Genomic DNA, 57,671 nt, shown 5'->3' on the forward strand with positions numbered 1-57,671 from the left:
GTACTTCGATGTCGCTATACACGCGCTTCAAACCTGCGTCTGCGGCAACCTGCGGGTACAACGCCTGATGCAAACGCAACGTGATGTCAGCATCTTCCGCTGCGTATTCCGCGGCCTGTTCGAGCGCGACTTCGTCGAAACCAATCTGCCCTGCACCCTTGCCCGCAACCTCTTCGTACTTGATCGTCTTGATGCCGAGATGACGCAGCGCGAGGCTGTCCATATCGTGCGTGCGATGCGATTCGAGCACATACGATTGCAACAGCGTGTCGTGCTCGATGCCGTTCATCGCGATGCCGTAGTTCGCGAGCACCTGCTCGTCGTACTTCATGTGCTGGCCGACTTTCTTGTGCTCGGCGCTTTCGAGCCACGGCTTCAGCTTCGCGAGCACTTCGTCGCGCGGCAACTGCACAGGATGATCAGGCCCGCGGTGCCCCACCGGAATATACGCGGCCGAGTTCGCCTCGACCGACAGCGAAATGCCGACGAGTTGCGCCAGCATCGGGTCGAGCGCGGTGGTTTCAGTGTCGAACGCGGTCAGTTCCGCCGCATTGATTTTCGCGAGCCACGTGTCGAACTGTTCCCACGTCTGCACGGTGTCGTATTTGCGCTCGCCGTCGATCACAGGCGCCACCTCCACGCCGGCGCCAGGGCCTTCCACGACCTCCGCCACTTCGACTTCACGCAGCCACGTCTTGAAGCCGTGACGCGAGAAAATATCGCGCAGTTCATCGCGCGCTTCGGGACGGCTTGTCAGGCTCTCTTCGATCGATGTGAGATGCGGCGTCAAATCGCAAGCCGTATCCACGGTTACGAGCTTGCGCGCCATGGGCAGGAAATCCAGCGCGCGGCGCAGGTTGTCGCCTACTGCACCCTTGATCTCGTCCGCATGAGCGACGATGCCGTCGAGCGTTTCGTACTGCGTAAGCCACTTGACCGCCGTCTTCGGACCACACTTCTCGACGCCGGGGACGTTGTCGACGGTGTCGCCGATCAGCGACAGGTAATCGACAATCCGTTCCGGCGGCACACCGAACTTGGCCACTACGCCGGCACGGTCGAGCGTCTCGTTGGTCATCGTGTTGATGAGCGTGACCTTGTCCGTCACGAGCTGCGCCAGATCCTTGTCGCCGGTCGAGACGATCACCTTCATGCCGCGCTTCTCGGCAGCGACGCTCAACGTGCCGATCACGTCATCGGCTTCGACGTGGTCGATCATCAGCAGCGGCCAGCCCAGCGCGCGCACCGCAACGTGGATCGGTTCGATCTGCCGGGCGAGGTCTTCCGGCATCGACGGACGGTTCGCCTTATAGTCGGGATACCAGTCGTCACGGAACGTTTTGCCCTTGGCGTCGAACACGCACGCGCTATACTCTGCTGTGACTTCCTTGCGCATGCGCCGCAGCATGTTGATGATCCCATACAGCGCACCCGTCGGTCCGCCATCGGGTCCGCGCAGATCAGGCATCGCATGGTAGGCCCGGTACAGATAACTCGAACCGTCAACCAGTAGCAGGGTCTTACCTTCCAGCTCAGCTTCCAGGATTCGTTCTTCAGGCATTATGAACAAGAGAAAAGTGATTCCGAGTCTGCGATCGCTCGCAGATCAAGAGCGCGCGACAGCCAAAAAGGCCCGCGCATCGTGGCAGATGTTCACGATTATGGCAGAGTTTATTGAGGCGACCGAGTACCTCTCGGAGATTCGCCCGGCTGTCAGTATCTACGGTTCGGCGCGCCTGAAACCGGCCTCGCCGTACTACAAACTCGCCACGCAAATCGCACGCAAGCTCTCCGATGCGGGCTTTGCGGTGATCTCCGGCGGCGGCCCCGGCATCATGGAAGCGGCCAACAAGGGCGCTCATGCAGGCAAGGCGCCGTCAGTGGGCCTGAATATCGAGCTGCCGCACGAGCAATCGGGCAACCAGTGGCAAGATATCTCCCTGCGCTTCCGCCATTTCTTCACGCGGAAAGTGACCTTCGTGAAGAACTCGGACGCGGTGATCGTGATGCCGGGCGGCTTCGGCACGCTGGATGAACTGGCCGAAGTGCTCACGCTCATTCAAACCAAGAAGTCGCGCCACGTGCCGATCATTCTGGTGGGCGGCGAGTTCTGGCAAGGCCTGCTGGCGTGGTTCAAGGACTCGCTGGTGCCGATGGGCCTCATCAATCCGGACGACATGAACCTGATGCAGGTGATCGACGATCCGGACCAGGTGCTCGAAGCGGTGCTGAAGTTCTACGAAGACCGCGACGAGGCAGAACCGCATCCTGCGAAGTCCGATGAAGACCGGATGTTCTATCTGTGACGTGAGTTGATCAGCCGGGCGAAGCATCCCCAACTTCGTCCGCCTGATCGCCCTGCTCCTGCAGCCAGCGGCAAAACTGCTCGACCACCGGGGCGTGCGCGACTTCGCGGCGCGCCACCCACCAATAGCCGCGCGCGTCGGTGCGCGGAGCGTCGAGCGGCATCACGAGGCGTCCCGAAGCCAGTTCATCGGCCAGCATCGGCAATGGTCCGAGGGCGACGCCCAGTCCATCCACAGCCGCTTGCAACGCCAGATAGAAATGATCGAACGACTGCTTCTTGCGGCACTTCGCTTTCACGCCTGCCGCCGTCAGCCAGTTGCGCCACGCATCGGGCCGCGTATCGGAATGCAGCAGCACATGACGCGCGAGATCGTCGGCTACCTTGATCGGCGAGCGCTGCAATAGCGCGGGGCTGCACACGGGCAGTTCGCTCTCTCCAAGGAAGTGTCCGCTCACACAGTTCGGCCAATGTTCGGGGCCGCGCCTGACCGCGACGTCATAACCTTCCAGCATCTCGAACGGCACGCTCGACGTCGACAGCCGCAATTCAACATTGGGCATCTTGCGCTGAAACTGGTTGAGCCGCGGCAGCAGCCATTTCATGGCAAACGTAGGCAGCGCGTTGATGCGCAGCACATGCACGACGCCGCTATCGCGTAGCTGATTGGTCGCGAGGGCGATGCTGTCGAACGCGGCCTGGACGGCTGCCAGGTAGCGGCGGCCGTCGTCTGTTAGCCGCACGCGCTTGCCGATACGATGAAATACCTGCACGCCGACCCACGCCTCGAACGCGGCGACCTGCCGGCTAATTGCACCGTGAGTCACATGGAGTTCGTTCGCAGCCGCGGTGAAACTTTCATGCCGCGCCGCAGCTTCAAAGGCACGTAGCGCCGGAAAGGGGGGAAGATTGCGAGCCATGCTTGTGATTCTAGATCACAAGGAAGCGCCCGAAAAATCGTTTTGCCCAAAGATGAATCGGAGTTAACCTCCGCAGCATGGACAACACGGCGCACACCATGGATCAAAACCTCACTTCTACCGACGCCAGCCCTGCGTCACCGCCCACCGTCGGCGAGATCTTTGGCGGCTTCCTCGGTCTCGGGCTGATCTCGTTCGGCGGCGCCCTGCCGTTGGCGCGGCGCGCGATCGTCGAGCGGCGCCGCTGGCTCAGCGCCTCGGACTTCACCGATCTGCTCGGCCTGTGCCAGTTCCTGCCGGGCGGCAACGTGATCAACCTTTCGGTGGCGATCGGCATGCGCTTTCGCGGCCTGCCGGGCGCACTAGCAGGCCTGCTTGGGTTGATTGCGGGGCCGTCGCTGGTCGTGATCGGCCTCGGTGTGCTGTACGAGCGCACGCAGAACGATCCGCATATCCGCCACCTGTTTGCGGGACTCGCGGCAGCGGCCGCAGGCCTGCTGATAGCGATGGCAGTGAAGATCCTGCTGCCGCTATGGCGCAAACCGGCCGCGATCGCTATTGCCACACTGGGCTTCGTGGCGATCGCGCTGCTGCGTTTTCCTCTCCTGCCCACCATGCTAGTGCTTACGCCATTGAGTATCTATCTCGCATCGAGGGCCGCACGATGAGCAGCACCCTGATTTCACTCGCCATCATTTTCAGCCAGTTATCGCTGCTTGCCTTCGGCGGCGGCAATACGATCCTGCCGGAGATGCAGCGCCAGGTGGTGGACGTGCATCACTGGATGCCGGCCAGCGAGTTCAGCGCGCTCTTCGCGCTGGCACAGGCCGCGCCCGGCCCGAACCTGATGGTCGTGACGCTGGTGGGATGGCACGTGGCCGGATGGGCGGGGATGCTGGTGACTTCGGTTGCGAAGTTCGGTCCGTCTTCGATTGTGACGATCCTCGCACTCAAGGCCTGGGAGCGCTTTAAGGACCGCCCGTGGCGGCGCTATGCCCAAGCCGGACTGGTGCCGGTGACGGCGGGGCTAGTGGCGGCAAGTGCTGCGCTGATCGCGCATGCGTCGGATACGACGTTGATTGCATGGGCCATTACCGCCGTATGCGCCGTGCTTGCGATCAAGACGCGCATCCATCCGCTTTGGCTGCTGGCCGCCGGCAGCCTGATAGGGCTAACCGGCCTCGGCCAGTTCTAGAGCGAGCAGGTTACGGTTATTGGAAGGCCACCTCAGCAAAGCTGCGCAGCTTGCGGCTATGCAGACGATGCAGACCGTTCATGCGCAACAACTCCATCGCCTTCACGCCGATCTGCAAGTGCTGATCCACCTGCGCCCGATAGAACTGGTCGGCCATGCCCGGCAGCTTCAGTTCGCCATGCAAGGGCTTGTCCGAGACGCAAAGTAAGGTGCCGTAAGGCACGCGGAACCGGAAGCCATTCGCGGCAATCGTCGCGCTTTCCATGTCCAGCGCAATCGCCCGGCTCTGCGAGAGACGCTGCACCGGTTCGCGGTGATCGCGCAATTCCCAGTTGCGGTTGTCGACGCTCGCCACCGTGCCGGTACGCATCACGCGCTTCAGTTCGACGCCGTCGAGCTGCGTCACCTGCGCGACCGCCCGCTCCAGCGCCACCTGCACTTCTGCGAGCGCAGGAATCGGCACCCACAATGGCAGATCGTCGTCGAGCACGTGGTCTTCACGCACGTAGCCGTGCGCCAGCACGTAGTCGCCCAGACGCTGCGTGTTGCGCAAGCCGGCGCAGTGGCCAAGCATGACCCACGCATGCGGGCGCAGCACGGCGATGTGGTCGGTAATCGTCTTGGCGTTCGACGGACCCACACCAATGTTGATCATGGTGATGCCGCTGCCGTCTGCACGCTTCAGATGGTATGCGGGCATCTGCGGCAAGCGCGGCGGCGCCGTGCCTTCGACGGCCTGTTCGCCGAGATTCTCGTTGTAGGTGATCACGTCACCCGGCTCGACGAACGAGGTGTATTCGCTGCGATAGGCGCGCAGCTCTTCGTCGTCCGTATGTCCCATCATCGTGCGGCCGAGTTTGACGAACTCGTCGATGTAGAACTGATAGTTCGTGTACAGCACGTAGTTCTGGCAGTGCGTAGGCGACGTCGCCGTGTAATGCTTGAGCCGATGCAGCGAGAAGTCGACCCGCGCGGCCGTGAACAACGCGAGCGGATGCGGCTCGCCGGGCCCCGGCTCGTAGGTGCCGTTGACAATGCGATCGTCGAGAAAACGCAGATCCGGCGTATCGAACACGTCACGGATGCCAAGCAGCCGCTCGCGATCGAGGTCACCTTCGAGGTGGATCCCTTCCGCAAAGGCGAAATGAACCGGAATGGGCTGATCCGACACGCCCACTTCGATCTGCACGTGATGGTTTTTCGCCAGCAGACGCAGCTGCTCACGATAATAGTTGCCGAACAGGTCGGGCCGCGTCACGGTAGTTTCGAACACGCCCGGGCCAGCCACGAAGCCATAGGACCGGCGCGAATCGATATGCGTGTTGACCTCGGTCGACACCCTGACAAACGGGTAACACGCACGCACCCGGCGCTCGAACAGCTCATTACGCCGGTAACGCGCGAAGGCATCGCGCAGGAATGAGGTGTTGGCTTCGTAGATAGCGGACAGGTGAGTCACGGCATCCGCTGCGTCGTCGAAGGCCTCGGTCGGGAAGTCATTGGCGGGTGTCTGCACCGCGCGCTGATTGGTGTTGTTGTTCATCTTCGTTCGCCTCGAGTGATGAATCCACATTACCACGGAAACCTGACCGTTTGGTCATCCGGGGACGGACCAGCGGGCGTCGGCACGTTTGAGCGCATGCCGCGCACACGAAGCGCGAAAGCGGCGCAAAATAAGCCTGACGCTCCGCGTGGGCAAGGCTGGATTTGCTAGAATCGGGGCACCTTATTGGAGAATGACCATGAAGCCGCTCCTTCCCGTCGCCGTTGCTTTGGCGCTCGCCATCGGCAACACCGCGATGGCTGCCCAGCCCGCAGACGCAACGCCGCCCGCCAGCCCGCCCTTGTCCGCCAATGAACAGGCCGGGCTGCCTGACCTGGCCGCGATCAACCGTCCGGCCGCTGAGGTCAGCTCGAAGGTCGAAATCAACCAGCCGCGGCTGCCGAGTTTCTACGAAAAGAGCCCGAACGGCACTGAAATTACCGAATATCGCGACAAGGGTAAGCCGGTAGAAATCGACGTGCATTCGAATTTCGGCACGAGCTATCACATGGGTGCACCGCTCGACACATCGCCTACCGCAAACAACAGCGGCCATCCGAGCACGCGTCTGCCGTCCATGAGCCTGAGCTACTAATCGATCGTTTGAGTGCGGCCCAGCAGCGGAGCGCGGACGGCTCCGCTTGCACGCAGTGAATCGCCCGCGGCCTGGCGCCCGGGCCTTCAACCGGTTTGTCCCGCTTGCCCTGATTACCCATACCTTGCCGCACTGGCCGCACCGCGCCAGCCCGACCACCTGATCCGACGTTTCCCGCATGGCTGTCTTCACTGCTGTCACCGAACCCCAACTGGCTGAATGGATGCGACATTACGATCTCGGCGAAGTCGTCGAGTTTCGCGGCATTTCCTCGGGTATTGAAAACAGCAACTTCTTTCTGACGACGACGCGCGGCGAATACGTCCTCACGATTTTCGAAAAGCTGACGGCCGGGCAACTGCCGTTCTACCTCGACCTGATGCAGCATCTGGCCGCGCACCAGGTGCCGGTGCCGGACCCGATGCCGCGCGAAGACGGCGCCCTGTTCGGCATGCTGCACGGCAAGCCAGCCGCTATCGTGACCAGGCTTGAGGGTGGACCGGAACTGGCGCCAGGCGTCGAGCACTGCATCGAGGTCGGTCAGATGCTGGCGCGCATGCACCTTGCGGGGCGCGACTACCCGCGTCATCAGCCGAATCTGCGCAGCCTCTCGTGGTGGCAGGAAACCGTGCCGAGCGTGCTACCGTTCCTCACCGACGCACAGCGTGCGTTGCTCAGCGAAGAACTCGCGCACCAGCAGGCTTTTTTCGCCTCAGCGGACTACGCCGCACTGCCCGAAGGTCCGTGCCACTGCGATCTGTTCCGCGACAACGTGCTGTTCGCCCACGCGGCGCCGGCCAGCGGGCACACAGTGCGTCTGGGCGGCTTCTTCGATTTTTATTTTGCCGGTTGCGACAAATGGCTGTTCGACGTGGCGGTAACCGTCAACGACTGGTGTGTCGATCTGACGACCGGCAAGCTGAACGACGCGCGCGTCGAGGCGATGCTGCGCGCCTATCAGACTGTACGGCCGTTTACCTCCGCAGAGAACCGTCACTGGGGCGACATGCTGCGCGCGGGCGCCTACCGCTTCTGGGTCTCGCGCCTGTATGATTTTCATATGCCGCGGGCGGCCGAACTGCTCAAGCCGCACGACCCGGGCCATTTCGAGCGCATTCTGCGCGAACGCCTTTCCGGCGTTGCACTTCCAGGCATCCATACCTCATGCAACTAATTGAAGTTCCCGCGAAGACCGGCTATGTATGGTTTCGGCAAGGTATCTGGCTGTTTCGCAAGAACCCGCTCGCCTTCCTGACGCTGTTCTTTGCGTATCTGCTGGTAATGACGCTGGTCGCGCAGATTCCTTACGTCGGCGGCGTGCTGCCGCTCGCGTTCATTCCGGGCGTCGCGGTGGGCTTTATGGCCGCCTGCCGAGACACGATCGCGGGCAAACCGGTGTTTCCCACCATTCTGGTAGACGGCTTTCGCTCGTACGGCTCGGTCGTCGCCAAACGCCTGCTTCTGCTTGGGGTGCTGTACCTCGTCGCGATGGCGCTCGTGCTGGCCGGCTCGGCGCTCGCCGATGACGGCATGCTGCTCAAGGTCATGCTGGGCACGACGACGATGGACCCGGACACGATCGTCAACAGCAACATCACGATGGGCTTCCTTGCAGCGCTGGTCTTCTATATTCCGGTGGCAATGCTGTTCTGGTTCGCGCCGATCCTCGCTGCGTGGCACGACGTGTCGCCCGTCAAGGCGATGTTTTTCAGCATCGTCAGTTGCTGGCGCAACCGCGGCGCCTTTATCGTGTTTGGCGCGCTGTGGTTTGCGGTGGCCACTACCGTCTCGTTCGGACTGACGGCGCTCATGCAGGCGCTTGGCGCGGGAGATTTCGCAGTCGCCGCGCTGATGCCGGCCACGATCATCGTCACGACGATGCTCTACTGCTCCTTCTACGCGACCTATCGCGGATGTTTTGGGGTGCAAACGTCCGACACGCCTGATCTGCCTACCACGCCGGCTAGCTGAAGTCTTATCTTTACGCGCTGCGCCAGGTTGCCGTTCTTAGCCGGTCGCATGCTGCGCGCTCGGCGGAATTACGTCACAATTGGTTTGTGCGCAATCCATTTGCGTGCATCCTTTTAACTGAGCCGCGTCATGACCCAACGCCCCGCCCTTCCGCTTACGCTCGACGAGCAACTCTGCTTCGCGCTCTATTCGACCTCGCTCGCCATGACGAAGGCTTATAAGCCGTTGCTCGAAAAGCTCGGCTTAACCTATCCGCAGTACCTCGCCATGCTGGTGCTCTGGGAAAGCGACGATGTGACCGTGAAGGACATCGCGGCGCGGTTGAATCTCGATTCCGCCACCGTCACGCCGCTGTTGAAACGGCTCGAAACGCAGGGTTATCTCGAGCGGACGCGCGGCGTCGAAGACGAGCGGCTGGTTTATATCCGGCTCACCAAGCAGGGCGCGGCGCTCAAACGCATGGCGCGCGACGTGCCCGCCGATATTTTCTGCGCTACGCAACAGTCCCCGGAATTCCTCATCCAGTTGCGCGACGATCTGACAAAGTTGCGTGGCACGCTCAACGACTATCTCGACCACTAGTTCGCACGACCTGCAGGGCAGGCTATCATTTTCATTTGCAATTTCGTTTGCACACTAATGATTAGTGAGCTATCTTTATAGCATGCCGACTCGACGATGGTCAGCGCGAAGCGCGGCAATCTTCCGACCCAAACCAAGGAGCAGCGAAATGAGCGTACTTTACAAGGCAACGGCAACCAGCACGGGTGGACGCGATGGCCGCGCGGTATCGTCGGATCAGGTTCTGGACGTCAAGCTGGCTGCGCCGCGCGAACTGGGCGGCAATGGCGCGGTCGGCACGAATCCGGAGCAACTCTTCGCCGCCGGGTACTCGGCTTGCTTTCTCAGTGCGATGAAGTTTGTCGCCGGTCAGCGCAAGCAGGCGTTGCCCGCGGACACGACGGTCACGGCAGATGTCGGCGTGGGCCCGAACGACAATGGCGGCTTTGCACTGGACATCGAACTGCGGGTGTCACTGCCGGGTCTCGAGGCCCAAGCGGCCCGCGAACTGGTGGACGCGGCGCATCAGGTCTGCCCGTACTCGAACGCCACGCGCAATAATGTTGACGTGCGCTTGCAGGTCGCCTGACCTGAGACGGCGCCCATTCCATCAATCGATACTCATGACGCGCGTCCGACACCTGAATACCGAATTCGACACCGGCCTCGTCTGGTTTCGCCGCGATCTTCGCAACACGGACCAAGCCGCGCTTTACTACGCGCTGAAGCATTGCCGACGGGTCTGGTGCGTCTTCGTATTCGACACGACGATCCTGCAGCCGATCATCGAGACATGGCGTAGCCGCCGGCCGGATCATCTACCCGAAGACCGGCGCGTCGAATTCATTCGCGCCGCGCTGGAGGAACTCGATCAGGCGCTACGTCAGAATGGCGGCGGCCTGATCGTGTTGCATGACGATGCCCGCCATGCGGTTCCGGCACTGGCGGCGCAACTCGAGGTCGAAGCGGTCTTCACGAACCATGATTACGAACCCGCTGCGATCGAGCGTGACGAAGCGGTGCACGAACAGTTAGCGGAGCAGGATCGCCAGTTGATCACGTTCAAGGATCAGGTGATCTTTGAACGCGACGAGATTCTCACGGGACAGGGCAAGTCGTTCACGGTGTTCACACCGTACAAGAATGCGTGGTTGAAGCAGCTCAACGCCTTCGATCTCAAGCCGTATCCAGTCGAGACGTATTTGGCGCATCTGGCCGCTCCGCCGACTGGGCTGGATCGCGGTCTGCCCACGCTCAAACAGTTGGGCTTCGCGCCCAGCAATCTCGCCGAACTGAAATTGCCTACCGGCATGAGCGGCGCCCAGCATCTGCTCGACGATTTCCTCACCCGGATCGCGGGCTACGGCGAACGTCGCGATTTCCCGGCCGTAAAGGGTCCGAGTTATCTCTCGATGCATCTGCGTTTCGGTACCGTGTCGATCCGCACATTGGCGCGGCTCGCGCACGAGATCTCATTGCAGCCGGACGGACAAGGCGCGGCGACATGGCTCTCTGAGCTGATCTGGCGAGATTTCTATTTCATGATCCTGTCGTATCACCCGAAGCTGTCGAGCGGGTCGGCATTCAAGGCCGAGTACGACAGGTTACGCTGGGAAACCGGTCCGCAGGCCGACACCGCGTTTGCATCATGGTGCGATGGCCGCACAGGCTACCCTCTGGTCGACGCAGCCATGCTGCAGCTGAACCAGACGGGCTACATGCACAACCGGCTGCGCATGGTAACGGCGAGTTTTCTGGTGAAGGATCTTGGAATTGACTGGCGCCTCGGCGAGCGCTATTTCGCCGAGCAATTGAACGACTTCGATTTTTCGGCCAATAACGGCGGCTGGCAATGGGCGGCGTCAACGGGCTGCGATGCGCAACCGTACTTCCGGATTTTCAACCCGGTGACCCAATCGGAGAAATTCGATCCGGAAGGGCGCTTTATCAAACGCTACCTTCCGCAATTGTCGAACGTGCCGCCGAAGTGGATTCACGCGCCCTGGCTGGCTGGCGTGGAACGTCTGGCGGACTTCGGGGTGACGCTTGGAAAAAACTACCCGGCGCCGATCATCGATCACGCGGAAGCGCGTGAACGGACCTTGGCCCGATTCGGCAAGTAACTCACTCGGGCGATTCACCCGCTAGTAAGCACTCACATGATCGAACCACAGTAACGCAGGTAAAGCTACCTACAGCCTGCTTAGTGCTGGGTCATCCACGCCGGGTGACGCGTCGCGGCTTCACGGTCGAGCTTGCGCATACGAAACTCGAGGTCATACAGGTCCGTGGCTTCAGCCAGGTAAGCGTCGCTACGCTCTTTGGCCATCTGGTCAGCGGATTTCGTCAGGAACAGGAACAAGCGGGTCAAGAGATACATGGTGAACCTCGGACAGTGATCTAGGGTTAATTCCTAGTGGATAACCCGTATTATAGGGAAAACCCTATGTCCTGCCAAGATATCTTTTCCGAGGTGTTGCTCTACTGCTCTCCGGCTTCATCTTTTTCCCGCTAAGCCCGTCCCGACGCGGCTCCCACGGAAACACGCGCGGTCTCGCGAGTCGCCGTCGCGCGTCGCTGATATTTGAAAAACTCCCAGATCAGCGCGCTCGCATCGGGTCCTTTGGACGAATGGAACGGCACCGCGTCGTCACCACCGCTCCACGCATGACCCAGAGCCTGAACGCGGCACATACGCACTACGCGCCGTCCGCCCCGGATATAGTCGCGCGTCACGACCCCCGCTTTACGCTCCTCTCGCTCTTCGCCCGCTATGAGCTTGCCCTCGGCATCCACCAACCCGTTCAGGCGCAGAAACTGGGCCGTCAACTGCTCCGCATTGGCCGGCGCGACCACATGATCCGCGTCGCCATGGATAATGACGGCGGGCATACCGGGAAAACCTCGGACATCGACGGCTTCGTCGACCAGCACGATCGGGTCGTGCCGCGTACCGCGCCGCATGACGTCCATTGCCGCGATCCCCGAGCGGGCCTCGCCGAACGCCGGTCCAGAATGCATCGCAACCGCGGCAAACCGCTCGGGATAGTGCGTCGCGAGCAAGGCCGTCAGCCCTGCTCCCGCCGACAACCCCGCCACATATACGCGCTCACCATCAAAGCCATGTTCGGCGACCAGCGCGTCGACCAGCGACACTACGGCGCGCGCCTCGGCGCCGCCGGCGGTGTCACTGGCGTCGTACCAGTGCCAGCAAAGGTGCGCGTGAACATGCTTGGACTGCTCGGGGTACACCACTGCAAAGCCGAACCGGTCGGCGAGCAGGTTCATGCGAGTGCCCTCGGCGAATTCGTCGATGGATTGCTTGCAACCATGCAGCATCACAACGAGCGGCAGCGGCGCAGACGGCGTCCCCGGCGGCACATACAAGCCATATTGCAGATGATTGACCAGGCGCCCCGGCGCAGCCGGCGCCGAATGGAACGAGCGCGTCCACGATCCGCTCGCCCAGGCGGCTGCCCGCGGACGCACACGCGATTCGCGCGCGCCCGGCCGGGGCGTCTCGCGTTTGGCGGGCGTACGCAGTGTGGGTACGGGTTTGACCGGTTTGAGCTTGGCGGACACTTTGCCCGTCGGCCGGGTTGGCCGCGCGGCCGTGCGCTTGACGTCGCGCGCGTGTTTGGCCTGAATCGACATTAGACGCTTCAGACCGCCGAGCCAGATTTTCGTCAGACTTTTTGCCATCGGATGGTGACCTCGCAAAAAGGGACCGATACTGTTCTACAAAACCTCAGGTTCGAACCGTAGGTCGTTGTGCAATGCACAATAACACCAATTCCGATGCTGCGCCGAACGCCTGGCGCATCCCTGTTTCCGGGCTCGCAGTCACGCAGTGTCTGGCTGTCCGCGGTGGTACGGCGCATTGCCAAGACTTTTTGCCCAGGGTTTCATACGTAAGCAGGAGTAACCGGCAGGCCGGCGCTTCCCGCCAAAACGGCGCCAAACGGCCGCCCTGCAAACTCCGTCGGGCACTCCCGTCTATACTGACAGTCAGATAGATTGAACACGTAAACCCTGTCTTGATCCTTGTCGGCCAGATGGACGGCTGGCGCGTTAAATATAACTACGGTCCTGATTCTACGCGGCGCTTGCCACGTTTCCTTTCCATGCCTGACTTGTCCTATCACCTTTGGTATTCGATCACCAGCCTCGGCGGCGCCGGCCTGACGCTGCCGCTCGCCATTGCGATCGCGCTGTGGCTGGCGCTCGGCTACTCGTGGCGCATGGCGGCGGGCTGGCTGTTGCTGCTGAGTGCGGCAATCGGCGTCGTGACCGTCACCAAGCTGGCTTTTCTCGGCTGGGGCGTCGGCGTGCGCGAACTGGATTTCACCGGCCTGAGCGGTCACGCCATGCTGTCCACCGCCGTCTATCCGGTTGCCCTGTTCCTGATGCTGCTGCCCGCACGGCCCAAGTTTCGCCTTGTGGGCGTATTGCTCGGACTGGTCGCGGGCATCGCTGTAGGGATGTCACGTGTGGTGCTGAGTGCGCACTCACCCTCTGAGGCGATCACCGGCTGTATCGTCGGTGCGGTGACCGCGCTGCTGTTCGTGCGCTGGTCGTGGGATGCAGAGCCGGGCCGCTTGTCCGCGGTGCCCGTCGCTGTCAGCCTCATGATGCTGACGGTGGGACTGCACGGCGTCCATGTGCCGACACAGCGCTGGGTGACGCACATTGCCCTCAAGGTATCCGGCCACGATCGGCCGTTCATTCGTGCGCGTTGGAAGGCGGGTCGCTACGACTCTCCGAGTGCCGCGCCGCTGTCGCAAACTCAAAACACCTTGGCGCCGCCGGTTCTTTTGAACAACGATAGCGTGTGACGGCGCGGCAGCGCTGACCGTCGGGGTCAGGTCGCCGCCATCACAGCAGGCGCAGCCGCTCACAGCAGGTAGAGGAAAGAGGGATAGCCTCTTTCCGGTCATGCTACATAGCCCGCAAACCGCCGGGTCGCACCCAAATCGATTCGCCATCCTATGCGCCAGAATCGCCAAACAGCTCGATCCTAGGTCGCGTACTGCCCAATCCCATTGCCGAACGACCAGTTTTCCTTCGGCACGTCGACGAGATTCACAAACACGTCTTCCGGCCTCACGCCTGGACTTTCCGCCAGAAGCTCGGCGATCCGCTTGTACAGCGCCTTTTTCAGCTCGACGGTGCGCGTATTGTTCGCGGTGATCTGGATCAGCACGAGATCGTCGCTACGGTTGATGTCCAGGTAGTGCTTGCCATAAAAGAAGTTGTCCTCGTCGTGCTCGGTGACGACCATGAACATGTCGTCCTCCGGCACATTGAACACCTCAATCAACGAACGTTGAATGCCTTGTGTGAGGGCCTTCCGGTAAGCCGCCGGCTTGCCGGCGCGGACAGCAATTCGGGTGAACGGCATGATGAAAGCTCCTTTCGATGAAGATTGAGTACACAGCTTAGGCCGCATCGATCATAATTGACAGACATCATCGGCTATTTCATATATTTTCAATTGAAATGAAAGTACTCGATCTCGATGCGGTTCGCGCGTTCGTTCTGGTCGCCGATCTGCACAGCTTCACTCGCGCGGCGGATGCGCTCGATACCACGCAGTCGGCCGTAAGCCTGAAGCTCAAGCGGCTGGAGGCGCATCTAGGCAAGCAGCTGGTAGAACGCACGCCGCGTGTCGTAAGACTGTCTGCGGATGGCCACGCGTTTCTCATGGCCGCGCGCGATCTGCTGAACGCACATGAACGGGCGCTTGGTTCGTTGTCGGTGGAACGGCGCAGGCTGGCGTTGGGCTTGAGCGAGCATGTCGCCGGCAGAGACCTGCCGGACCTGCTGGCAAAGCTCAACAGCTACGATCCGGGGCTGGTAATCGAACTGCATCTGGGCATGTCGTCGGCACTGCTGGCACAGTTCGACGAGCGACGGCTCGACGCGGTGATCGTCCGCTACGAGCCTGAGGATGCGCCGCGCGACGATGCGACGGTGCTTTTCAGCGAACCACTCGGCTGGCTCGCGGCGCCGGAGTGGCTGTTGCGGGTCGGCGAGCCGCTGCCGCTCGCGCTGCTCACTGCGCCGTGCAATGTGCGCGCTGTGGCAATTCATTCGCTGGATGAGGCGGACATCGCGTGGCGCGAAGCGTTTGTTGGCGGTGGAGTGGCTGCTGTCGGCGCAGCGGCGGCGGCCGGTCTGGCTGTGGCGCCATTGGCGCGACGGGTGGCCCCGCGGAGGTTGATCGACGTCGGCGCCAGACTTGGCTTGCCGCGGTTGCCAGAATCGCGCGTCACGCTGCATTCGCGGTTGCGGGACGCGCGCTCAGTGGAGACGCTGAGGTTGCTGGCGGGTGGGTTGGGGAGTGGGGTTTAGAGCGCCAGGTAAAAGTGCTCGCCACCAACGCCGGCTCAGGCACCACGCCAAAGAGCAAACCCACTCCAACCACACGAACTCAGTGCAGGATCGGCGGCAGATTGCTGCTCTGGGCTACAGGTCTTGCCGCCGTATCAGCCATCGTGGCAACCGGCTGCGCAGGTGCCGGTCTCGGCGCGACGCCCGCCATTGCGGACGCCGGCTGTGTCGAAACTGGTTTTGCAGCGATTTTCTGCTGCTTGCGCGGCATCGCCTTGGGATGTACTGCCGCCATCTGCACATGCCCACCACCGGAGCGCGCCGTCTTGACCGGCTTGTGCGATGCGCTCCTGGCGCCAGCCATCCGTACAGTTCCAGCATGGGCAGACCTACCGGATGCACCTGCACCTGCAGCGACCCTCACGGGGGACGTCGCTTGACGCGCGAGGTGCGTCTTGGCTCCAGGAGCAGCATGGACCGACGCCACCTTTTTGAGAGGCACCGCCTTGTGCCCCTTACCTGCCGTCACGCCCTTCCTCGCATCCACAGGCACAGCCGTACGCCCCTTGGCCCGCTTTACCGGATGCGCCGCCTCAGGCGGATTCCACACCTCCGAATACTGGGCCGCCTGCGCTTGCGCCGTCGCCACACCACAAGCTACTGCCACCACCGCCACCGCCACTGCTCGCACCCACATCGCCCGCCGCTCCTCGTCATCTCGTTCGCTTGTTGGGACGCGATTATACCCAATTATCCTTGCAATAATCCATATCTGGACTAATATTGATACAAAGTACAGATAAGGACCAGACCACATGCCTCACGCCGCCCGTCTCACCCCCGACGATCCGCCGCTACGCCGGCCCGTCACGGAACCCTCGCTGACCGAAATGTCAGCGGCGGGCCTGCGCGCCTTCTTCAAGATTGCGCGCGACTGGGATCTGAGCACAGACGAGCAGATCGTCCTGCTCGGCTCGCCGGGACGCTCGACGTTCTTCAAATGGAAGGCCGAGCCGCAAACAGCACGGGTGGGGCGCGACACCGTCGAACGGCTTTCGCTACTGCTCGGCATTTACAAAGCGTTGCAGATCCTGTTGCCGCAGCCCGCCGCAGCCGACGGCTGGATCAAGCGCCCCAACAGCGCGGCGCCGTTCGGCGGCCGCCGCGCGCTCGACCGGATGCTCGCCGGCAATATCAGCGACCTCGTCGCCGTGCGCCAATATCTCGATGCGATGCGAGGCGGCTGGGCGTGACAGAACTGTATTGGCAGGACCGCTGGCGCGTGGCGCCGCTCGACTGGTCGCCCGCGTATCGCGTCATTCCGACGCGCTTCCCCGCGGTGAATCTGTACGACCGGGTCGCCTCTCCCGAAGACTTCGACGCGCTTTACGCGCTCGAGGCAATGACCAATGACCGCTTACGCACTGAAGTCGGCGAACTCGATCTGGTGCCGCGCGAGGAACGGCGCTTCGGTCCCGGATATGGGCCGATCATGGCCGCGTTCACGCATCTGAATCCGCTTGGCAGCCGCTTTTCGGACGGCAGCTACGGCGTGTTCTACTGCGCCCGTTCACGCGCCACCGCGATCGCGGAGACGCGCTATCACACCGGCAAATTCCTCGCGGCTACCGCCGAGGCGCCGACGCGTCAGCAGATGCGTCTATACACAGTGATCGCGGGTGGCGAGGTGGTCGATCTGCGCGGCGACGCATCGCTAGATCCCGCGGTTTTATCACCGCACGACTACAGCGCCGGGCAAGCGGCAGGTCGCGCAATACGCGAGGCGGGTGCGCCAGGAATCGCCTATCCGTCCGTACGCGATCCCGGCGGCGAATGTCTCGCGGCGTTCAGAACCACGCTGTTGCGAGACTGCCACCACGCGGCCTATCTGGAATACAACTGGAACGGCAGCGCCGTCGATATGGTGTTCGAACTGAATCAGGTGGGATAGGAGCGACCGCTAAAGCGGTCCGCTCAAGGCAACGCGAGCGCTGCGGCGCCTACGGCGCGCGCCGTCTCGACAGTCACCGACCAGCGCTCGATCTTGCGGGCCTCGACCAAAGTCAGCTTGCCGCCCGGCCCGAACGCCCCGGTGTCGATGAACACCTGCGCACCGATCTGCTGAACTTCACGCATCGGCGTGTGGCCGCAGTAGGTGAGCGACAGACTGCGCTGCCGGCTCGGGTCGCCGTTGCCCATGGCAAGCCGGCGCCCCCACAGCATTTGCTGCCGTTCGTCGGCGGAAAAGTCGGCGAGGTCGAGATCGGTGTCTGTACCGAAGAATTCCGCATGCAGCACATTGAAACGCTCGCGGCCGGTGCCGACCACGCGTGCCAGCGGCAAACGGGACAAACGTTGCGCGTAGTGCCGCAGCTTCTCATCCGGCAATTCCGCCGCCCAGGTGCCGCCAATGCCGTACCACCACTGCCGGCGCAAGCGCCCTTCGGCGACGGCACACAGCGTGTCTTCGTGATTGCCGAGCACGGCGTAAAACCAGGGCTTGTCGAGTAACGCCAGCGCCTCCTCGGACTGGGTGCCGCGATCGATCAGATCGCCAACCGAAAACAGCCGGTCCCGCGACGGATCGAACTCCACCTCGCGCAACAGATAACGCAACGCGTCGACGCAACCATGCAGATCGCCCACGACAAAGTCGCGGCCGGTGCGGTTGACGTCGTGATGCTCGACGGTAGTAACGATTGCAGGAGTCATGGGGACCATAATAGAACGCGAACGCAAAGTGCGTATGCGCGCTTTCCATCTTTTCTTAAACGGTTGCTGCGCGGCATGAACTGCCGCGCTCTGCTTTTTGTTGGATCAGCGATGCAACCCGGAAAGGCATCCCGGACTGCACCGCAATTTTCAGACCTGAACGGTCATTGTTGCTGCGCCCGCAGTTTCGCCACCTGATCGACGGACAATGTGGCTTGCGGGTTACCAAACTGCTTCGTCACATAGTTCGTGATCGCCGCCACCTGATCGTCGGTGAGTTCTTCGCCGAATGCCGGCATCAGCACATCGGACTGCTTCGTCGTGCGGCTGACGCCGTGCAGGATCACCATCGCCAGATTCGCCGGATCGTTCGCGCCGGCCGTCGAGTTGTGGAGCAGCGAAGGATACGCCCCAGGCGCGCTCGCGCCGGTACCTTGCCCCGTCCAGCTATGACACGACGCGCAGTTGGCGACAAACAGTTGCGCGCCGTTCACGCCGGCAACCTCGGTGCCGCGCAGCGCGGTCACGTCGCTGGCGGGCGTACCCAGCTGGTCGCGCGGATGCGTTTCGCCGCCGCTCACCGGTGTAACCGAACGCAGGTACGTCGCGATCGAACGCAGATCTTCAGGCGTCAGATACTGCGTACTGTCCTCGACGACCTGGCCCATCGGTCCCGCCGCGTTTGCACGGCCCGGCACGACACCCGTCGACAAATATTTGACCAGATCATCGTCGCTCCAGTTTCCGATGCCGCTATTTTTATCCGGCGTGATATTGAATGCGTGCCAGCCGGCCTGGGTTGAGCCAGAAAAGCGATCGGTCGACTTCAGTCCTTGCAGGATGTTGCGCGGCGTATGGCACTCCTCACAGTGCGCGAGCCCTACCACCAGATAAGCACCGCGATTCCATTCCGCGCTCTGCCTGGGATCGGGCACGAAGCGCCCTTCGGTGAAATTGAACATATTCCAGAACACCATCAGCCAGCGCTGGTTGAACGGAAAGCGCATTTCGTTGCGCGGCGGCGCGTAATGGATCGGCGGCAGCGTGTTCAGATAGGCGCGAATCGCCTGCACATCTTGCCCGGTGACCTTCGTGTACTCGGCATAAGGGAATGCCGGATAGAGCCGCTCGCCGCCTTTGCCGATGCCCTCATGCATCGCGCGCTGGAAATCGGCGTCGGTCCACTGGCCGATACCGGTGTCCGGGTCCGGTGTAATGTTCGGCGTATAGATCGTGCCGAACGGTGTGGCAATCGGCAAACCGCCGGCAAACGGGCGGCTTTTATCGGCCGTGTGGCACGCCACGCAATCGCCGGCACGCGCGAGGTATTCGCCGCGCTTCACCAGATCCGGATCGGAGGATGCAATCCCGCTCGGCGCGGCGTCCCCGGATGACGGCGAGTCATCGGCCATCGCCTGGGTAATCGGCGATTCGTCGTCGCGACGCACCGGCGGACCATAGGCGTTGTCCCACGCGAGATACATCGCAAACAGCGAGAAAGCAGCGGCAAGCGTCGCCATCCGGATACGGCGGCGGCGCACGCGCTGTGCGAGCAAACCGGCCGGCTGCACGCGAGACGTTTTGTTCGTCATTGTGGCTCTCCGGCTCGGTTCAGATTTCATGCTTGAGCTTGTCGGCCAGCTTGAGCGACAAGGCCGCAATCGTCAGCGTGCAGTTCACCGAGGCAGCCGTGGGCATGACACCGCTGCTCGCGATGAACAGATTCGAATGGTCGTGCGTACGGCAATCCGCATCGACGACGGAATCCGCCGCATCGTTGCCCATGATCGTGGTGCCCATGATGTGATTGTTCGGCGCGAAGGTGTCGTCGAACGAGACCTCGGTGCCGCCGAACAGCGCTGCGATCTGCGCATACAGTTCGTGCGTGTTGGCTGCGCTCTTCTTCACGTAGTCGTTGATCGAGTAGTAGATCTCCGGCTGCGGAATACCGAGCGAGTCCTTTTGATCCGCCGAGGGCACGATACGGTTCTGCGGTTCGGCCAGATGCTCGTGGAAGCTGTTGATGTTCAGCGTGCGCGCCGCGCGGTCGCGAATCTGACGGTCCAGTTCGGCGCCCGTCACGCCTTTCTTGATCAGACCGGCGGTGACCGCCATCGTCGGCACACCGTTGGAGAGATGCAGCTTTTTCGCTGCATATTCGGAGCGGAACGCGCCGTCGCGGAAGTTCACCACCGAGGTCATTTCCATCGGCCCGCGTCCCGGCCACAGCGGTTCGTTGGCAAGGAAAGTCACACCCGTGCCTGGATGGTCCATCAGATTGCGGCCCACCTGGTCGGAGCTGTTGCCGATGCCGTGCGGAAACTTATCGGAGGTCGACATCAGCATCAGTTTGGGTGTTTCGATGCCGTTCGCCGCGAGCACGAACAGCTTGCCGCTCACGCGGGTGCTGTTGCCGTTCGGATCCTTGTAGTGGACCGCGGTAATGAGCCCACTGTTGTCCGCTTCGACGCGATACACGACGGCTTCCGGGATCAGCTTCGCCCCCGCTTGCTCGGCCTTCTCCGCATGCACCACGCCGTTATACATGGCGGCGATCGGGCAGATCGGCATGCAGTTGTTGTTGCCGCAACAGGTGGGGCGAGCATCGTAGGGCCGGCTGTTGCGCGCCACCGGCTCGGGCACCACCTTGAAGCCTTGCGCGTTGAGCACGTCGCTAAAGCGCTGATCCATGTACGACAACGGCAACTGATTCATCGGATACGGCTTCGAGCGCGGCGAGCCGAGATCGATCCTGCTGTCCGGACCCGACACGCCAAGCTGCAGTTCAGCAGCGGAGTACCAGGGCTCCAGCGTTTCATACGGATAAGGCCAGTCGCGGCCCACGCCGTACAGTTTCTTCAACTGGAAGTCCGAGGGCAGCAGGCGCCACGCGGCAGCCGCCCAGTGCCAGGTGGTACCGCCCACCAGCCGCACATACTGCGAGTTGTACGGATACTCGCCCTTCTGGATCAGGTAGTTGTTCGCCGGCGCATACTCGGGATGCGGCGCGTAGGGCGTGGAGGGATAAGGTGTCGCAAAGTCGTCTTTGACTGGCGAGTTACGGAAGTTCTCGACGATCTGCCAGCGCGGAATACGCGGCCCTGCTTCGAGCACGATCACCGAAGCGCCGGCCAGTGCCATCTGATGCGCGACCAGACCACCCGCGACGCCCGAGCCGACTACAACGACGTCGGCGGAATTGGAATTTGCCATTGTTGCCCTCTGTTGCTGCTTGCTTATTTATGCATGCCGCAGTCGCAGACGACGCGAGCCACGACACGTTCGAGAGGCATGCTGTGCTTCAAGCGCCGGCGGGCTTTTGTGTCCAGTAGAACGGCACGTCGCGGCAATAGGACGGAATGGTCAACACGTCCTTGACCGGATCGAACATCAACGCGCTTTCGTAGGCCACCACCTGGACATGCGGCATCTCGCCGACAAGTCCGAGATACCACGCGCGCATGATGGCGCTCACCGTCTTCGCGAGCACCGGTTGATCGGTCTGCAGCGCTTGCGTGACCGTGTCCGATGGCACACCGCCGTGACCTTGCAGCCACGTATTGAGCGCGCTGACGTTCTGCGGGAACTGGGCGTCAGCGTGGACTAACGCATCGTAGACACGCTTGGCGAGGACCGGGTTGAAGCTGGTTCGAGCAGTTAAATGCTGGGACAACGCAAGGAAAGCATCGAGTCCGCCGCCTGCGGGCGCGTCGGCAAAGGCGGAAGGAATGCCGAATGACATCCCGAAGCGTCCAGCGCTCGTGAACGCCAGCGCAGCAGCCGCTGCGCATGCGCCGAGCAGCCACGTTCGGCGGCCGGCTGATTGGACATACGTCACCCTGGGGTGCGCATGATTTTTATCGTTATGTTGGACATCTGTCATGGCGGCTCCACAGATGATGAATCGATTTTCAACCGGCCAACATTGCGGGTAATGGCATACCTACCCTGCAAGTTGTTCCGGTCGCCCGCCCCAAACCTGGTCTGCGCCGCTTAAGCGGTCTCGTCTTGCTGCTGCTGCGATATGAAAAGAAATGACAAAGTGAAAGCCCGGCGCAAGGCCGTTGCGACAGACTATAGCTGCCTCACGAGCATTCGACAATTGGCGCCGGAAGCTCAAGGTAGAATCCGCCACCCTCAATCCTGCTTGATACCGCACATGCCAACGAATTTTTACCCGCAGGTTCTACGCAACCGTCCACGCATGGTTGTCGCGCTTGGAATCGGTATCATCGGCGCGCTGGTGGTGCCCGCCCACATGCGGCCGATGGTGCGCGTGCTGGCTGGATGGGACATCACAGTCTGGTTGTACCTTGTGCTCATCTGGCTGCATATGGCCAAGGCAGACGAACACGACGTCCGCGAATTCGCGCAACGCGACGACGAAAATGCCGGCGTCGTCCTGTTCGTCATCTGCCTGGCGACGCTGGCGAGCATCGCGGCCATCGTCCTCGAACTGGCATCCGCAAAGAATCTCGCCGCCGCGTCGACGCTCGCGCACTACCTGCTCACAGGCCTGACCATGTTCGGCGCATGGTTCCTGATTCCGACCATTTTCACGCTGCACTACGCACGCCTCTACTACACCCCGGATGCGCACGAAAGCGCCTTGCTGTTCCCGGATGACAAGCTCGAACCGAACTATTGGGACTTCCTGTACTTCTCGTTCACCATCGCGGTGGCGTCCCAGACCTCGGATGTGGTGCTGCGATCGCGCACGATCCGGCGTGCCGCATTGGCGCAATCGATCCTGTCGTTCTACTTCAACGTGGCCGTGCTAGGCCTATGCGTCAACATCGCAGCCGGACTGCTCGGCTCGTAACGCAACTGGACCAGCACACCAGGATGCGCCCATAATCAGACCCGCCGGCATCGTGAATTGTTAACGGTGCCGGCCGCAGAAATCCGTTTCGTGTAAAACCCGCTGGGCGCTCACCCGATTTACACGCCGGCCGCGGACCAGAAAACCTGCGGCACCGACGCGCTCCCTGAGTACTCGCACTTCCCTCCGTTTTCGCGGCAGCTATAGCCGCTGGCACAGCGTTTGCTGCAGACTTTACATTTATCTGGTCCAGAACCGCGCGACTGGCGCATGCGCGTGCGTAGTGTTCGTTACTGCCCGGCGGGCAAGCGATCTTTGCACTACATTGACCAGTACGCACGTTGAATTCACGCAGCGTGCGGCCTCCGGCTCTGGAAGCCCCAAACAGCGGTGTAATCGCATCCCGATGCATCTACATCGCGGCAGGACGAATCTGGAAACGACCGATGGAACCTTCACAAAGGTATGCGCCGCGGATCTATTTTCTCCACTCTCTCCTCGTCGGGCCGCTCGACGCGTGGCCAGCGCAATTTGCGCACGCCGCCGAGCTAGGCTTCGACCATGTGCTGATCGGCGCGCTGTTCCAGCCCGGACGGGCGGGACACGCGCAGATTGTCAGCGATCACCGTAAGCTGCACCCTGTCTTCGGAACGCAGCAGGACGCGCCCGAAGCGCTACGCGGCCTTACCGCCGCGGCGGGCCGGCACGGCCTGAAAGTGCTGACGGACGTCGTGATCGATCGCTTCGCGGCAGACAGCGCCCTCTTCTCCGAGCACCCCGACTGGTTTCATCCGTTCGAATCGGAAGAAGCGCGACTCGATCCGCGCCACGCGCATCGCGAGGACAACGTCGCCTATGTGAACTTCGGCAACGAGGGCAGCACTGCCGCCCTTCTCGACTGGTGGACTCGCGAACTGGTCGGGCTCGCCGAAGCGGGCGTCGCCGGTTTTCGTTTCGATTCGCCGCACCGCGTGCCGATCGCGTTTTGGCGCCAGCTTGGTGCAGCCGTGCGGGAGCAGTATCCGGAGATCCGCTTTCTTGCGGCCACACCGGGTCTCGCACGCGGCGATCTGCAACCTCTCGACGACGCGGGCTTCGACAGCGTGTTTTCGTCAGTGCGCTGGTGGGACTTCCGCTCCAGCTGGATGACCGACGAGCATGCCGCGCTGATTCGCATCGGCGCACCGATCGCGTTTCCGGAAGCGCCCTATGGCACTCGCCTCGCCGCCGATCTCGACGACGTGCACGACGCCGCAATGCTCGAGCGTGCCTATCGCCGCGCGCTGTTCACCGCCGCGTCGACCGGCACGGGCTGGCTGCTGCCGATGGGCTTCGAATACGGCGTCGCGACACCGATGTCGTACACACGTGCCAATGCCGCGCAATACGGCGAGCAGTGCAAGACGGCGCGTTTCGACCTGTCCGGGCTGGTCAAGCACATCAACGAAGTGTTAAGTGCGTCCGAGCCGCTGCAGAGCGTCGGCGAACTGCGCGCGCTGAGTGGTCCGAGCGCGCCCGCAGCAGTGCTGTTGCGCGGCGATCGGCTTGATCTGCGCGACAGTCAGCAGGCGATCCTGATCGTCATCAACCCGGACCTGGGCACGCCGTTGCGGGTCGATCCCGCGCGTTTCCTCGCCGGGGTGCCTGGCAACTTCACGCGCTTCGTACCGCTCGATGCCGCCGCGAACGCCAAACCCGCGACGCTGAGCCCCTTTACGCTCGGACCCGGCGCCTGCCGTCTGTTTGGCGCGCAAGCCGAAAAGCCGGTGCGGCTCGCCCCGCCCATCGACAAGGCGGGCAGCAAACGCAGCGGCCGCAAATCGGTGCTGGAGGCCATCGCTGCCCCACGCGTGGCGATCGAAAGCGTGACACCGTCGGTCGACAATGGACGCTTCGTCGTCAAACGCAATGTAGGCGAGCGGGTCGAGGTAAAAGCCGCGATCTTCGCGGAAGGGCACGACAAGATCGCCGCCGCCGTGATGTGGCGCGCCGCCGACGAAACCGCCTGGCACGAAACGCCAATGGTCCCCGCACCACCCGCCGGCAACGACCTGTGGCACGCGCGCATCCCGCTCGAACGGGTGGGCCGTCATGAATTCACGGTGCTTGCTTGGCGCGACGACTTCGCCTCGCTGGTCGAGCACGTGCAGAAGAAGCTGAAGGCCGGGCAAACGGTGGAGCTGGAAATCGCCGAAGCGGGCCATCTGTTCGCGCTGGTGCTGGCCGAAGTGGAAACGGTGGAAGGCGCGGTGACTGAACCGCTCGAACATATCGTCAAGGTCTTCACCAAAGCCGACGCAGACACAAAGCTCGCCCTGCTGCTCGCCCCCACCACGGCCAAAGCAATGGCTGCGGCTCGTCATCGGCCGTTCCAGACACGCGATCCGGTCACGTACCGCATCGATGCCGAACGGACCGCCGCGCGGTTCGCAAGCTGGTACGAGATCTTCCCGCGCTCGATGAGCGACGACGAAACACGGCACGGCACCTTCGCGGATGTCACAAAGAAACTGCCGCGCATCCGCGACATGGGTTTCGACGTGCTGTACTTCCCGCCGATCCACCCGATCGGCGTCGCGAATCGCAAAGGCCGCAACAACACGCTAACCGCGCAACCGGGCGATGTCGGCAGCCCCTACGCGATCGGCGGAGCGGAAGGCGGCCACAGCGCCGTCCATCCAGAATTGGGCACGCTCGAAGATTTCAAGCAGATGCTGGCTGCCGCACACGAGCATGGTCTCGAGATCGCGCTCGACTTCGCGATCCAGTGCTCGCCGGATCACCCGTGGCTGAAGGAGCATCCCACCTGGTTCGCGTGGCGCCCCGACGGCACGCTGAGGTACGCCGAGAACCCGCCAAAGAAGTACCAGGACATCGTCAACCCGGACTTTTATGCGCACGACGCCAAGCCCGACCTGTGGCTCGCATTGCGCGACGTCATCCTGTTCTGGATCGAAGCGGGCGTGCATATCTTCCGCGTCGACAATCCCCATACGAAACCGTTGCCGTTCTGGGAATGGATGATCAACGACGTGCGGGCGCGCTATCCCGACACGATCTTCTTCGCAGAAGCCTTCACGCGGCCGCGCATGATGTATCGCCTCGGCAAGATTGGCTACTCGATGTCGTACACGTATTTCACGTGGCGCGAATCGAAGCGCGAGTTCACCGATTACCTGACCGAACTCACGCAAACCAACGTCCGCGATTACTACCGGCCGAATTTCTTCGTCAACACGCCGGACATCAACCCGCGGCATCTGCAATCCTCAGGACGCGCGGGCTTCGTGATGCGCGCCGCACTGGCCGCGACGCTGTCGGGCCTGTGGGGCGTGTACAGCGGATTCGAGCTTTGCGAAGCAGCGGCGCTGCCCAACAGCGAGGAATACCTCGACTCCGAAAAGTATCAACTGCGCGCGTGGGACTGGGATCGTCCCGGCAACATCGTCGGCGAGATCACTGCCCTGAACCGGATTCGCCGCGCCAACCCCGCGCTGCAATCGCATCTGGGCATCACGTTCCTACCGGCGCACAATGACCATATCCTGTTCTTCGAGAAAGCCACCGAGGCGCGCGACAACGTGATCGTGGTCGCCATCAATCTCGATCCGTTCAACGAACAGGGCGCGGATGTCGAGCTTTCATGGGACACCTTTGCGCATTGGCATTTGCACGATCATGCGGCGCTCGAAGTCGTGGACCAGATGACCGGTGCCCGCTCCGAGTGGTACGGCCGCTGGCAGCATGTACAGCTGAACCCGAGCGTCATGCCGTTCGCGATCTGGCGCATTGCGCCAGCCGGCGGCCTGCCACCCGAGCCCCCCAGCGCAGACGACGATAGCGGCAGCCATGCAGACGCTGGCGCCCAACCCCCGACCGAAGGTGCCTAATGAAACGTGACGACCCGACCGAGAGCACGTCGCAAGCCCTCACCGCAGAAGCTGCAGTTACAGGCACGGGCAGCCGCACGGCGAAGCCGAAGCCAGGCCGCCGCGGCAAGGTTTCGACGCTTAGCGACGATCCGCTCTGGTACAAAGACGCGATCATCTATCAGGTGCACATCAAGTCGTTCTTCGATGCGAACAACGACGGCGTGGGCGATTTCCCCGGACTGATCGCCAAGCTCGACTACATTGCCGAACTCGGCGTGAATGCGATCTGGCTGCTGCCGTTCTATCCATCGCCGCGCCGCGATGATGGCTACGACATTGCCGACTATCGCAACGTCCATCCGGATTACGGCCAGCTTTCCGATGTGAAGCACTTCATTCAGGAAGCGCATGCCCGCGGCATTCGTGTGATCACCGAACTGGTCATCAACCACACGTCTGACCAGCACCCGTGGTTCCAGCGCGCCCGCCTTGCGAAGCCCGGATCGAATCATCGCAACTTCTACGTCTGGTCCGATACCGATGAGAAATACACCGGCACGCGGATTATCTTCATCGATAGCGAGCCGTCGAACTGGACCCACGATCCCGTGGCCGGGGCGTACTACTGGCATCGGTTCTATTCGCACCAGCCCGACCTGAATTTCGACAATCCGGCCGTGCTGAAAGAAGTGCTGCAAGTCATGCGCTTCTGGCTCGACATGGGCATCGACGGGCTGCGTCTCGATGCAGTGCCATATCTGGTGGAGCGCGAAGGCACCAACAACGAGAACCTGCCGGAAACGCACGCAATCCTGAAGAAGATTCGCGCCACCATCGACGCGGAGTATCCGAACCGCATGCTGCTCGCCGAAGCGAACCAGTGGCCGGAGGATGTGAAGGAGTATTTCGGCGACGAAGACGAATGCCATATGGCATTCCACTTCCCGCTGATGCCGCGCATCTACATGTCGATTGCCAGCGAAGACCGCTTCCCGATCACCGACATCATGCGGCAGACGCCGGATCTCGCCGAGACGAACCAGTGGGCCATTTTCCTGCGCAATCACGATGAACTGACGCTCGAAATGGTCACGGATTCGGAACGCGACTATCTGTGGAACACCTATGCGAGCGACCGCCGCGCGCGGCTGAACCTCGGCATCCGGCGCCGTCTTGCGCCGCTGATGGAACGCGACCGCCGCCGCATCGAGCTGATCAACTCGCTGCTGCTGTCGATGCCCGGCACGCCCGTGATCTATTACGGCGACGAACTCGGCATGGGCGACAACATCCACCTCGGCGATCGCGACGGCGTGCGTACGCCGATGCAATGGTCATCGGACCGTAACGGCGGCTTCTCGCGCGCCGATCCGGAACAACTGGTGCTGCCGCCGGTGATGGGTTCGCTGTACGGCTTCGATGCGGTCAACGTCGAAGCGCAAAGCCGCGATCCGCACTCGCTGCTGAACTGGACGCGCCGCATGCTCGCCACGCGCCGCGCCAAGCAGACCTTCGGGCGCGGCACGATCCGCTTCCTGAAGCCGGCCAATCGCAAGATTCTCGCGTATCTACGCGAATTGCCAGGCGAGCCGACCATTCTGTGCGTCGCGAATCTGTCGCGTGCGCCGCAAGCGGTCGAACTCGATCTCTCCGAATTCGCGGGCTCCGTGCCGATCGAGATGACCGCGGACTCCGTATTCCCGGCGATTGGTCAGCTTACCTATCTGCTGACCTTTCCGCCCTACGGCTTTCTGTGGTTCCTCATCTGTCCGGGGACGCAGCGTCCGACGTGGGCACAACCGCACTCGGAGCCGTTGCCCGAGTTCGTGACGATTGTGATTCGCGAAGGCCAGGCTGGCCCGACGCCGGAAAACGTCCGGCTGCTCGAATCCGAAGTGTTGCCTTCGTGGTTAAGCCGGCGCCGCTGGTTCGCGTCCAAGGATGAGCCGTTGCACGCCGTACGCCTTGCGGCACTGACGACAATCCCGAACGGCGGTTTCGCTTTCACCGAGATCGAAGCGGACGTTGGCGATCACACCGAACGCTATGTGTTGCCGATTGCAATTACATGGGGCGGCGAAACCACCACGCCTCTGTTCATGCAACTGGCGCTGGCGCGCGTGCGCCGCGGCCGCAACGTCGGCCACCTCACGGATGCGTTCGCACTGCCGATCTTCGCCCACAACGTCCTGCGCAAGCTGCGTGAACGCGCAGTCGTGCCGACGGTACAGAAAAGCGAAATCTGCTTCATCCCGACCGATCGCTTCGACGAACTCGATCTGGGCGACCGCCCCGAGATTCGCTGGCTGGCAGCCGAGCAAAGCAACAGCTCGCTGATCATCGAGGACGCCGTGGTCCTGAAGCTGGTACGGCGCCTCGTGAGCGGCATCCACCCTGAAGCAGAAATCAGCCGCCATCTGACGAAGATCGGCTACGCGAACACCGCGCCGCTGTATGGCGAAGTGGTGCGTATCGATCCCGCCGGTGTGCCGCACACGCTGTGCATCCTGCAAGGCTTTATCGACAACCAGGGCGATGCGTGGAACTGGGCGCTCGATTATCTGCGCCGCACGATCGACGATCTCGCGCTCGCCGTCGATGCCGACGACGCTGTCCCCGATCCGGAAAAGGAAGCGCAGGCTATCGAAGGCTACCGGGCTATGGCCGGCATCATCGGCAGACGCCTCGGTGAGTTACATGTCGCGCTCGCCGCGCCGTCGGACGATCCAGCGTTTGCACCGGAACCGGCCACACCCGAGCAGATTCGCGCGTGGACCGAAGGCACGCAAAGCATGCTCTCCACGGCGCTCGACCTGCTCTCGCATCGCATCGATCAGTTGACCGACGATACGAAAGAGCTCGCGCAGAGCCTGCTCGATCGTCGTGGAGCCCTCACCGAAGCAGTGGCGAAGCTCGTACCTGCGGATGCGGGCGCCTTGCGCACACGGATTCACGGCGACTTCCACCTCGGGCAAGTGCTGGTCGCCCAAGGCGATGCGTATCTGATCGACTTCGAAGGCGAGCCGGCGCGCACGCTTGACGAACGTCGTCAGAAGTCGAGTCCGATGCGCGATGTCGCCGGTCTGCTGCGCTCGTTTTCGTATGCAAGCGCAGCGGCGCAATCCACTACGGAAAGCGCTCCGCAACAGACCGCAGACCGCAAGCGCGCGCTGTTCGACCGTTTCCGCGTCTACGCTGCCGAGAGCTTCCTCGGCGAATACCGTGCAGCGATTGCCGCTGCCGCACAACCGCTAGTCGCGCCCGCGGCGGAACAGGGTCTGCTCGATCTCTTCCTGATCGAAAAGGCCGCTTACGAAATCCGCTACGAGGCCGCCAATCGTCCGACGTGGCTCGGCTTGCCGGTGCGTGGTCTCGCCGCGCTCGCGAGCCGGATGCTCGGCGATACGGGTACTCCCCACGACACATCGACGCCAGGCTCCCCTGGCGCCACACCGCCTAACCCGGCTGAGGGCGATTATGAGTGAATACGATCCGACCGCCGACCTGCAACCGCTCGATCTCGACGCACTAGTCGAAGCGCGGCACCCTGATCCCTTTTCGCAACTGGGCCTGCATCAGAGCGACGCGGGAGCCGTGGTACGCGCGCTCTTGCCGAATGCCGCGCATGTCACGGTCATTTCGCGCGCCGACGGCTCGACACTCGGCGAGCTGCAGAAGATCCACCACAACGGACTGTTCGTCGGCCGCGTCAGTGCAGCCGTGCCGTACCGGTTGCGCATCGACTGGCACGGACCGGTGCAGGAAATCGAGGATACCTATTCATTTGGGCCGATCCTCGGTGACGAACCGCTGCACCGCCTTGCCAACGGCGATCCGTATGCGGTGCTCGAGTGCCTCGGCTCGCGTCCGATGGAAATAGACGGCGTGCCTGGCGTGCGCTTTGCGGTGTGGGCGCCGAACGCACGGCGCGTCTCCGTGGTCGGCGACTTCAACTCGTGGGACGGCCGCCGCCATCCGATGCGCCTGCGTCATCAGGCCGGCGTGTGGGAGCTGTTCGTCCCGCGTGTCGGTGCCGGCACGCGCTACAAATACGAACTGCTTTCGCGCGACGGCCATCCGTTGCCGCTGAAAGCCGACCCCTGCGCGATGCAGACCGAGAAGCCGCCGGCGACGGCATCAGTAGTCGCGCACGTCGACGAGATCGAGCAGTTTCCGTGGACCGACGCCGCATGGATTCAATCGCGCGGCGCCAATCAGACACCACGCTCGCCGATCTCGATCTACGAAGTGCACGCCGAGTCATGGTTGCGGATCGCAGAGGACGGCCACCGTGGCCTCGACTGGAGCGAACTCGCAGACCGGCTGATTCCGTACGCCCAAGGCATGGGGTTCACGCACATCGAATTCATGCCGATCGCCGAGCATCCGTTCGGCGGTTCATGGGGCTATCAACCGTTGGGGCAGTTCGCGCCGTCGGCTCGCTTCGGCAAACCCGAACAGTTTGCGCAGTTCGTCAATCGCGCACACGAAGTCGGGCTCGGCGTGATTCTCGACTGGGTGCCGGCGCACTTTCCGAACGACGCGCACGGCCTCATCAATTTCGACGGCACGCCGCTCTACGAACACGCTGATCCGCGCGAGGGCTATCACCAGGACTGGAACACGATGATCTACAACCTCGGCCGCAACGAGGTGAGCGCGTTCCTGGTGGCCTCGGGGCTGGCCTGGCTCAAGCGCTATCACGTGGACGCCCTGCGCGTGGATGCGGTTGCCTCGATGCTGTATCGCGACTACTCGCGCGCCGCTGGCGAATGGGTGCCAAATATCTATGGCGGCAGAGAGAATCTCGAATCCATCGCGTTTCTCAAGCGGCTCAATCATGAAGTCGGCTATGTGCCGGGCGTACCTGGCGCGATCACGATCGCCGAAGAATCCACGGCGTGGCCGGGTGTCACCGCGCGCGTCGAAGACGGCGGCCTGGGCTTCGAATTCAAGTGGAACATGGGCTGGATGCATGACACGCTGAACTACATGCACGAGGACCCGGTGTACCGCCGTTACCACCACCACAACATGACGTTCGGGATGGTGTACGCGTATTCAGAGTGCTTCGTGTTGCCGCTCTCGCACGACGAAGTGGTACACGGCAAAGGCTCGCTGCTCGGCAAGATGCCGGGCGACCGCTGGCAACGCTTCGCCAACCTGCGCGCGTATTTCGGCTTTATGTGGACCCATCCCGGCAAGAAGCTGCTCTTCATGGGCGGTGAGTTCGGTCAGATGGCGGAGTTCGATCACGACGGCTCGCCGCATTGGCATCTGCTCGACGATCCGCTCCACCACGGCGCGCAAAAACTGGTGCGCGACCTGAACCACCTGTACTGCGACGAGCCGGCCCTGTACACGCTCGATTGCGAACCCGGTGGCTTCGAATGGCTGATCGGCGACGATAGCGACAACAGCGTGTTCGCTTATCGACGCGTCGATGGCGCGGGCCGCGAACTGGTGGTGGTCTGCAACTTCACCCCGGTGCCGCGTCTGGGCTATCGCCTCGGCATGCCACTCGCCGGACGCTGGAGCGAAGTGCTCAACACCGACGCCAGCGTGTATGGCGGCTCGAATGTCGGCAATGCCGGGCTGATCTATACCGAGGAGATCTCGAGCCACGGCAAGCCGCAATCGGCCTCGCTGATTTTGCCGCCGCTCTCGACGATCGTACTGCGCGCGGATAATTAGGCCACTGAATCAAGCCAACCGGACTGAGGCGGCTAAGACAAAGAACGGGTGGGCGCCCCGCAAGACACGACCAATCAGAACAAGGACGGGAACCATGTCGCATGTATTACCCGACCGGCTGTTGCCGGGCTCGCCCTATCCACTAGGGGCGAGCTGGGACGGCCTCGGTGTCAACTTCGCGGTGTTTTCGGCCAATGCCCAGCAGATCGAGCTGTGCCTGTTCGATCCGACCGGCCGCAAGGAAATCAGGCGCTTTACGCTGCCCGAGTGCACGGACGAGGTCTGGCACGGCTATCTGCCGAACGCGCATCCCGGCACCGCCTACGGCTTTCGCGCGCACGGCCCCTATCAGCCGCAGAACGGACACCGTTTCAATCCGCACAAGCTGCTGCTCGACCCCTACGCGCGCAAGCTGGTCGGACAGTTCCGCTGGTCCGATGCGCTGTTCAGTTACCGCGTGCATTCGAACCGGCTCGACCTTTCGATCGACCGGCGCGACTCGGCGCCAGGCATGCCGAAGTGCGTGGTCATCGACGAGGCGTTCGACTGGTCGCACGACGCACGGCCGAACGTGCCGTGGGGCGAGACCGTCATCTACGAAACGCATGTGCGTGGTGCCTCGATGCTGCGGCCCGATCTGCGCACGCATGAGCGCGGCACGTTTGCGGCACTGTCCTCGCCGGAATTCATCGACCATCTGCAAAAGCTCGGTGTAACTGCGGTCGAACTGCTGCCCGTGCATGCGTTCCTGAACGACCGCTTTCTGGTGGAGCGCGGGCTGCGCAACTACTGGGGTTACAACACCGCGTCGTTCTTTGCACCGGAGCCGTCGTATCTGAGCACGCACCGGCTCGACGAAATGCGCATTGCCGTGCGGCAGTTGCATGCCGCGGGCATCGAAGTGATCCTCGACGTGGTCTACAACCACACCTGCGAAGGCGGCGAGATGGGCCCGACGGTCTCGTGGCGCGGGCTCGACAACGCCAGCTACTACCGCCTCGTGCCCGGCGACGAGCGTCACCATATCAACGATACCGGCTGCGGCAACACGCTGAACCTGCCGCATCCGCGCGTGCTGCAGATGGTGATGGATTCGCTGCGCTACTGGTCGACGAAATTCAACATCGACGGCTTCCGTTTCGATCTCGGCGTGACGTTAGGCCGCGAGCACTCGGGCTTCGATCCGGGCTCGGGCTTTTTCGACGCGCTGCGCCAGGATCCGATCCTGTCGCAACGCAAGCTGATTTCCGAGCCGTGGGACATCGGCCCCGGCGGCTACCAGCTCGGCAATCATCCGCCGGGCTTCGCCGAATGGAACGACCGCTTCCGCGATACCGTGCGCCGTTTCTGGCGCGGCGACGCAGGGCTGCGGCCCGACCTTGCGGCGCGCCTGACTGGTTCCGCGGATCTGTTTAACCGCCGCTTCAGAAAGCCGTGGGCGTCGGTAAATTTCGTCGCATCGCACGATGGCTTTACGCTCGCCGACATGACTGCGTACGAGCAAAAGCATAACGAAGCCAACAACGAAAATAACAACGACGGGCATAACGAGAACTGCAGTTCCAACTGGGGCGTGGAAGGTCCCACGGAAGATCCCGCGATTCTGGAAACTCGCGCGCGCGTGGCGCGCTCGCTAGTGGCGACGCTGTTCATGGCGCTCGGCACGCCGATGCTACTGGCCGGCGACGAAGCCTGCCGCACGCAGAACGGCAACAACAATGCCTACTGCCAGGACAACGAATTATCATGGATCGACTGGGAGCGCGCGGGCTCGGAAGAAGGTCGCAGGATGACCGAGTTTGTGGCTCGCGTGATTGGCTTGCGCAAGCAACATCCGCTGCTGCGCGAGACGCGTTTTCTGTTCGGCGACCGCGAAGTGCTGCCCGGCCTCTACGACATTGGCTGGTTCGACGAGCGCGGCGATCCCTTGACCATCGAGGCCTGGCAAGACCCTGAAGGACGCGCGCTGACGTTGCGCCGCGCCGGTCCCGGAATCAATGGCGAAACCGAAGTATTGTTGATGATGCTCAATGCGTCGGGCGACACGTTGCGTTTTTCGCCGCCCCCGCCGCACCTGGAATGGCGCATGCTGCTAGATACCGCGAACCCCGATTCGCCAACTCATCCGCTGGCCATGCCGGAGGTCGAAGTGGCGGCACACGGCCTCGTCATCCTGGCCGCGCAAGCGGTAGGAGACGCGGATTGGCAGGCCGGCTGGAAAGCGGGTCCGCAACACGGTCAGCGGCTATTGACGGCGTTGCCGCCTGATCCGGGCACGCAGTCGCCCACCGACGGCGAATCGCACACGTAATGTTGTGCGGACCCGAGGTGGCGGAGCAAAACCGAATGGTGATGAATCATGTCCGAAAGTCCGATTGATCCTCATGCGCGTCATCATGCGCATTGCCTGCCGTTCGGCGCGCAGTTGCTCGGCGCGGCGAGCGCCAGGCCGCGCACGCGCTTTCGCTTCTGGGCGCCGTCGTGCAAGGCGGTACAGGTAGAGATCGAAGGCCCGGCTGCTGCCGGCACGCACGAAATGACGCCGACCGGTAACGGCTGGTTCGAAACTGAGGTCGATTGCGGCGTGGGCACCTTGTATCGCTACCGGCTCGACGGTGAACTGGCCGTGCCCGATCCTGCTTCGCGCTTCCAGCCGCAGGACGTGCATGGTCCGAGCGAAGTGATCGATCCGCGCGCCTACACATGGCAGCACGCGCATTGGCATGGCCGGCCGTGGGAAGAGACCGTCTTGTACGAATTGCATGTCGGCACGCTCGGCGGCTATGCCGGCGTGATGAAACGTCTGCCTGCGATTGCCGAACTGGGCGTGACGGCCATTGAGTTAATGCCGCTAAACGACTTTCCAGGCGAGCGAAACTGGGGCTACGACGGCGTGCTGCCTTACGCTCCTGACTCGGCCTATGGCCGCCCCGACGAGTTGAAAGCGCTGATCGACGCGGCCCACGGTCTGGGTCTTAACGTGTTCCTCGACGTCGTCTACAACCACTTCGGCCCCGACGGTAACTATCTGCACCAGTATGCCAAGCCGTTCTTTCGCGAAGGCACGCATACGCCCTGGGGACCGGCGATCGATTTCAATCGCACGGAAGTCAGCGATTTCTTCTGCGATAACGCGCTCTACTGGATCAACGAGTATCGCTTCGATGGCCTGCGCTTCGACGCCGTGCACGCCATCGACAATCACGAATGGCTGCGCGATCTCTCGGACCATATTCGCGCCAGGGTGAGGCATGGCCGTCATGTGCATCTGGTGCTCGAAAACGAGCACAACTCGGCCAGTCTGCTCGAAACGCATTTCGATGCGCAGTGGAACGACGATGCGCACAACACGCTGCACGTTTTGCTGACCGGCGAGACCGAAGGCTATTACCACGCGTTTGCGGATCAGCCGATCCGCAAACTGGCGCGTGTGCTTGGCGAGGGCTTTGTGTACCAGGGCGAGCCTTCACCGATCCACGACGGCAAGCCGCGCGGCGAACCAAGCGGACACGTGTCGCCCACTTCGTTCGTGATGTTCCTGCAGAATCATGACCAGATCGGCAACCGTGCCTTTGGCGAGCGTCTGCGCAAGCTCAGCACTCCAGACGCGCTGCGTGCTGCCACCGCCCTGTTGCTGCTATCCCCGCAGATTCCGCTGCTGTTCATGGACGAGGAATTCGGCTCCGACCAGCCGTTCCTCTTCTTCACCGACTACGCGGGTGACCTCGCCGACGCCGTGCGCGAAGGACGGCGCCGCGAGTTCGCGCGCTTCGCTTCCTTTAGCGACGAAAAACGCCGCGCGCAGATTCCCGACCCCAACGCGCCGCAGACCTTCGCCGCATCGTCGCCGCCCGTGGATAACGCTGCACACCCTAACGCTCAGGAACGACTCGACTGGATGCACTTCTACAAATCCGCGCTCGCCGTGCGCGCCAAGCTGATTACACCGCGCCTCGAGCATTCAAAAGCACTCGGTGCAAGCGTGCTCACTGCGCAGGACGGCAGCGACACCAACGCGCTTGTCGCCCGCTGGCGGCTTGGCGACGGCGAGACGCTTTCCATTGCGCTCAATCTGGGTTCCGACGACGTGAAGCTTTCCGACATACCCCCAGGCAAGGTGATCTTCGAGACCCCGCCGCGTGCGCGCGATCGTATCGAGGGCCATCAGCTGCCGTCGCATATGTGCATCGCGTGGATGACTGGCGACGTCTGCGAATACGCCAACACTCACGATGCGCGCAAGGTGATCGAACGGGAGTGGCACGCATGAGCCCCGCTCGTCGCCCTGCCGGTTCGATCGACAACCTCGCCGCCCGCGCCGGCTTCGAAGTCGAATGGGAAAATGCGCACCACGTTACGCAGCGCGTACCCGAAAGCACGCTCTCCGTGCTGCTCGACCGCATGGGTCTGCCGTGCGGCAACGCGACCCAGACGCGCCAGAGCACCGCGGCGCTCGAAGCAGAACTGTCCGGCCGCAAGCTGCCGCCGCTGATGACCGCCGAATGCGAGCGGGGCATCGCGCTGCCGCTGGCCGCGATCAAATCCGGCAGCCACTATCGGATCGAACTCGAAAGCGGTTCGCAGATCGATGGCCGCTTCACGGCGCCAAAAGGCGAAGCGGCGCTGCTGTCACCGATCGATGAACCCGGCTATCACACGCTCATCATCAACGATCACCGCGTCACGCTCGCGGTTGCGCCAGCACGCTGCTATACGGTGGCGGATGCATGGCAGGCGTCGCGGAACGAGCCGATGCCGCCGTTGTGGGGCGTGGCTGCACAACTCTACGGCTTGCGCCGCACCGGCGATGGCGGCATTGGCGACTATTCCGCGCTGGCGCGTCTCGCCGTCGAAAGTGCGAAGCGCGGCGCCCACGCGCTCGCCGTCAGCCCCACGCATGCGATGTTCAGCGCCGAGCCGGAGCGCTTCAGTCCGTATTCGCCGTCGTCACGCTTGTGGCTCAACGTCACGCATATCGATGTCGAGGCTGTGTTCGGCGCGCAAGCGGCACGCGGTGCGATTGAAGCATCCCAAGCCGGCGATACGTGGACGCAATTGGAAAGGCTGAACCTGATCGACTGGCCGAAGGCGGTCCGACTGAAGCTGAAGGTGCTGCGCACATTGTTCGAACAGTTCTGCGTACACGATCGCGCTCAAGACGCGCCGCTTGCGCTCGAATTCAACGCGTTCTGCGTGCACGGCGGCCGCTCGCTGGAAGATCACGCGCGCTTCGAAGCGTTGCAGGCGGTACAGCTTGCCCAAGCCGAGCCCAACGGACACTGGCGTAATTGGCCCGAAGCGTTGCGCGATCCGCGCAGCACGGAAGTCGAAGCGTTTGCCAACGCGAACCGGCATGAGGTGGAGTTTTATCTGTTCCTGCAATGGCTCGCCGCCAAGGGACTCTCGCAAGCCCAGCTCGCGGCCCGCGATGCGGGGATGGCGGTCGGCCTGATCGCGGACCTCGCCGTCGGCTGCGACAGCGCGGGCAGCCATGCGTGGTCGTATCGCGACGACATGCTGCAAGGCGTGTCGGTCGGTGCACCGCCGGATCTGTTCAACCAGGCCGGTCAGGCGTGGGGGCTCACCACGTTCTCGCCGCGTGCGATGCGCACCCAGGGATTTTCGGCGTTCATCGACATGCTGCGCGCCGCATTTGCGCATGCGGGCGGCGTGCGCATCGACCACATTCTCGGACTGCGGCGGCTGTGGCTCGTGCCCGATGGCGAGAGCGCGGCTAACGGCGCGTATCTGCGCTATCCACTCGAAGACATGCTGCGGCTAATCGCGCTCGAATCGTGGCGCCATCGCTCGATCGTGATTGGCGAAGATCTCGGCACAGTACCGCCGGGCTTCCGCGAACGGCTCGACGAGCATGGCATCGAGGGCATTCGCGTGCTGTGGTTCGAAGGCAGCGAAACGGGCAAAGGCTTCAAACCGCCGAATCGCTGGGATCGCAATGCAGTGGGTACGACCACCACCCACGACCTGCCGACCGTCACCGGATGGTGGCGCGGCGCCGACATCACCTGGCGCAACCGCATCGGCCAGACCATGCCGCGCGCCGATGGCCGCGACCCTGTCGAAGTGGCGCAAGCCGAGCGTGCCGAGGATCGCGCTTTACTGTGGGATGCGTTCCAGCAAGCAGGCGTCGCCGCGAAGGATGTGCCCGCGCCGCCGCCCGAAAGCGCACCTGTGGATGAAGCGCTTGCCTTCGTTGCCGCGACGCCGTCGCCGCTCGTCACGTATCCGCTCGAGGATCTGCTCGCGCTCGAGGATCAACCGAACCTGCCGGGCTCGATCGACGAGCATCCGAACTGGCGCCGGCGTCTCGTGCTGCCGATCGATGAGCTGTTCGACGAGCCGGCCTTCAGCGACCGGCTGCTGGCGGTCGACCGGGCGCGCAGCACCGCTGCTTCAGCTGCCACCCCGGCTTCGGCCTCCGCCACTTCAGCTTCCCATTCCACCACCGCTTCTTCGGGGCCCGACACACCATGACAGTCCCGCGTTCCACACTCCGGCTTCAGTTCCACAAGGACTTCACGTTCGATGATGCGCTCGCACGCGTCGAATACTTCGCTGCGCTCGGCGTCAGCCATCTGTACGCGTCGCCGATCACGACAGCCGAGCCGGGTTCGATGCACGGCTACGACACGGTCGACTACACCCAGGTGAGCGCCGAATGCGGCGGCGAAGCGGGCCTCAAACGGCTCGTCGACAAACTGCGCGAACGCGGCATGGGACTGATTATCGACGTGGTTCCGAACCATATGGGTGTGGGCGGATCGAGCAACGCATGGTGGCTCGATATTCTCGAGTGGGGGCGTCACAGCGCCCACGCGCGACATTTCGACATCGACTGGCATTCGCCCGATCCGGCATTGCGCGGCAAGGTGCTGATGCCGTGTCTCGGCGCACCGTACGGCGACGAACTCGCGGCCGGCCGGATCGAACTGCATTTCGCCGCCGATACAGGACGCTTCTACGTAAGCTATGGACCTCACGTGGGACCGATCTGTCCGATCGACTATGCGTCGATTCTGCAAAGCGCCGAACGCGCCGATCTGGGTGCACTCGCCGAACGCTTTCAGGGCTTGACCACGCAGCCCGCAGACCAGCCCCGCGCCGCCGAAGCGTGCGAGTTGCTACGCGAATTCGTCGCGCAGAACGGTACGGCAGCGATCGACGCGGCGCTGGCAAACTATGCGCCCGGCGAGGCGGTCACACGCGATCGGCTGCATCGTCTGCTGGAACGGCAGCACTTCCGGCTCGCGTGGTGGCGCACCGCGTCGGACGAAGTGAACTGGCGGCGTTTCTTCGACATCAGCACGCTGGCAGGCGTGCGCGTCGAGCGGCCCGAAGTGTTCGACGCGGCGCACGCGCTGCCGTTTCGCCTCTACGCGGAAGGCGTGATCGACGGCGTGCGGATCGACCACGTGGACGGCCTTGCGGAGCCGCGCGAGTACTGCCAGCGGCTGCGGCAGCGGCTCAACGAATTGCGCGAAGGCGAACCGTATATCGTGGTCGAGAAGATCCTCGCGCGCGGCGAGCCGTTGCGCGACGACTGGCCCGTCCACGGCACGACCGGCTACGACTTTATGACCGACGTCGGCGCGCTTTTGCACGATCCGGCCGGCGCCGAACCGCTCGCTACGACATGGGCCGAGCTGAGCGGAAGAAGTGTGGATTTCGCCGATGAAGCGATGATGGCGCGACGCAAGATTCTCGCGGAGAACCTCTCGGCAGAACTGGACCGCGCAGCGCGGGCGCTGCACCGGATCGCGCGCGATTCGCTTGGTACGCGTGACTTCACGTTCACCGCGCTGCGCCGCGTGCTGACCGAACTCGTGGTGCACTTCCCCGTGTATCGTGTGTATCCGCAGAACGGTCTGCGTACCGAAGCCGACAACGTCTATTACAACCAGGCGCTGGCTGGCGCGAAGCAGACGCTCTCGCCTGCCGATCACGCCACATTGGAACAGGTCGACGCCTGGTTAGGCGGCAGCGCAGCTGAAGACGCCGCGCCGGTTCGTTCAGCCGCCAACGCGCAGCCTGGTTCGAACAACGCGCCGCTCAGTCACTCGGGATCGTCGCGACGCACTGCGCAGACGTTATTTTCGCAACTGACTGCGCCTGTGGCCGCAAAAGCGGTCGAGGATACGGCGTGCTATCGCTATGGGCGCCTGTTGTCGCGCAATGAGGTGGGTTCGGACCCGGCTGAGTTCGCCATTTCGGTCGATCAGTTTCATACATCCAACCTCGAACGCGCGCGACGTTTCCCGCATGCGATGCTTGCGACCGCTACGCACGATCACAAACGCGGCGAGGACGTACGCGCCCGTCTTGCAGTGCTCAGCGAAATCGCTCAGGACTGGAGCGCAACGCTGCGCGCATGGTCGACGCTAAACGCGCCACAGCGCCGCGCGCCCGAGGGCAGTGTAAGCACCATGGACCACGACTGGGCGCCCGGTCCAGCGGCCGAGGCGATGCTGTATCAAACGCTGGTGGGCTGCTGGCCGCCCAATCTTTCGCCCGACGACGAAGCCGGCGTGAAGGCCTTGGCTGAACGGGTCGCGCAATGGCAGTTGAAGGCACTGCGCGAAGCGAAACTGCGCACGTCCTGGCTTGCGCCTGACGAAGCGTATGAAAACGCGTGCCGCGATTTCCTGTTCGACATCCTCGCACCGCAACGGCGCGACGGCTTCCTGAGCGAGCTCTCCGGATTGGTGGCACGCATTAGCCAGGCCGGTGCGATCAATAGCCTGCAGCAGACCGTGCTCCGGCTCACGTCACCAGGCGTCCCGGATCTGTATCAAGGCACCGAGTTGTGGGATTTCAGCCTCGTCGATCCCGACAACCGGCGTCCCGTCGATTTTGCACAGCGCCAAGCGTGGCTCGTTGAGACGCCGCCGTCGGAGTTTTTGCCTGACTGGCGCAGCGGACGGGTCAAGCTGGGTGTCATACAGCGCTTGCTGTCGTTGCGCGCGCATCTGCCCTCGTTACTGAGCGATGGCGCGTATCTGCCGCTGACGGTCACGGGCAAGCACGCGGCACACGTGGTCGCGTTTGCGCGCAGGCATAACAACGCCTGGGCCGTGATCATCGTCACGCATCTCGCTGCGGGTTTGCTGGACGCAGATAGCGATTTACCCCTCGTCGATGCGGCACAATGGGACGATACTGCGGTCGCGATGCCGGATGAGTTAACATCACGTGCGCTGTTCGACTGGATGAGCACCGCCGCGCCCAAAGTCGAGGACAATGGCGTGCTCTATCTGCGCGACGCACTGGCGACGATGCCGGTAGCCGTGCTGGTAGAGGACGGGGTGCCGCGAGCTTAGTGTTTTGGCACGCCAGAGCCAACTGATGCTCATCGGCGAGTCTAACGGCCACCTTGCAACCTTGACTGCGAGAAAGCCTATGACGCTGGACTGGTCGAGTATCCGTAGCGGCGAAGCCGATGCACTGCACGGCGCGATCGTCGAACTATCCGGCTGGATGATCCCGCTCGACGCCACAGCGGATAAAGCCGACTATTTTCTTTTGGCGGCGGATGCTCCTTGCTGCGGCGGTTGTTTGCCGCGCGATCCGCTGTCGTCCATCGAGGTGTATGCGGCCGCGCCTTGCGCGCCGCAGGAGCATGCCGTCACTTTCACGGGGCGCTTGCAGCGACTGATCGACGATCCTGCGGGTTGGCGCTATCAACTCATTGATGCCACACCACTCGATTTGCAGCCTGAACGTGAACCGCGCAGCGCGAGTCGGCGCGCGTTTCTCGCTTCAGGCGCTGCGCTGGGGCTCGCGGCCTGCGCGCCTGGGCGCTTCGCCGGTTACACCGAGAAACCGGATGCTGGGGCAGTCCATGCCGGGGCTTCGGACGCCGCTGCGTCGAGCGCTGCTCGAGCGTCGGATAGCACGCTCGCCTGGCGCACTCCCGACACGCTGACCATGGACATGCACAGCCACGCCGGACGCGTGATTGTCTCGCGCGATCCGGCGATCGGCGCTAACCGCCCTTTTCTTCCCCTCGCAGCGCCGATGCGCGCCGGCGGCATGAACGTCATCTGTCTCGCCATCGTCACCGACACTACAGTGACTCACGTAACTGCAGACCACAAGCGTATCGAAGCATGGCGCATTCCTCAGGATGGCGAACTATATGCTCTCGGACAAGCCGAATTCAAACGTGCCCATGAGCTGGTTGAACGCGAGCAGATGCAGGTTGTGACGAACACGGCGTCGCTGTCTGCTAACGCAAAAGCAGGTCCGTGTGTCATCATCGCCGCTGAGGGTGCGGACTTTCTGGAAGGTCAAGTCGATCGCGTCGATGAAGCCTATACGCTGCATCAACTGCGCCATCTGCAACTCACGCACTACCGGGTCAATGAACTTGGCGATATTCAGACCGAGCCGCCGGTGCACGGCGGGTTGACCGACTTCGGCGCGGACGTGGTGCGCCGTTGCAACCAGCTAGGCATTGTCGTGGACGTTGCGCACGGTACCTACGATCTGGTCAAGCGCGCCGCCGAAACGACGACGAAGCCACTCATCCTTTCGCATACCGCCTTGGCGACTCACCCATCAGCGCGTAGCCGTCTTATCACACCGGACCATGCGCGCGTGATCGCAGGCACCGGCGGCGTGATCGGCGTGTGGCCGAGTTCAGGAACGTTCGCCGATCTGCAGGCCATGGCGCACGGCTACAAACGCATGGCCGATGTGGTGGGCGTCGAACATGTCGGGTTAGGCTCGGATATGCTCGGCTTCATCTTGCCGCCGGTGTTTCGCAGCTATGAGCAACTGCCGTCGCTGGCCGATGCGTTGTTGGCGGAGGGCTTCAGCAAAGACGAGGTGGGAATGATTCTCGGCGCCAATTACCGGCGGGTGTTCGAGGCTTCTGTTGGTTGAAGGCGGCAAGCGTCGACCGCGGCCGTTGCCTCACGTTGCAGGGCTACCGTCTACCGCCCGGCCGCCCACAGCAGCGACAGACCCGAGGACAACATCAACCCGTCGACCACCAGCTTGAACGTGTTCGGACTCATGCGCACCACCACGTGGCGCGCGGCAAACGAGCCGGCCATCAGCGCCGAACCTGTAATCAGGCCATCGAATATCACATGCAAGGGCAACGCGCCAAAGTGCTTGAACACAGCGACTTTGGTGCCGTACACCGCCAATGAACCCGCGGCCTCAGTGGCGAGAAACGCACCCTTCACGAGCCCGTACGACATGAATACCGGCACGGTAATCGGCCCGGTCGAAACCACGATGCCCGTCAGGAAGCCCACCACGCCGCCAATCAAGGCGAGATGCAACAGCGAGAACTTGATGGAACGGCGCGCGAGCCAGCGCCGTGTCGGCACCATCGCCAGGAAGAAGATGCCAAGGGCGAGTTCGACGGCATGAGGCGGCAACGCCAGCAGCGTACGCACGCCAAGCGCAGCGCCCGGCACCGCAGTCGAGCAATATGCCGCGCAGGCTCGCCAGTCGACTTCACGCCACCACGCGAGGACCTTGCCGAGATTGCCCATGATGGCGGCAATCGCCATGATCGGCACCGCTTGCTGCGGACCAAACAGCATGACGAGCACGGGCATCAACATCATCGACGAACCTGTGCCGATCACGCCGCTTAGCATGCCCGCCAGCAGACCTACGCCCAGTACAAGCAGATATCCCATAGCAGGCGCCCCTTAACCGCCCTCGTCATCAAAGTGTTTTGGATAAACCCGCACCAGCAGAATGCGCGGCCCCTTCATCTTCTTGACGACGATATCGAAGCGATCGAACTCCACGCGCTTACCCTCCGTTGGAATATCGTTGAGCGCCTGGATCACCAGACCGCCGACCGATTCGGCCCGCCCCTCGTCAATATCGATCCCCAACGCCCGCTCGAGCGACACCACTGGCAGACTGCCCTTGCCCATCAGCGTGCCGTCGTCCATCCGCGTCCAGTCGGCATCGCCCTGGCGGAATTCGTCGTGAATCTGCCCGACGAGCGCGCCAAGCAGATTGTCGAGCGTGAGAAAGCCGATCGGCGCCGCGTTCTTGTGTCCTACCAGCGCCATATGCGGCGCGCCCTTGCGGAACCGTCGGAACAGCTCAAGCGCGGGCATATCCGGTTTCACGTACTGAACCGGGCGCACATACTTCGAGAGATCGTCGAGCGTGCTCCCTGCCTGGCGTGCCAACAGCAGATCCTTCAAGTGGATCATGCCGGCCACGCGCTCGCCTGAGTCGTCTTCGAACAGCGGATAGCGGCTGAAGCGATGCCGCGCCACCACCTGCATGTTTTCGCGCAACGGCAGATCGCGTCGCAGTCCAACCATCTCGTGAGCCGGCCGCATCAGATCGGAAACCGTCATGCGCGAGAAGTCCAGCGAATGCGCGATCGTGTTCCATTCGTCCTGGCTATACGCGCCTTCAGTCGCGCCCACGCCGGGTGCGATATTGGCATGGCGGCCACGCAGGATCAGTTTCAGTTCTTCGGTGGAGTAATGCGCGTCGCCGCCATGATCCGCCGTCAGGCCCGCGAGACGGAGCACCGCGTTGGCGCTGGTGTTGAGCACCCAGATAGCCGGATACATCGTCCAGTAGAACGCGTACAGCGGCGTGGCAGCCCACAGCGAAAGCCTCTCGGACTGACGGATCGCCAGTGACTTCGGCGCCAGTTCGCCCACCACGATATGCAGGAACGAAATGCACGAGAAAGCGAAGAACAGCGAGACGCCGTGAATCACGTTCTCCGATTCGATCCCCAGCACGCGGAATACCGGCGTCAGCAGATCCGCGAAGGCCGGCTCACCGATCCAGCCAAGGCCCAGCGAAGCAAGCGTGATACCGAGCTGGCACGCCGACAGGTACGAGTCCAGATGCCCATGCACCTTCGCCAGCAAGCGGCCGCGCACGCCGTGTTGCGCGGCGAGACTCTTGACGCGCGTTTGCCGCAACTTCACCAGGCCGAATTCGGCCGCGACAAAGAACCCGTTGAGCGCAACGAGCAATAACGCGCCAATAAGGGCGAAGACCTGAGTCAAGTGAAAAGGCTCCGGCAACAAAAGTCGTCAGTATAGGGGCGAAAGCAATATGAAAGAGTTTCGGTGGGCGACGAACTTTGCGCGCCGCCTGGCACTGTGCCTTCAAGGCGCGGCGAGCGGAATGCGCAGTGCAAGCGTCGCCGGTTGGCCGTCCTGCATCTCGCCTTGCTCGAAGGTGCCGCCGTGCGCTTCGGCCACACGCTTGCACAGCGCCAGCACCCACGCGATCCGGCCCGCTTCGCGCGGTGCGCGCGCCTGGGTACGTGCGAACGGTTCGAGCAGGTGTGGGAGCGCAGGATCGTCAAGGACGGCCGGACTTGCATCGAAGGTGACCAGCGCGTGCCATGCGGTGGCGTCGGCACTGGACGCAAGCGTGACCTTGGCGCCATCCGCGCTCGCTTCGACCGCGAACGTAAGCATCAGCCACAGCGCCGCGGCGAGACGCTCGCGGTCGCCGCTGAACTGCTCGGTGGAAAGGCCCGAGTCGAACGCGACCGACACGCCGCGCGACCTCGCGAGTCCCGAACGCACTTCGTCAGCCGAATCCGAGAACAAAGCCTGCAGCGGAAACGGCGAGCGGGCAAGCGCCAGGTTGCGCGTTCCCGCGCGGGTCGTATCGACGATCGATTCCAGCAGCTTGACCTGTTGATCCACCCCGCTACGGATACCGACGATGGCGCGCTGCGCGGCAGGGTCGTTGGCGTCGAGCTTGCGCTCGAGCACATACGCCCAGCTATGGATCGCATTCAGCGGACCGCGTAAATCATGCGAGACCAGCGACAGCACGTGGTCGCGCATGAACAGCGCAGCCTCTGCGCACAGATGCGCAGTGCGTTCGGACAAGGAAGCGCCGGAAGCGGTCTGCTGGCCGCTGCCGGCTCCGGTGGAAGACGTTGTCACGATCTGGGCCCTCTAGGCAGTGCATATGGATGAACAGAGTCCTCATTATAGGCACGCTCCCCCGCGAATCAGGACGCAGTTGTGTCGCCAATGCGTCGCACTGTCCGCTCATGCGCCGCATGCCCGGCAAGAACCCGGGTGTTCTGGGCGATGCCGCCTCAAACGCCTACAATGTCGGTTTTTACGACTTGTCCCAAGGAGCAACTCATGTCGACCGTGACTACCGATTCCGGCCTTAAATACGAAGATCTGACCGAAGGCACCGGCGCTGAAGCGAAAGCCGGCCAGACCGTCAGCGTCCACTACACGGGCTGGTTGACCGACGGCCAGAAGTTCGACTCCAGCAAGGACCGTAATGATCCGTTTGCGTTCGTGCTGGGCGGCGGCATGGTCATCAAAGGTTGGGACGAAGGCGTGCAGGGCATGAAGGTGGGCGGCGTGCGCAAGCTGACGATTCCGCCGCAACTCGGCTACGGCGTGCGCGGTGCAGGCGGCGTGATTCCGCCGAATGCGACGCTCGTGTTCGAAGTCGAACTGCTCGACGTCTAAGTTTTCCCCGCTTGCTTGCCGATGAGCCACGCCGCCGTCACTGCCCCCAGCGTTTCGTTGCGCCGTTATGGTGCGATTGAAGCCACGGACCTGCACGACTTTCATCAGGTCGTGCTGGGGCTCGACGGCGCGATGGTGATGACGGTGGATGGCATCGGCCAGCAGATCGATTCAGGCTCGGCGTGGCTGATTCCCGCTGGCGCGCAGCATGACTACGCGGGCATCGGCGAGAACCGGCAACTGGTGCTCGATTTGCCCGCGGCGTCGATGGCTGTGCCGGAGCGTTTATTTGACCGCGCGCGGGCGGTGTCGGTGGATGCTTCGTTGAAGCAGCTTGTGCATCGCATCGCCGCAAGTGCGATGGGCCACACACCGGCCGCTGACGATGTGAGCACGCGGCGGTTTCACTGGGATGCTGCCGCGCGTTTGTGCGCGGCCATGCTGGCGGACGCCGGTACGACGCGGTCCGCAACGGTCAGTGGCGCGCTGGGCGCGGGTCTCGACTTTGCACGCATCGACCGCTGGTTACGCGCGCATTTGTCGGAGCCGTTACGCATCGCCGATCTTGCCGCGCATTGCGGCTTCGGCATGCGGCGTTTCCATCAGTTGTTCATCGAAGCGTTCGGTGAGACGCCGAATCGCTATCTGCAGCGTCTGCGGCTCGATACCTCGATCACCCTGCTCGCGGATCCCAGGCATTCGTTGACCGATATCGCGCTTGATGTCGGCTTCGGCGATCAAAGCGCCTATACGCACGCTTTTACGCGGCGTTTTGGGCTTGCGCCGGGTCAATGGCGCGCCGTGCGCCACTGACCCGAGCTGCGGGCCCGAACAACTTACGACTCGAGATTTACCCCGCCAAGCCGCGCGCCAGATCGTTGCGGATATCGCCCGCATTCTCCAGCCCGACCGCCAGACGAATCAGCCCTTCCGAAATGCCCGCTGCCGCACGCGCTTCGGGCGTGATGCGGCTGTGCGTCGTCGTAGCAGGATGGGTGATGGTCGTGCGCGTATCGCCGAGGTTCGCGGTGATCGAACAGATCTTCGTACCGTCGATCACGCGCCATGCATTCGCACGCTGCGCTTCGGGCGTGGCGCCCTTTAACTCGAACGACACAACCGCGCCACCCGCTTTCTGCTGACGTTTGGCAATTTCGTACTGCGGATGCGATTCCAGCCCCGGATAGAACACGCGATTCACAGCCGGATGCGCTTCCAGCCAGCGCGCGATTTCCAGCGCGTTATCGGACTGCTTTTCAACGCGCAGTGAAAGCGTTTCCATGCCCTTGAGCAACACCCACGCGTTGAACGCGGACAATGTCGGCCCGGCGCTGCGCACGAACGGGAACACCTTTTCCATAATGAACTGCTTCGAGCCGACCAGCGCACCGCCAAGCACGCGGCCCTGGCCGTCGAGGAACTTGGTGGCCGAATGCATCACGACGTCCGCGCCGAGCTTCAACGGCTGCTGCAGCGCCGGGCTGCAGAAGCAGTTGTCGACCACGAACAACGCGTTCGACGCCTTCGCAATCTTGCCGATCGCTTCGATATCGGCGATCTCGGTCAGCGGATTCGATGGCGTTTCAAGGAAGAACATCTTCGTCTCGGGACGCACGGCTTCTTTCCACGCGTCCAGATTTGTCGGATCGACAAACGTAGTCACAATGCCAAACTTGCTGAAGATCTGCGAGAACATGCCGAGTGTCGAACCGAACAGGCTCCGCGAGCTGACGAGGTGATCGCCAGCCTGCAACGCCGACATCACCACCGACATGATCGCGCTCATGCCCGAGGCCGTCGCGATGCACGCCTCGCCGCCTTCGAGCGCGGCCAGACGGTCCTGGAACATCGTGACCGTAGGGTTCGTGAAACGCGAGTAGGTGTAGTTGTCCTCGGAATTCTTGAAGCGCTCGGCGGCGTCGGCGGCGCTTGTGAACACAAAGCTCGACGTCAGGAAAATCGCTTCCGAATGCTCGTTGAAGTCGCTACGCAGCGTGCCCGAGCGGACTGCGAGGGTGTCGAAATTCAGGGAGTCGTCCATGTTGGTTCTAGTTCCATTTTCCACGTGTCGTCACGTGTTGCCACGTTTTCCAGACCGGCGCTTAACGCGTATTGCTTGCCGTCCATCGTCAAGCTGGATGAACGTCAAACGCGCCGGCAACAGAAAAGCCCGCTTTGCGTCGGCATAAGCGGGCTTCATGTGCGGGGGAAAGCTGGAGCGGCGGCGGACGGTTGCTACATTTCCCCCGTTCGCTTTAGCTGTTTTGGGTTGCCCCGCGTCCGCAAGCTGAGATCAAATCGACGCAAGCCATTATCCTAACATGCGTGGCGCGCGGCGTGCATCTGCATGGCCCGCGCGCCTCGTGCGATGGATTACTCCACCGACAGTTGCAGGTGCAGTTGCGAGCGCGCTGCACCACCTTCCATTGCTTCACTGGCGGTGTCGCGGTCCGATTGCGCGGACGGTGCGAGACGCGCGGTTTCAATGCGGTCGAGGTACTCGGTGGTGACGTCGCCGGTGATGTAGTTACCGTCGAAGCACGACGCTTCGAACTCCTTCAGCGCCGGGTTGATGTCGCGCACAGCCTGCTTCAGTGCCTCGACGTCCTGGTACACCAGGTGATCCGCGCCGATCATGCGTGCGACTTCATCATCGGTGCGGCCGTGGGCGACGAGTTCACCGCGCGTCGGCATGTCGATACCGTAAACGTTCGGGAATTTCACCGGCGGCGCTGCCGAGGCGAAGATGACCTTGTTCGCGCCGGCGAAGCGGGCCATCTGCACGATTTCGTGCGAGGTCGTGCCGCGCACGATCGAGTCGTCCACGATCAGCACGTTCTTGCCCTTGAATTCGATCGCCATCGCATTGAGCTTCTGGCGCACCGACTTCTTGCGCACAGCTTGGCCCGGCATGATAAACGTGCGGCCAACGTAGCGGTTCTTGAAGAAGCCTTCGCGATATTCAACACCGAGCTTCTTGGCGACCTGCATTGCCGCAGGGCGCGACGAATCGGGAATCGGCATCACCACGTCGATCGGCACATCCGGCAGTTCACGTTTGATCTTCTCTGCGAGGTAATCGCCCATGCGCAGACGCACGTTGTAGACCGGCACGCCATCGAGCACCGAGTCCGGACGCGCGAGATACACGAGTTCGAAGATACACGGATTCAGGCTCGCGTTCGGCGCGCATTGTTGCGAATGCAGATTGCCTTCGATGTCGATGAACAGCGCTTCGCCCGGCGCCACATCGCGCACGAATTCGAAGCCGATACCTTCAATCGCTACCGATTCCGACGCGACGATCCACTCCACGCCATGCGCCGTTTCCTGCTTGCCCAGACACAGCGGGCGGATACCGAACGGGTCGCGGAAAGCCAGCAGGCCGTAGCCGGCGATCAGCGAAACGATCGCATACGAACCATGCACGCGGCGATGCACGCCCGAGACCGCCTTGAACACAGATGCCGGATCGATTTGCAGGCCGGAAGTGGAGAGCTGCAGTTCGTGCGCGAGCACGTTGAGCAGCACTTCGGTATCGGAATTGGTGTTGATGTGGCGGCGGTCGACGCGGAACATCTCGTCTTTCAGTTGCTGCCAGTTGGTCAGATTGCCGTTGTGAGCGAGGATGATGCCGAACGGTGCGTTCACGTAGAACGGTTGGGCTTCTTCTTCACTCGACGCGGAACCGGCCGTCGGGTACCGCACCTGGCCGATGCCAGTGTTGCCGGGCAGGCTGCGCATGTTGCGCGTGCGGAACACGTCGCGCACCATGCCGTTAGCCTTGTGCATGTGGAAATTGCTGCCGTTCGCCGTCGCGATGCCGGCTGCGTCCTGACCGCGGTGCTGCAGGAGCAGCAGGCTGTCATAGATCAGCTGATTGACCGGAGATTGGGAAACTACGCCTACGATGCCGCACATGGCATGTCCTTCAAAGGTACGAAATTCGTGACGGCGGCCGGTGCCGGGGAAGCATCCGGGTCGCGCCGATGTCCTGCGTACTTCCTGCAACGCCTCGCCGGCTTGTGATCGTCACACACGGACGTAAGCAGCGAGTGTCTCGGGAAGCAGCGGTTTCAGTTCGTGCACGCCTTGGACCGCGTAGGGCCGCAACAAGGCGTTGCGCCAGAATTCCTGCTGGGGCAGTTCGGTCAGGCCTGCGAGGGCGACCAGAATCAGCACCAGGATGACCCCGCGAACGAGGCCGAACATCAAACCCAGCGAGCGGTCCACACCGCTCAAACCGGACGCCTGCACGAGCCGGCTCAACAGCGCGTTGGCGACACCCACCACCAGCATCACGCCGATCACCAGCAAGGCAAAAGCCAGCAGCCATTGAGTCAAGGCGCCGCCCGGCCACCTGGCGGGCATATACGGCACCACATAGCCGACGAAATGGCAGGCAATCAAAAACGCTGCAACCCAGCCGATCAGCCCGAATATCTCGGACAGAAAACCGCGCCAACCGCCCCGCAGGGCCGACAAACCTATCACCGCCATTACAGCGTAGTCGAAGGCAGTGAACATCGCTGACTTACTGTGCCGAGCCGTTGTTCGAGCCCGACGTCAGGCCGGCTTCACGGACCTTCGCAATCGCTGCCGAAGCGGCGGTCCGGTCAGCGAACGGGCCTGCGCGCAGAAGCGTACGGGTCGTGCCGTCAGCCTGTTTCCTGTGCTCGATATATGCGGGCACTCCCGCTGCTTTCAACTTGGACGTCCAGGCTTTCGCGCTCGCGTCGTCCGGGAACGAACCCAGTTGCACCGCGAAACGGCTGCCCGGCGGCGAGGCCGGCGTGCCGGAATCGGCATCTGCGGCGGCCGCGTCGGGGTTGCTTGTGGTCGCGGTGGCGTTCGTATTGTTCGTGTTGGCGGCGCTTTGAGTCGGCGCAGGGGTCGGCTTAGACGGTTTCTTCGAAGCAGGCACTTGCGTCGACGCCACAGCGGACGCTTGCGACTTGCTGCTCTTGCCGGCTTGCGCCGGTGCAGCGGCCGTGCCCTGCTGCGTCATGGTGTTTGTCGGAGCGGGCGCGGCCGGAGCCGGCGCTACGCCGGAGGCTGCGAGGGCGCTATTCGCGCTATCTGGGGCCGGATTATCAGGTGCGACACCTGCCTGGGTGTCTTCATCGGCAGCGGCTGCTTTGGGCGCCGGACGGGTGGGGATATCGATGGCGATATCGTCCGTTACAGGTTTCGGATGCGAATCCAGCACCATGGGCAGGATCACGACCGCTGCCACCACCATGGCTATCGCGCCTACCAGGCGGCGACGCGCGCGCTGTTTTTCAGGCAACGTAGGGTCGAGCAGCATTGCATCGGCGTCAGGCCGTTCCGTGCGGCGGGTGGTTCGCCGCTCCACGCGCTCGCCACGGGCGGCCCGGGTGGAACTCGTATTTGCGCCACGCCGGGTAGGCGTGTCGTCTTTCTTGCCGAACGAGAAAATTCCCATGAATGGCTTGGTTCGAGGCTGCCGCCCGTTCAGTGTTGCTGCGATTTACGGTAGTCCATTACGCCGGCTACCGTATAGAAACTGCCGAAAACCACGATTCTATCATTCTCCGAGGCCCGTTTTAGCGCGTCTTGGAAAGCCTCGGCCGGCGATTCGAACCGCGTGATGCTGCTATCGGGGCCATCCGTCACGCCGCACTCGCGCAGGGTGGCGTCGAGAAACTCGGCGGACGCCGCCCGCGGGCTCGGCAGACCGGTTACGCACCAATGGGCGACTTCGCCTTTCAGGTGTTCGATCACGCCAGCGATGTCCTTGTCGTGCATCGCGCCAAATACGGCATACGTGTACGGAAAATAACCCATATTGCCGAGATTCTGCGATAAAACTGCAGCAGCATGTGGGTTGTGACCAACATCGAGGACGATGGCCGGTTTGCCCGGCAGCACCTGAAAACGGCCCGCCAGTTCGACGTTCGCCAGACCCAGACGGATGTCCTGCGCGGAAACAGGCAGACGGTCCCGCAAAGCCTCGAGGCCCGCCAGCGCGGCGGAGGTATTGATGAGCTGATTCGCGCCGCGCAGCGCCGGGTAGGCGAGTGCCGAGCGGCGCAGCGTGCGGCCCACATAGCTCCATTGCTGACGCTCGCTGCCGGCTTGGCCTTCATAGCGAAAATCGCGGCCGAAGAGCCATAGATCGGCGCCGATCGCTTCTGCATGATCAATCAGCGTTTGTGGCGGCACCGGGTCCGCGCAGATCGCCGGCCTACCGGGGCGGAAAATGCCCGCTTTCTCGAAACCGATTTTCTCGCGCGTATCGCCGAGGTATTCGGTGTGATCGATGTCGATGCTCGTGACGATCGCACAATCGGCGTCGAGGATGTTGACCGCATCCAGACGTCCGCCGAGGCCCACCTCGAGAATGACCGCATCCAGCCCGCTCGCGGCAAACAGATGCATGATGGCCAGCGTCGTGAATTCGAAGTACGTCAACGAGACCGGTTCCGCGAGGCTCAGGCGCGCCGCTTCGACCGCCTCGAAATGCGCCAGCAGGTCGGCGTCGCTCGCCACCTCGCCGTTTACCCGCGCCCGTTCGTTGAACGTAAGGAGATGCGGGGAAGTGTGGCAACCCACTCGATAACCTGCGCGCAGCAAGATCGTTTCGAGGATCGCGCACGTCGAGCCTTTGCCGTTGGTGCCGCCCACCGTGATCACCGGGCAGTCGAACGACAGTTGCAGCGCGTCGCGCACCTTGCTGATCCGCGTCAGCCCCATGTCGATACCGACCGGATGCGCGGATTCGAGGTGCTTGAGCCAGGCGTCGAGAGTCGGGAATGTGGTGGTCATCTGCTGCGTCGGTTAGGCGGTGTTGCGAACTTGCGCGAGACCGCGATTATCCCGGAAATGACAGCGCGCCGCTTGATGACCTCTCGCGGCGCGCTGTTTTTACACTGCCGTGCTGTGTGGCACGGCATCGAAGGCCTGTGTGGCAGTTGCGTTCGTTACGTTCGCTGCGTTCGTTCAGGCTACCGCGTCAGCCGGCTGGCGGGACATCAGTGCCATCAGACGCGCGATTTCCTCACGCAGCTTGCGACGATCGACGATCATGTCGACCGCGCCCTTCGTCAGCAGGAATTCGGCACGCTGGAAGCCTTCCGGCAGTTTTTCGCGCACGGTTTGCTCGATCACTCGCGGGCCGGCAAAGCCGATCAGCGCCTTCGGCTCCGCGATCACCACGTCGCCGAGGAACGCGAAGCTCGCCGACACACCGCCCATGGTCGGATCGGTCAGCACCGAGATGAACGGCAGCTTGGCGTCGGACAGCTTGGTCAGCATTGCCGTGGTCTTGGCCATCTGCATCAGCGACAACAGGCTTTCCTGCATCCGCGCGCCGCCCGAAGCGGTGAAGCAGATGAACGGCACGTTCTGCTCGAGTGCGTTCTGCGCGCCGCGTGCGAAGCGCTCGCCGACTACCGAACCCATCGAGCCGCCCATGAATGAGAACTCGAAGCAGGCCACCACGCACGGCAGCGTGTGAATCGCGCCACCCATGACGACCATCGCGTCGGTTTCGTCGGTTTCATCCATCGCCTCTTTCAGGCGTTCCGGGTACTTGCGGCTGTCCTTGAACTTGAGTGCATCGACCGGCAGGATCTCCTGGCCGATTTCGTAGCGGCCTTCCGGATCGAGCAGACCGTCGAGGCGCTCACGTGCGCCGATGCGCATGTGATGGTCGCACTTCGGGCACACGTGCAGATTGGCCTCGACGTCGTTGCGGTACAGCACCGCTTCGCACGACGGGCACTTGATCCACAGGCCTTCCGGAATCCCTTTACGGTTTTTCGGATCGGTTTGCTTGATTTTGGGTGGCAGCAGCTTGTCGAGCCAGCTCATGGTGATTCCTTCTTGGGTCTTCGGTACGCACAACGGCGGGGATAAACCCCGCCGCAAGCCTACAGCAGACAAAAAATAACGGTTATCGGGCGGTCGCGCCAATGCCGTCGAGCGCCTCGCGGATCTCCGCGATGAAACGCGTCAGCGTCTCGGCGGCTGTCTCCGGTGCGGCTTTTTCGAGCAATTGCACGATACGGCTGCCGATCACGACGGCATCGGAGACTTCGGCCACCAAGCGCGCTGTCTGGGCGTCCCGGATGCCAAAACCGACGCCCACCGGCAGGGGAACGCGCGACTTGATGGCGGGGATTTTACTCGCGATGCTGGAAACGTCCAGATTTGCCGCTCCGGTGACCCCTTTCAGCGACACATAGTAGACGTAACCACTAGCGATTTTGCCGACTTCAGCGATGCGATCGTCAGTCGACGTGGGGGCGAGCAGGAAGATAGGGTCGATGCCAGACGATCGCATCTTTTCGGCGAAGATCACAGACTCTTCCGGCGGATAATCGACCACTAGCACACCGTCCACGCCGGCTTGCTGCGCCGCTGCAGCGAACGCCTCAACGCCCATCCGTTCGATCGGATTGGCGTAACCCATCAGCACGACCGGCGTCTTGTCATCGCGCTCGCGAAACCTCTTCACGTCGGCCAGCACGTGACGCAGCGAGACGCCATGCGCCAGCGCGCGCTCGGACGAGGCCTGGATGACCGGGCCGTCGGCCATCGGATCGGAGAACGGGACACCCAGTTCGATCACGTCCGCGCCGCCGGCTGCCAGCGCGTGCATGAACTCGACGGTGCGAGCCGGATCCGGATCGCCCGCCGTCATGAATGGGATCAGTCCTTTCTTGCCTTGCGCAGCCAATGCTGCAAATGTGTTCTTGATACGGGACATGGAAATTTTCTCGAAAAGAGTTAGCTGCGCGTTCGTTGCTTTTTGGAGCCTATTCCCTGATTTTTACAACCTGTTCGGCGCTGCATACGCGCTTAGGGGCGTTAGCTCAGGTTTCAACATCCACAGACGCAACGGGCGTGGCGGGTTCGGTCAGCGCAACCGGCGCGGCCGCGCTGACGCGTTCACGCGCTATCGCGCAGTAACTTTCATTAATTTCATAGCCGACGAATTCGCGCCTCTGACGTGCGCAAGCGACTGCCGTGGTGCCGCTACCCATGAACGGGTCAAGCACGCGGCCGCCCGGCGGGCAGCTCGCGAGCACCATCCGCTCGACGATCTCCAAAGGTTTCTGGGTCGGGTGATCGACCCGCTCGGCATGCTGCCGATGCAGGCGCGATACCGACCAGACATCCTTCGGGTTATAGCCTTGCTCCAGCCACTTGCTGCCTTCGAACAACTTGCGCGAACGCGCCTTCTTCGTGATGGCATCGTACGGGATGCGGACGGGATCGAGATCGAAGTAGTAATCCTTCGACACCGCGAAAAAGCCGATGTTGTCGTGCACGGACGTAAAGCGACGGGTGGTGCCGCCCATGCTCGGCACGCGCCGGTCCCAGATGATCTCGTTGACCATCGTGAGACGAGTCTTCAGGAAGCAGAAGATTTCCGGCGCGTATTGCCACGTGCAAAAGATATACAGCGAACCGGACGGCTTGAGCTTCGGGATCGCCAGCTCGAGCCAGCTACGCGTCCAGGCGATAAAGTCGTCGCCCGAGCGCATATCGGAGTCGTTGCCGTAGTCCTTGCCGAGCCCATACGGCGGATCAGCAAGGATCAGGTCGATCGACGCATCCGGCAGGTTCGCCACATCGGTCAGAAAATCGCGGTTCAAGAGCTGAATACCGGCGGGCACCACAGGCAAAGCAGCCGGAGACGCCAATGCAGGCGCCTCGGTTGCTTCCACTTGGGGCGTTTCGGCTTGAGCTGTCACAGCCTCGGCCATCGCGGCCTCAGCCTCTCCAGCCTCGGGGCCGTCGATCGCCGGTTGCGGCTCGTCGAACTCGTCGCGCATCGTCGCGGCGCTCAGAACGTGATACCCGATCGCTCAGCGACCGTGTGCATGTCCTTGTCGCCGCGACCCGACAGGTTCACCAGAAGGCACTTGTCCTTCGGCAAGGTCGGCGCGAGTTTGGCCGCATAGGCCAGCGCGTGGCTCGATTCGAGCGCCGGAATGATGCCCTCGATCCGGCAGCAATCGTGGAACGCCTTGAGCGCTTCTTCGTCGGTGATGCCGACGTATTGCGCACGGCCAGTTTCGTGCAGCCAGGCGTGTTCCGGACCGACGCCCGGATAGTCGAGACCCGCCGACACCGAATGCGTCTCGATAATCTGGCCGTTTTCGTCCTGCAGCAGATAGGTGCGGTTACCGTGCAAGACTCCCGGGCTACCGCCGATCAGCGAAGCTGCATGGCGACCCGTGTCGAGGCCATCCCCGGCAGCTTCGACGCCGATCAACTGCACTTCTTTGTCATCGATATATGGGTAAAAGATGCCCATCGCGTTAGATCCGCCGCCCACGCACGCGATGACCGCATCCGGCTGACGGCCGACCAGTTCGGGCATCTGCACCTTGCACTCATCGCCGATCACGCGCTGGAAATCGCGCACCATCATCGGATACGGATGCGGACCCGCTACCGTGCCAATGATGTAGAACGTGCTTTCGACGTTGGTGACCCAGTCGCGCATCGCTTCGTTGAGCGAGTCTTTCAGCGTTTTGGATCCCGATTCGACCGGCACAACGGTAGCGCCAAGCAGTTTCATGCGATACACGTTGGCGGCCTGCCGGCGTACGTCTTCCGAACCCATGTAGACCACGCACTCCATGCCGAAGCGGGCAGCAATGGTCGCCGTGGCGACCCCGTGCTGCC

General features: G+C 62.7%; 47 protein-coding genes (2 of these 47 cut by a window edge). 24 read left to right on the plus strand and 23 right to left on the minus strand.

Annotation, left to right across the window (positions count from 1 at the left end; all coding sequences use genetic code 11):
- Positions 1-1,561, minus strand: partial view of a DNA polymerase I gene (polA, locus tag P3T24_RS10500; protein ID WP_429434399.1) — the 5' portion only. It extends 1,193 nt beyond the left edge of the window; the window shows 1,561 of its 2,754 coding nt (coding positions 1-1,561); it begins with the start codon at positions 1,559-1,561; its stop codon lies off the left edge, out of view.
- A gap of 1 nt (position 1,562) precedes the next feature.
- On the opposite strand from polA, the gene P3T24_RS10505 reads away from it, so the two are divergent.
- Entirely contained in the window at positions 1,563-2,306 is a 744-nt protein-coding gene (locus tag P3T24_RS10505; protein ID WP_074266560.1) for a TIGR00730 family Rossman fold protein, read from the plus strand.
- 10 nt (positions 2,307-2,316) lie between these two features.
- Here the strand turns inward: P3T24_RS10505 and P3T24_RS10510 are convergent, their stop codons facing one another.
- Positions 2,317-3,225 carry a transcriptional regulator GcvA gene (locus P3T24_RS10510; protein WP_074266561.1) on the minus strand — a complete coding sequence of 303 codons (909 nt, stop codon included), beginning with the start codon at positions 3,223-3,225 and terminating at the stop codon, positions 2,317-2,319.
- A gap of 98 nt (positions 3,226-3,323) precedes the next feature.
- On the opposite strand from P3T24_RS10510, the gene P3T24_RS10515 reads away from it, so the two are divergent.
- Together P3T24_RS10515 and P3T24_RS10520 are read left to right on the plus strand one after the other, a co-directional pair.
- The gene (locus P3T24_RS10515) at positions 3,324-3,893 is read left to right on the plus strand and encodes a chromate transporter (protein ID WP_429434402.1); all 570 of its coding nucleotides are present in this window, start codon (positions 3,324-3,326) and stop codon (positions 3,891-3,893) included.
- Positions 3,890-4,420: a chromate transporter gene (locus P3T24_RS10520; RefSeq protein WP_074266562.1), complete on the plus strand. Its 531-nt coding sequence runs from the start codon at positions 3,890-3,892 to the stop codon at positions 4,418-4,420. Before P3T24_RS10515 ends, P3T24_RS10520 begins: the two co-directional genes overlap by 4 nt.
- A 16-nt stretch (positions 4,421-4,436) precedes the next feature.
- On the opposite strand, the gene P3T24_RS10525 is transcribed toward P3T24_RS10520, so the two are convergent.
- On the minus strand, positions 4,437-5,963 hold the full coding sequence (locus P3T24_RS10525; protein ID WP_074266563.1) for an AMP nucleosidase: 1,527 nt from the start codon (positions 5,961-5,963) through the stop codon (positions 4,437-4,439).
- Between the two features lie 199 nt (positions 5,964-6,162).
- Here P3T24_RS10525 and P3T24_RS10530 point away from each other — a divergent pair, with 199 nt between their 5' ends.
- From P3T24_RS10530 to P3T24_RS10555, 6 genes are all read left to right on the plus strand, one after another.
- Positions 6,163-6,558, plus strand: a complete 396-nt coding sequence (locus P3T24_RS10530) for a hypothetical protein (RefSeq protein WP_074266564.1) — start codon at positions 6,163-6,165, stop codon at positions 6,556-6,558.
- Positions 6,559-6,736: 178 nt separating this feature from the next.
- On the plus strand, positions 6,737-7,732 hold the full coding sequence (locus P3T24_RS10535) for a homoserine kinase (RefSeq protein ID WP_429434404.1): 996 nt from the start codon (positions 6,737-6,739) through the stop codon (positions 7,730-7,732).
- On the plus strand, positions 7,723-8,529 hold the full coding sequence (locus tag P3T24_RS10540; RefSeq protein WP_429289414.1) for a BPSS1780 family membrane protein: 807 nt from the start codon (positions 7,723-7,725) through the stop codon (positions 8,527-8,529). The genes P3T24_RS10535 and P3T24_RS10540 overlap by 10 nt, the downstream gene beginning before the upstream one ends.
- 129 nt (positions 8,530-8,658) lie before the next feature.
- A complete protein-coding gene (locus P3T24_RS10545) occupies positions 8,659-9,111 on the plus strand; it encodes a MarR family winged helix-turn-helix transcriptional regulator (RefSeq protein WP_429289415.1) in 453 nt (150 codons plus the stop codon).
- Between the two features lie 148 nt (positions 9,112-9,259).
- Positions 9,260-9,679: an organic hydroperoxide resistance protein gene (locus tag P3T24_RS10550; protein ID WP_429289416.1), complete on the plus strand. Its 420-nt coding sequence runs from the start codon at positions 9,260-9,262 to the stop codon at positions 9,677-9,679.
- A 34-nt stretch (positions 9,680-9,713) separates the two neighbouring features.
- Positions 9,714-11,213, plus strand: a complete 1,500-nt coding sequence (locus P3T24_RS10555; protein WP_429434407.1) for a cryptochrome/photolyase family protein — start codon at positions 9,714-9,716, stop codon at positions 11,211-11,213.
- An 80-nt stretch (positions 11,214-11,293) separates the two neighbouring features.
- On the opposite strand, the gene P3T24_RS10560 is transcribed toward P3T24_RS10555, so the two are convergent.
- Positions 11,294-11,470 (minus strand): DUF3563 family protein, encoded by a 177-nt coding sequence (locus P3T24_RS10560; protein ID WP_074266570.1) that lies wholly within the window; start codon positions 11,468-11,470, stop codon positions 11,294-11,296.
- Between the two features lie 131 nt (positions 11,471-11,601).
- The gene (locus P3T24_RS10565; RefSeq protein WP_429434410.1) at positions 11,602-12,792 is read right to left on the minus strand and encodes an extracellular catalytic domain type 1 short-chain-length polyhydroxyalkanoate depolymerase; all 1,191 of its coding nucleotides are present in this window, start codon (positions 12,790-12,792) and stop codon (positions 11,602-11,604) included.
- 422 nt (positions 12,793-13,214) lie between these two features.
- Here P3T24_RS10565 and P3T24_RS10570 point away from each other — a divergent pair, with 422 nt between their 5' ends.
- Positions 13,215-13,925 carry a phosphatase PAP2 family protein gene (locus P3T24_RS10570; RefSeq protein ID WP_074269233.1) on the plus strand — a complete coding sequence of 237 codons (711 nt, stop codon included), beginning with the start codon at positions 13,215-13,217 and terminating at the stop codon, positions 13,923-13,925.
- A 182-nt stretch (positions 13,926-14,107) separates the two neighbouring features.
- On the opposite strand, the gene P3T24_RS10575 is transcribed toward P3T24_RS10570, so the two are convergent.
- Complete coding sequence (locus P3T24_RS10575; RefSeq protein ID WP_074266572.1) at positions 14,108-14,491, minus strand: tautomerase family protein; 384 nt, start codon at positions 14,489-14,491, stop codon at positions 14,108-14,110.
- 98 nt (positions 14,492-14,589) lie between these two features.
- On the opposite strand from P3T24_RS10575, the gene P3T24_RS10580 reads away from it, so the two are divergent.
- Entirely contained in the window at positions 14,590-15,444 is an 855-nt protein-coding gene (locus P3T24_RS10580; protein WP_429434412.1) for a LysR substrate-binding domain-containing protein, read from the plus strand.
- A gap of 79 nt (positions 15,445-15,523) precedes the next feature.
- Here the strand turns inward: P3T24_RS10580 and P3T24_RS10585 are convergent, their stop codons facing one another.
- On the minus strand, positions 15,524-16,120 hold the full coding sequence (locus P3T24_RS10585) for a hypothetical protein (protein ID WP_429434415.1): 597 nt from the start codon (positions 16,118-16,120) through the stop codon (positions 15,524-15,526).
- A gap of 193 nt (positions 16,121-16,313) precedes the next feature.
- Between P3T24_RS10585 and P3T24_RS10590 the strand changes: the two genes are divergently transcribed.
- Together P3T24_RS10590 and P3T24_RS10595 are read left to right on the plus strand one after the other, a co-directional pair.
- Positions 16,314-16,676 (plus strand): MbcA/ParS/Xre antitoxin family protein, encoded by a 363-nt coding sequence (locus P3T24_RS10590; RefSeq protein WP_429435283.1) that lies wholly within the window; start codon positions 16,314-16,316, stop codon positions 16,674-16,676.
- The gene (locus tag P3T24_RS10595; RefSeq protein WP_074266578.1) at positions 16,673-17,374 is read left to right on the plus strand and encodes an RES family NAD+ phosphorylase; all 702 of its coding nucleotides are present in this window, start codon (positions 16,673-16,675) and stop codon (positions 17,372-17,374) included. The genes P3T24_RS10590 and P3T24_RS10595 overlap by 4 nt, the downstream gene beginning before the upstream one ends.
- Positions 17,375-17,397: 23 nt before the next feature.
- On the opposite strand, the gene P3T24_RS10600 is transcribed toward P3T24_RS10595, so the two are convergent.
- The 4 genes from P3T24_RS10600 to P3T24_RS10615 all read right to left on the minus strand — a co-directional run bounded on the left by P3T24_RS10600 (position 17,398) and on the right by P3T24_RS10615 (position 22,018).
- On the minus strand, positions 17,398-18,135 hold the full coding sequence (locus tag P3T24_RS10600) for a metallophosphoesterase (RefSeq protein WP_083611770.1): 738 nt from the start codon (positions 18,133-18,135) through the stop codon (positions 17,398-17,400).
- Between the two features lie 164 nt (positions 18,136-18,299).
- The gene (locus tag P3T24_RS10605; RefSeq protein ID WP_429434418.1) at positions 18,300-19,727 is read right to left on the minus strand and encodes a c-type cytochrome; all 1,428 of its coding nucleotides are present in this window, start codon (positions 19,725-19,727) and stop codon (positions 18,300-18,302) included.
- Positions 19,728-19,746: 19 nt separating this feature from the next.
- Positions 19,747-21,348, minus strand: a complete 1,602-nt coding sequence (locus P3T24_RS10610) for a GMC family oxidoreductase (protein WP_429434421.1) — start codon at positions 21,346-21,348, stop codon at positions 19,747-19,749.
- Positions 21,349-21,436: 88 nt separating this feature from the next.
- Entirely contained in the window at positions 21,437-22,018 is a 582-nt protein-coding gene (locus tag P3T24_RS10615) for a sugar dehydrogenase complex small subunit (RefSeq protein WP_074266582.1), read from the minus strand.
- A gap of 276 nt (positions 22,019-22,294) precedes the next feature.
- Here P3T24_RS10615 and P3T24_RS10620 point away from each other — a divergent pair, with 276 nt between their 5' ends.
- The 9 genes from P3T24_RS10620 (at position 22,295) to P3T24_RS10660 (ending at position 43,428) form a co-directional block, all read left to right on the plus strand.
- Complete coding sequence (locus P3T24_RS10620) at positions 22,295-22,957, plus strand: DUF1345 domain-containing protein (protein WP_074266583.1); 663 nt, start codon at positions 22,295-22,297, stop codon at positions 22,955-22,957.
- A 446-nt stretch (positions 22,958-23,403) separates the two neighbouring features.
- Positions 23,404-26,847 carry a maltotransferase domain-containing protein gene (locus tag P3T24_RS10625; protein ID WP_429434424.1) on the plus strand — a complete coding sequence of 1,148 codons (3,444 nt, stop codon included), beginning with the start codon at positions 23,404-23,406 and terminating at the stop codon, positions 26,845-26,847.
- Positions 26,847-30,314, plus strand: a complete 3,468-nt coding sequence (treS, locus tag P3T24_RS10630; RefSeq protein ID WP_429434426.1) for a maltose alpha-D-glucosyltransferase — start codon at positions 26,847-26,849, stop codon at positions 30,312-30,314. The genes P3T24_RS10625 and treS overlap by 1 nt, the downstream gene beginning before the upstream one ends.
- Complete coding sequence (gene glgB, locus P3T24_RS10635; protein WP_429434429.1) at positions 30,307-32,523, plus strand: 1,4-alpha-glucan branching protein GlgB; 2,217 nt, start codon at positions 30,307-30,309, stop codon at positions 32,521-32,523. Before treS ends, glgB begins: the two co-directional genes overlap by 8 nt.
- Positions 32,524-32,617: 94 nt before the next feature.
- The gene (gene glgX / locus P3T24_RS10640; protein WP_074266587.1) at positions 32,618-34,834 is read left to right on the plus strand and encodes a glycogen debranching protein GlgX; all 2,217 of its coding nucleotides are present in this window, start codon (positions 32,618-32,620) and stop codon (positions 34,832-34,834) included.
- A gap of 48 nt (positions 34,835-34,882) precedes the next feature.
- Positions 34,883-36,793, plus strand: a complete 1,911-nt coding sequence (treZ, locus tag P3T24_RS10645; RefSeq protein ID WP_429434432.1) for a malto-oligosyltrehalose trehalohydrolase — start codon at positions 34,883-34,885, stop codon at positions 36,791-36,793.
- The gene (gene malQ, locus P3T24_RS10650; RefSeq protein WP_429434435.1) at positions 36,790-39,018 is read left to right on the plus strand and encodes a 4-alpha-glucanotransferase; all 2,229 of its coding nucleotides are present in this window, start codon (positions 36,790-36,792) and stop codon (positions 39,016-39,018) included. Before treZ ends, malQ begins: the two co-directional genes overlap by 4 nt.
- Positions 39,015-41,861: a malto-oligosyltrehalose synthase gene (gene treY / locus P3T24_RS10655; RefSeq protein WP_429434438.1), complete on the plus strand. Its 2,847-nt coding sequence runs from the start codon at positions 39,015-39,017 to the stop codon at positions 41,859-41,861. The genes malQ and treY overlap by 4 nt, the downstream gene beginning before the upstream one ends.
- 79 nt (positions 41,862-41,940) lie before the next feature.
- A complete protein-coding gene (locus tag P3T24_RS10660; RefSeq protein WP_429434441.1) occupies positions 41,941-43,428 on the plus strand; it encodes a dipeptidase in 1,488 nt (495 codons plus the stop codon).
- 50 nt (positions 43,429-43,478) lie between these two features.
- Here P3T24_RS10660 and P3T24_RS10665 read toward each other — a convergent pair whose 3' ends face one another.
- The 3 genes from P3T24_RS10665 to P3T24_RS10675 form a co-directional block, all read right to left on the minus strand.
- Entirely contained in the window at positions 43,479-44,201 is a 723-nt protein-coding gene (locus P3T24_RS10665; protein ID WP_074266592.1) for a sulfite exporter TauE/SafE family protein, read from the minus strand.
- Between the two features lie 12 nt (positions 44,202-44,213).
- Entirely contained in the window at positions 44,214-45,557 is a 1,344-nt protein-coding gene (locus tag P3T24_RS10670) for a hemolysin family protein (protein WP_429434443.1), read from the minus strand.
- Positions 45,558-45,659: 102 nt separating this feature from the next.
- Entirely contained in the window at positions 45,660-46,457 is a 798-nt protein-coding gene (locus tag P3T24_RS10675) for a sensor histidine kinase (protein WP_074266594.1), read from the minus strand.
- A gap of 207 nt (positions 46,458-46,664) precedes the next feature.
- Between P3T24_RS10675 and P3T24_RS10680 the strand changes: the two genes are divergently transcribed.
- Entirely contained in the window at positions 46,665-47,006 is a 342-nt protein-coding gene (locus P3T24_RS10680; RefSeq protein ID WP_122157632.1) for an FKBP-type peptidyl-prolyl cis-trans isomerase, read from the plus strand.
- 21 nt (positions 47,007-47,027) lie between these two features.
- Positions 47,028-47,819 carry a helix-turn-helix domain-containing protein gene (locus P3T24_RS10685; RefSeq protein ID WP_429434445.1) on the plus strand — a complete coding sequence of 264 codons (792 nt, stop codon included), beginning with the start codon at positions 47,028-47,030 and terminating at the stop codon, positions 47,817-47,819.
- Positions 47,820-47,856: 37 nt separating this feature from the next.
- Here the strand turns inward: P3T24_RS10685 and P3T24_RS10690 are convergent, their stop codons facing one another.
- From P3T24_RS10690 to trpB, 9 genes are all read right to left on the minus strand, one after another.
- On the minus strand, positions 47,857-49,047 hold the full coding sequence (locus P3T24_RS10690; RefSeq protein ID WP_429434448.1) for an O-succinylhomoserine sulfhydrylase: 1,191 nt from the start codon (positions 49,045-49,047) through the stop codon (positions 47,857-47,859).
- Between the two features lie 332 nt (positions 49,048-49,379).
- The gene (gene purF, locus P3T24_RS10695; protein ID WP_074266598.1) at positions 49,380-50,927 is read right to left on the minus strand and encodes an amidophosphoribosyltransferase; all 1,548 of its coding nucleotides are present in this window, start codon (positions 50,925-50,927) and stop codon (positions 49,380-49,382) included.
- 111 nt (positions 50,928-51,038) lie between these two features.
- Positions 51,039-51,533: a CvpA family protein gene (locus P3T24_RS10700; protein ID WP_074266599.1), complete on the minus strand. Its 495-nt coding sequence runs from the start codon at positions 51,531-51,533 to the stop codon at positions 51,039-51,041.
- A 7-nt stretch (positions 51,534-51,540) separates the two neighbouring features.
- Positions 51,541-52,452 carry an SPOR domain-containing protein gene (locus P3T24_RS10705; protein WP_074266600.1) on the minus strand — a complete coding sequence of 304 codons (912 nt, stop codon included), beginning with the start codon at positions 52,450-52,452 and terminating at the stop codon, positions 51,541-51,543.
- Between the two features lie 29 nt (positions 52,453-52,481).
- Positions 52,482-53,795: a bifunctional tetrahydrofolate synthase/dihydrofolate synthase gene (gene folC / locus P3T24_RS10710; protein ID WP_429434450.1), complete on the minus strand. Its 1,314-nt coding sequence runs from the start codon at positions 53,793-53,795 to the stop codon at positions 52,482-52,484.
- A gap of 174 nt (positions 53,796-53,969) precedes the next feature.
- A complete protein-coding gene (accD, locus tag P3T24_RS10715) occupies positions 53,970-54,842 on the minus strand; it encodes an acetyl-CoA carboxylase, carboxyltransferase subunit beta (protein ID WP_074266602.1) in 873 nt (290 codons plus the stop codon).
- Positions 54,843-54,924: 82 nt separating this feature from the next.
- Complete coding sequence (gene trpA, locus P3T24_RS10720; RefSeq protein ID WP_429405772.1) at positions 54,925-55,740, minus strand: tryptophan synthase subunit alpha; 816 nt, start codon at positions 55,738-55,740, stop codon at positions 54,925-54,927.
- A 106-nt stretch (positions 55,741-55,846) separates the two neighbouring features.
- On the minus strand, positions 55,847-56,812 hold the full coding sequence (locus tag P3T24_RS10725) for a DNA-methyltransferase (RefSeq protein WP_429434453.1): 966 nt from the start codon (positions 56,810-56,812) through the stop codon (positions 55,847-55,849).
- Between the two features lie 11 nt (positions 56,813-56,823).
- A protein-coding gene (trpB, locus tag P3T24_RS10730; protein ID WP_074266605.1) for a tryptophan synthase subunit beta crosses the window boundary here: on the minus strand, positions 56,824-57,671 show its 3' portion. The gene runs 346 nt beyond the window's last position; only the last 848 of its 1,194 coding nucleotides appear in the window; its start codon lies off the right edge, out of view — the gene reads right to left on this strand; its stop codon occupies positions 56,824-56,826.

Origin of the sequence: Paraburkholderia sp. GAS33 (assembly GCF_050436645.1) — a bacterium.
GTDB classification, from domain to species: Bacteria; Pseudomonadota; Gammaproteobacteria; order Burkholderiales; family Burkholderiaceae; genus Paraburkholderia; species Paraburkholderia phenazinium_B.

What these genes read in the sequence shown, in the direction of transcription:
- P3T24_RS10505 (WP_074266560.1), top strand. Translation starts at nt 1,563, where the DNA reads ATGAACAAGAGAAAAGTGATTCCGAGTCTGCGATCGCTCGCAGATCAA.
- P3T24_RS10510 (WP_074266561.1), bottom strand. Translation starts at nt 3,225, where the DNA reads ATGGCTCGCAATCTTCCCCCCTTTCCGGCGCTACGTGCCTTTGAAGCT.
- P3T24_RS10515 (WP_429434402.1), top strand. Translation starts at nt 3,324, where the DNA reads ATGGATCAAAACCTCACTTCTACCGACGCCAGCCCTGCGTCACCGCCC.
- P3T24_RS10520 (WP_074266562.1), top strand. Translation starts at nt 3,890, where the DNA reads ATGAGCAGCACCCTGATTTCACTCGCCATCATTTTCAGCCAGTTATCG.
- P3T24_RS10525 (WP_074266563.1), bottom strand. Translation starts at nt 5,963, where the DNA reads ATGAACAACAACACCAATCAGCGCGCGGTGCAGACACCCGCCAATGAC.
- P3T24_RS10530 (WP_074266564.1), top strand. Translation starts at nt 6,163, where the DNA reads ATGAAGCCGCTCCTTCCCGTCGCCGTTGCTTTGGCGCTCGCCATCGGC.
- P3T24_RS10535 (WP_429434404.1), top strand. Translation starts at nt 6,737, where the DNA reads ATGGCTGTCTTCACTGCTGTCACCGAACCCCAACTGGCTGAATGGATG.
- P3T24_RS10540 (WP_429289414.1), top strand. Translation starts at nt 7,723, where the DNA reads ATGCAACTAATTGAAGTTCCCGCGAAGACCGGCTATGTATGGTTTCGG.
- P3T24_RS10545 (WP_429289415.1), top strand. Translation starts at nt 8,659, where the DNA reads ATGACCCAACGCCCCGCCCTTCCGCTTACGCTCGACGAGCAACTCTGC.
- P3T24_RS10550 (WP_429289416.1), top strand. Translation starts at nt 9,260, where the DNA reads ATGAGCGTACTTTACAAGGCAACGGCAACCAGCACGGGTGGACGCGAT.
- P3T24_RS10555 (WP_429434407.1), top strand. Translation starts at nt 9,714, where the DNA reads ATGACGCGCGTCCGACACCTGAATACCGAATTCGACACCGGCCTCGTC.
- P3T24_RS10560 (WP_074266570.1), bottom strand. Translation starts at nt 11,470, where the DNA reads ATGTATCTCTTGACCCGCTTGTTCCTGTTCCTGACGAAATCCGCTGAC.
- P3T24_RS10565 (WP_429434410.1), bottom strand. Translation starts at nt 12,792, where the DNA reads ATGGCAAAAAGTCTGACGAAAATCTGGCTCGGCGGTCTGAAGCGTCTA.
- P3T24_RS10570 (WP_074269233.1), top strand. Translation starts at nt 13,215, where the DNA reads ATGCCTGACTTGTCCTATCACCTTTGGTATTCGATCACCAGCCTCGGC.
- P3T24_RS10575 (WP_074266572.1), bottom strand. Translation starts at nt 14,491, where the DNA reads ATGCCGTTCACCCGAATTGCTGTCCGCGCCGGCAAGCCGGCGGCTTAC.
- P3T24_RS10580 (WP_429434412.1), top strand. Translation starts at nt 14,590, where the DNA reads ATGAAAGTACTCGATCTCGATGCGGTTCGCGCGTTCGTTCTGGTCGCC.
- P3T24_RS10585 (WP_429434415.1), bottom strand. Translation starts at nt 16,120, where the DNA reads ATGTGGGTGCGAGCAGTGGCGGTGGCGGTGGTGGCAGTAGCTTGTGGT.
- P3T24_RS10590 (WP_429435283.1), top strand. Translation starts at nt 16,314, where the DNA reads ATGTCAGCGGCGGGCCTGCGCGCCTTCTTCAAGATTGCGCGCGACTGG.
- P3T24_RS10600 (WP_083611770.1), bottom strand. Translation starts at nt 18,135, where the DNA reads ATGACTCCTGCAATCGTTACTACCGTCGAGCATCACGACGTCAACCGC.
- P3T24_RS10605 (WP_429434418.1), bottom strand. Translation starts at nt 19,727, where the DNA reads ATGACGAACAAAACGTCTCGCGTGCAGCCGGCCGGTTTGCTCGCACAG.
- P3T24_RS10610 (WP_429434421.1), bottom strand. Translation starts at nt 21,348, where the DNA reads ATGGCAAATTCCAATTCCGCCGACGTCGTTGTAGTCGGCTCGGGCGTC.
- P3T24_RS10615 (WP_074266582.1), bottom strand. Translation starts at nt 22,018, where the DNA reads ATGACAGATGTCCAACATAACGATAAAAATCATGCGCACCCCAGGGTG.
- P3T24_RS10620 (WP_074266583.1), top strand. Translation starts at nt 22,295, where the DNA reads ATGCCAACGAATTTTTACCCGCAGGTTCTACGCAACCGTCCACGCATG.
- P3T24_RS10625 (WP_429434424.1), top strand. Translation starts at nt 23,404, where the DNA reads ATGGAACCTTCACAAAGGTATGCGCCGCGGATCTATTTTCTCCACTCT.
- treS (WP_429434426.1), top strand. Translation starts at nt 26,847, where the DNA reads ATGAAACGTGACGACCCGACCGAGAGCACGTCGCAAGCCCTCACCGCA.
- glgB (WP_429434429.1), top strand. Translation starts at nt 30,307, where the DNA reads ATGAGTGAATACGATCCGACCGCCGACCTGCAACCGCTCGATCTCGAC.
- glgX (WP_074266587.1), top strand. Translation starts at nt 32,618, where the DNA reads ATGTCGCATGTATTACCCGACCGGCTGTTGCCGGGCTCGCCCTATCCA.
- treZ (WP_429434432.1), top strand. Translation starts at nt 34,883, where the DNA reads ATGTCCGAAAGTCCGATTGATCCTCATGCGCGTCATCATGCGCATTGC.
- malQ (WP_429434435.1), top strand. Translation starts at nt 36,790, where the DNA reads ATGAGCCCCGCTCGTCGCCCTGCCGGTTCGATCGACAACCTCGCCGCC.
- treY (WP_429434438.1), top strand. Translation starts at nt 39,015, where the DNA reads ATGACAGTCCCGCGTTCCACACTCCGGCTTCAGTTCCACAAGGACTTC.
- P3T24_RS10660 (WP_429434441.1), top strand. Translation starts at nt 41,941, where the DNA reads ATGACGCTGGACTGGTCGAGTATCCGTAGCGGCGAAGCCGATGCACTG.
- P3T24_RS10665 (WP_074266592.1), bottom strand. Translation starts at nt 44,201, where the DNA reads ATGGGATATCTGCTTGTACTGGGCGTAGGTCTGCTGGCGGGCATGCTA.
- P3T24_RS10680 (WP_122157632.1), top strand. Translation starts at nt 46,665, where the DNA reads ATGTCGACCGTGACTACCGATTCCGGCCTTAAATACGAAGATCTGACC.
- P3T24_RS10685 (WP_429434445.1), top strand. Translation starts at nt 47,028, where the DNA reads ATGAGCCACGCCGCCGTCACTGCCCCCAGCGTTTCGTTGCGCCGTTAT.
- P3T24_RS10690 (WP_429434448.1), bottom strand. Translation starts at nt 49,047, where the DNA reads ATGGACGACTCCCTGAATTTCGACACCCTCGCAGTCCGCTCGGGCACG.
- purF (WP_074266598.1), bottom strand. Translation starts at nt 50,927, where the DNA reads ATGTGCGGCATCGTAGGCGTAGTTTCCCAATCTCCGGTCAATCAGCTG.
- P3T24_RS10700 (WP_074266599.1), bottom strand. Translation starts at nt 51,533, where the DNA reads ATGTTCACTGCCTTCGACTACGCTGTAATGGCGGTGATAGGTTTGTCG.
- P3T24_RS10705 (WP_074266600.1), bottom strand. Translation starts at nt 52,452, where the DNA reads ATGGGAATTTTCTCGTTCGGCAAGAAAGACGACACGCCTACCCGGCGT.
- folC (WP_429434450.1), bottom strand. Translation starts at nt 53,795, where the DNA reads ATGACCACCACATTCCCGACTCTCGACGCCTGGCTCAAGCACCTCGAA.
- accD (WP_074266602.1), bottom strand. Translation starts at nt 54,842, where the DNA reads ATGAGCTGGCTCGACAAGCTGCTGCCACCCAAAATCAAGCAAACCGAT.
- trpA (WP_429405772.1), bottom strand. Translation starts at nt 55,740, where the DNA reads ATGTCCCGTATCAAGAACACATTTGCAGCATTGGCTGCGCAAGGCAAG.
- P3T24_RS10725 (WP_429434453.1), bottom strand. Translation starts at nt 56,812, where the DNA reads ATGCGCGACGAGTTCGACGAGCCGCAACCGGCGATCGACGGCCCCGAG.